Consider the following 57,671-nt stretch of genomic DNA (forward strand, 5'->3'; position numbering starts at 1 on the left):
CGGCATGGGGTCGACGGTACTACCCCCGGCCTCCCCCGCGGGGCCCATGTGCGTGGAATCGCGTGGTAAAGGCGCAGTGACCGCGGTTACACCGGGGGTGGGGTCCGAAAGGGCCCTGGACGATGTCGGGTGCGCCGGTAATGTCCGATCCCGAAACCGGCGTCCGTCCGCGGGTGCCGGCCGGATCCCCGGATCCGGCCGCGCCCTCCGCGGCGGGAGCCCCTCCCCGGGGCCGGGTATCCCCGGCCGCGGCGGGAACAAAAAGGGGCGCCCGACGGCTCCCATGGGCGGAAGCACCGACAGGACACGAGGAGAAGCGCGACGTGAGTGGTCCCTTCAACGCACCCGGATCCGGGGACGGCGGCTTCGGCGGGGGCTTCGGCGCCCCGCGCGACCCCGGCACCGGCTCCGGTTCCTCCGGCGGTTTCGGTTCGGGGTCGGGCTTCGGCTCCGGCCCGGGTTCGTCCGGCGGTTTCGGTTCGGGTTCCGGCTCCGGTTCGTCCGGGGGATTCGGCGCCCCGTCGGCGCCGGGCTTCGGTGCGCCGTCGGGAGGCTCCGCGTCGCCCGGCGGCTTCGGTTCGGGTTCCGGCTCCACCGGCGGCTTCGGCGCCCCGCAGGGTGGCGGCTCCGCCCCCGGTCCGGATTCGGGCTTCGCGGCGCCCGCGCGGACCGGGGGCTTCGGCTCCGGGGAACCGGGCGGCTTCGGCGACCTCCCCGCCTCCCGCGGGGACGCGGCCCGCGCCCTTGAACCGGCCACCGGCCCGTGGGGCTGGGTCCTCGGCTCCCTCGCCGCCGCCTCCGCCGGACTCGTGCTCGGCGTCGTCGCGCTCGTCGCCTTCGGGGCGACCGAGACGATGTTCGCGGTCCTGTCCTTCGCCGGGTGGGCGCTGGCGGGCATCGTCGCGTTCGTCCTCCTCGGGCTCCACGTCATCGAGGACACGAAGCGCCGCGCCTCGGGCCCCTACATCGGCACCGCGGGCCAGACGACGGCCTACCGCGCCGCCGCGGGCATCGGACTCGCGGGCGTCGCCGTCACCGCCGTCGCCATCGCCCTGTGGGCGTCCAAGCTGAACTCCGGGAGCTGACCGCGCCATGCTGAACCGCATCATCCGAGGTGCCGCGGCCTCCGCGGCCACCATCGCCCTGTCCCTCGGCGCCGGCGCCGGCCTCGCGGCCGCGCAGGAGCCCGCCGGCCCCGGCTTCGGCCAGCTGCCCCCGGCGCAGGGGCAGCCCGCGCCCGCGCAGCCGGGTCAGACGGCACCGGGCCAGGCGGCGCCGGCCCCGGCCGCCGAGGACGGCGCCGTCGCCGACTTCGGCGCCTGCATCGCCGGCAAGGGAGCGGCCGACATCGTCCTGGTGCTCGACCAGTCCGGCTCCCTCGACGGCGACGCCGGCTCGGAGTGGTCCGGCGAGGCCTCCGATCCGGAGGGCCTGCGCGTCGACGTCGCCAAGGACTTCGTCAACCGCATGGCGACCTACGCCGCGGACACCGGCGCCGACGTCAACGTCCGCGTCGCGGGCTTCGGCGGGGGCTACACCGCCTACGGAGACTGGGTGAACCTCGGCGACGGCGGCGGCGCCGCGACGTCGGAGATCGACGAGTTCGTCAACGGCGGCGACCGCGCCGACGACCTGCACACCGACTACCGGCAGGGCCTCTCCGGCGCCTTCGAGTCCGCCCGCGGGGGCTCCGGCGACGGCGACCCGTGCCGCGCCGTCCTGTTCTTCAGCGACGGCAAGCCGACCGCGGAGGGCGCCTCCGAGGAGGCGATCATGGAGGAGGTCTGCCGCGAGGGCGGCCCCGTCCACCAGATGCGCTTCACCGGCGTCCACCTGTTCACCGTCGGCCTGTCCCCGGCGGACGGCTCCGACCCGGCCGACACGCTCACCCGCATCGCGGAGGGCGACTGCGGCGGGCTGCTCCCGAACGGCGCGGCGTTCTCCGCCGCGAACCCGGAGGGCCTGTTCGGCGCCTTCCGCGGCATCGTGCCCGACGGCGCCACGGAGACCCGCACCGGCATCCCCGCCACGGAGAAGTACCGCTTCACCCTGGACGACTCGGTGACCCCGGTGCGGCTCAGCGTCGTGCCGGAGGGCCCGATCTCGGAGAACGCGCGGCCGGTGCTGACCTCCCCGGGCGGCGAGACGGTGCCGCTGGACGGCTCCGCATCCGCCGTCGCCGGCCACGGCCTGACGGTCACGCCGTCGGAGGCCCTGCCCGGCATGGTCGACGTCGAGCTGGAGAAGGGCGCCGGCGGCGGCTGGGCCGGCGAGTGGGTCTTCGGCTACGAGAACACGGCCCCCGGCGACTCGACGTACCAGGTCACCATGACCATCGTCCCGGGGCTCGACATCAAGGTCGACGGCGGATCCGTCGGCCGCGACGGACGGCTGACCGTCGCCCCGGGCGACGCGGTGACCGCCCAGCTCGTCGATCGCGACGGCAATCCGCGCCCGATGGACGGCACCACCGCCTTCGCCGCCGAGCTGGTCCCGGCCGACGGCGGCGAGCCCATCCCGCTCGGCCCCGTCGAGGGCGACGCCTCGAAGGGCCCCGTCACCGTGCCGATTTCGGTTGATCATCGCGTCTCCGGCGACCTGCGGATGAGCGCGACCATCACGACGGCCGGCACGCCCGGCACCACGCTGGCGCCGGTCACCGTCGACACGCCCGTCACCGTCGTGCCGCCGAACTCCCCGTCCTTCCCCGGCGTCCTCGACATCTCCCTCTCGGGTGACGAGGAGACGGAGGTGCCGGTGCACGTCACCGGCCCGGGCACCGTGTGGATCGAACCGGGGGCGCTGGGCGACGGCGTCTCCTACGACTCCGACCACGGCGACCGGGACTCGGCCCTGACGCTCGGCCCGGGGGAGGAGGGCGTCATCACCCTGACCGCCCGCGCCGAGACGCCCGCCGACGCGGCCCTCGACGCGCGCGTCCCGGTGAGCTACATCCCGGCGGAGGACGGCGCGCAGCCGGCGACGGAGGAGGTGCCCGCGAAGGTCTCCATGATCGTCCCGTCGGACCCCGGCGTCTTCGTCGCCGCGCTCGTCGGCGCGCTCCTGCTCGCCCTTCTCATCCCGCTGGGAGTGCTGTACCTGATGAAGTTCGTCAGCGGCCGCATCCCGGCGAAGCCCGGTGTCCTCGGCCTGCGCATCCCGGTCACCGCGGACGAGACGACGATCCGCCGCACGGACACGGGCGCGGAGTTCGACGTCGACTACGACGAGGTCGTCCACGCGCCGCGCACGGTCTCCGGGGGCCGCACCATCACCGTCGCCGGCGAGCGGCTGGACGTGAAGCTCGGCGCCAACCCGCTGACGCCCGCGTCCGCGGTCGCCGCGGCGCCGGACTCCGTCGCCGACGACGGCAACCGCGCCGGCGCGAGCGCCCGGCTCCCGCTGGCGGTCCACAACCGCTGGTTCATGGTCCTGGATCCGCATGACGACGCCCAGGCGACCGTCATCATCGCCGCCGACGAGGGCATCACCCGCGACCACCTCGCGGCCATCGCCGACGACATCCGGTCCAACGGCCCCGAGCGCTTCAACCGGCTCGTCCGGGAGCGGCGCTCCGCGGCCGGCGGGGGCGCGCCGTCCGGCGGCGCCCCGGCCGCGGCCCCGGCGGCGGGCACCGCGACGGCTCCGGCGCAGGAGCCCGGCGATCCGTGGACCGTCGCGGAACCCGGTTCGGCCCCGGGCGCGGGCGGCTTCGGCTCCGGAGGACCGGGCTTCGGCTCCGGCTCCGACGGCTCCTCCGGGGGCTTCGGCTCCGGCGGAAACGGCTTCGGCGGCGGCTTCGGCACCGGGGACGGGGGCTTCGGCTCCGGCGGACCCGGATCCGGGGACGGCGGCTGGTCGCGCTAGCGACCGCAACGACACGGCATGACACACGGATAACGACCCAGAAAGAGACTTGACGTGCAGAAATTCCTCGTGGTCGGCTGCGGCGGCTCCGGCGCCAAGACGCAGGCGTACATGATCGACCAGCTGATGGCCTACCTGCGGACCGTGGACCCGGGCCGGACCCGGCTGCCCGCCGCCCTGCAGTTCGTCAGCGTCGACGTCCCCCTGATGGCGGAGCCGGGCCCCGACGGCCTCGGCAACGTCCCGGACCATGGCGGCCGGTACGTCTCGATCGGCTCGTCCCTCAACTACTCCGAGTTCGACCGCGGCCTGTCCGACCTCCTCGGCCGCGAGGGAACCCTGGGCGAAATCGCCACCTGGGCGCCCCGCGACCCCGCCGCGGAGGCGAAGCCCATCTCCGCCGGCGCCGGCCAGTACCGCGCCATCGGCCGCATGCTGACCATCCAGGGCCTGGAGAAGATCCGCGACGCCCTCGTCCAGTCGCTCGAGAAGCTCTACCACGCGGACACCATCGCGGAGCTCAACGAGCTCAACCACCGCATCAGCGGCCGCCGGTCCGATGCGACGGACGACACCCCGATCATCCTCGTCGTCACCTCCATGGCGGGTGGCGCGGGCGCGTCGATGTTCCTCGACGTCAGCCGCATCCTCACCACGATCCCCGGCGTCGACCCCGCCAACATCGCGGTGTTCATGATGACCCCCGAGGTCTTCGGCAACCTGTCCGAGTCGCAGAAGACCGGCATGTGGCCGAACGCCCTCGCCGTCTTCGGCGAGGCGTTCGCCGCCCAGACCGGCGCCGCCCTGCCCCACGACGAGGCGCTGTACCGCGCCATGGGCATCTCCGAGACCCCGCGCCTGAAGTCCTTCGGCCGGCTGTTCCCGATCGGCGCCCGCATGGGCGGCCAGGGCGCGCGCTTCGGCGACGGCTCCACCAACGGCGTCTACCGCGGCCTCGCCCGCGCCCTCGCGGCCCTCGTCTCCTCCGACCGCGCCTCCCACGACTTCAAGGGCTACCGCCTCGCCAACACCGGCTCGCTGCGCGGCGACCGCTCCGTGCTCGGCTGGGGCAACCCGGAGAAGGTGCAGTGGGACGGCCTGCCGTGGGGCTCCATGGGCTACGCCCAGCTGTCCATGGGCCGCGACCGGTTCGCCGAGTACTCCGCCCAGCGGCTCGCCCGCGCCGCCTTCGACCGCCTCCTCGACGGCCACATCCGCGCCGACGACCCGTCGACCGGCCTGGAGCAGCTGAACAAGCGGCTCGACGAGGAGCTGGAGGGCTTCCGCAACCGCTGCTACCTCGCGTCGCCGCGCCCCGGATTCGGCCCCGACGACGCCGCCACCTGGGTGTCGCAGGTGTTCGGGCAGAAGGCCTCCCGGGCGGCGGCGCACTGCCGCGCCGGCCTGCGCAACCAGTTCCCGCCCGGCGACGGCATGCGGTCCTCCGAGTGGGCGGACCTCGTCCGCCGCCGCGTCGCCGATTCCCGCGGCGTCGTCGGCAACGAGCTGCGGCGCAGCGCCTACGCCTCCGTCCACGAGTTCGCCGACTTCTTCGCCGACGGCGTCATCGCCGTCGTCGAGGAGTACATCGCCCGCTACGGCGTGCCGATGGCGGAGAAGCTCGTCGAAAAGCTCACCGAGGACCTGCAGCACTCCTACGAGGGCGCCCTGTCCGCGTTCGGCGCGCAGGCCGGCGCCATGAACCCGCTGGGCGACTCCCCGGCCTCGCAGCAGGTCTACGAGCAGCTCAACGTCAAGGGCACCATCAGCCAGACCGGCCGCTTCGCCGACCGGATCGCCGACTCCTACGCGCCGGGCATGCACCGCTACGCCTGCGCCGCCGTCGCGGAGCTGCTGCCCGCCGTCTTCGCGGACTTCCGCGTCAACGTGCTCGCCCCGCTGGCCCGCTCGCTCGACGTGCTGCACAAGAACCTCGACGCCGCGCGCGTCCCCCGCGCCACCCTCGTCAACCTCGCCGACGTCGCCACCTCGGAGCCGGGCGCCTGGCCCACGGAGTCCGATGAACTCGTCGAAAAGCGCTTCGAGGGCTCGGCCAACGAGATCATGATCACCGACTACGAGTCGTTCAAGGCCGACTACGAGGACCACATCACGTCGACGATGCGCACCGAGCACCTCGTCGACGCCGTCGACGCCGCCTCCCGCGAAATCGTCCACGGGCGGTGGGAGACCACCGGCCCGGAGAAGGCCCCCGAGGACACCCTCGCCCGGCCCCGCCCGCAGACCGCCGGCCCCGGCAACCGCGTCGGCTGGGTCGCCCGCGCCCTCACCGACGCCCCGAACGGCCAGGGCCCCAAGCGCGAGGTGAACTCCGCCAAGTTCGAAATCCGGCTCATGCCCGCCGACCTCATCGACCGCGCCCGCAAGTGGATCGGCCGGCCCGCCATGCCGTTCAGCGACTTCATCGGCGTCGACCTGCGCAGCTACCTCTCCCCGGAGAACGCGGGGAACGACCAGATCCGCAGCGCCCGCCTCACCGCCCTCGGCGAGGCGTTCCGCAAGGCCCTCAAGCAGGCCCGGCCGCTCGCCGCCGTCGACACGGACATGCTGTCCCACGTCCACTCGTCCGGCGGGGAGGTCTACGAGTACATCTTCTCCGAAATCCCCTTCGACGGGACCGTCGAGCCGCTGCAGGTGCTCACCGACGTCATGCGGCAGGAGAAGCACAGCGCCGACGAGTCGAAGCTGACCTTCGAGCAGGCGATGACCGACGACACGAACGTCACCTCCATCGAGGTGTTCGGTTCCTACCCGAACTACTCGCCGGTCGTGTTCAGCTCCCTGTTCAAGCACATCGCCGAGGAGTGGGCGAAGCGCCGCGGCAACGCCGAGGGCTTCTGGAGCCTCCGCCGCTCCCGCCCCCTGCCCGCCGCCCTGCCGCTGTCCGACGACGAACGCCGCGCCATGGTCGCCGGCTGGATGATCGGCGAGATCACCGGCCGCATCCGCGTCCGCAACCCCCGCACCAACGACGAGACCGTCGACATCTGGGACGACGCCGACGAGCGCTGGACGCCGTTCCCGCCGGACCTGCTGACCCCGCCGAACCGCCAGCTCGAGGGCATCGACCGCATGCCCGCCGTCATCGAGTCCATCCTGCTGGCCTACGCCAACTGCCAGCGCCGCTCCGGCGTCCGCGGCGCCGAGTCCCTGCGGCCGTACCAGTTGCTGCGCGCCCTGTACGACACCGGCCGCGAGCAGCCGACGACCGGCTCCGTGACGCACTCCGCCGGTACGCACCTCGCCGAGTGGTTCGCGCTCGGCGAGGCGCCGCAGGAGGTGGAGAACGCCGCGACGCTGGAGGAGCGTTCCGAGTCCGCCCGCAAGCGCCTCGACCAGTACCGCCTCGCCGCCAGCCTGTTCCTGCCGGGCGGGCCCCGCCCGGAGCTGGCGTCCATCCGCAGCCGCTCCATCGCCTCGAAGACCCCGCTGTTCCGCGACCTCGCCCCCGACGTCGAGGACATGGCGACGGACCTCATCCGCCGCCTCGACCAGGCCGTCGCGGAGGCGCGCAACTGGTCCGACCGCAGCGCCGGCGGAGCCCACCGCGCCGAGGACCCGGGCCCGGCGCCGCAGACCGGCCTCGGCCTCGGCGACATCCTGGGCGGTGGCCTCTGATGCCCCGCACATCGGTGTTCCTCCTGGGCTCCGGCCCCGGGGCCGCCGCGATCCGGGCGACCCTCACCGACCTCGCCGCCCTCGGGCTCATCGACCGCTTCCACTGGCTGGACGCCGCCGCGGGCCCCGGCACCGTCGCCACGATCACCCCGGCCGACGGCGGCGGCCATGCGGTGCGCGAGGACGGCGTCGCCCGCACCCTCGACGCCGAACGCCCCGACCGGGCCCTGCTCATCGCCCTCGACGAGCAGGACGACCGGGGCTCGACCATCGACCCGTCGTCCGTCGACGCCTGGACCCGCGCCATCGACGGCGGCCTGTCCTGCGACGTCCACCGCATCCACCTGGTCCTGACCCGGCTGGAGCTGCCCGCGGAGGAACCGGTCCGCCTGCCCGCCTACCCGCGCCTCGTCCTGTCCCCGGAGGACTCCCTCGCCCCCGGCGAGCCCGTCACCGCGCAGCGCCGCGCCGACGGGCCCGACGCCCTGGCCCGCTACGCGGCCCCCGCCATCGCGGGGCTCGCCGGCCTCTGGCGGGGCTCGGCGGCGGTGCCCGTCATCGACGGCGCCGACGGGCCCATCGGCACCGGCGACCCCGGCCACGTGCGTCTCGTCCGCGTCTTCCACCGCCGCATCGACACCACGACCGTGGAGGACGCGCTGCGCGCCCGCGCCATCGACGTCACCGGCGGCCTGCCGCAGCCGGCCCAGTCCGGGCCGGTCCAGGTGCAGGTCGGGGGCTACGACGAGGAGATGGTGGACCTCGTCGTCGGCACGTTCACGAGGGAGACCCACCGCCGCGTCCTGTCCGGCCTGCGGCCCTACGAGGACGCCGGATCGTCGACCATCGGCGCCGACGCCGCCGTCGACGCGTTCCTCTCCGACTTCTTCGGGTTCGTCGTCGGCAAACCCTCCGACTGGGGCCGCGCCGTCGCCGGCGACGCCGGCCGCGGCTACGCCCGCGCCGTCCAGCGGGCCCTCTACGGCGACGACTCCCGTGTCGAGGTCATGGTCGGCTCCCACTCCGGCAAGGGCGGCCGCGGCAGCGTCGACGACATCGGCCGCGCCAGCGCCTCCTTCCGCCACGAGTTCGAGGAGACCGACGGGCGCGCCCTCACCGTGGGGCCGGAGACCGTCACCGCCGACGTGTGGCAGGCCTACGTCGACACCGCCATGACCATGATCGACGGCCACGACCGCGCCCAGTCCAACGGCAACGGCGCGGGCATGCCCGTCAACGTCCGCAACTCCGACGGCCCCGTCGTCGTGTCCCGCCCCGACCTCGTCGTCCCCGACCCGTCGGAGGCGTTCGACGGCTCCAACCGCATGCTCGAGCGCCTCGCCGGCGCCAGCCTGCGGGAGACGACCGTCGCCCCGTACGACCCGTACGGGGCCGCCCGGTACGCGGAGACGCTGACCTGGGCCGCCGGCCAGAACACCGACAAGGGCATCCAGGATCTCAACCGCCGGTTCGCCGCGTGGCGCGAGCGCCACTCCCGCAGCTTCGCCTGGCGCTTCGGCGAGGCGATCTCCGGGATGATCGACGAGGCCCAGGAGCGCATGGACTGGGCCCGCGCCGAATTCGAGGACGCCTCCGCCCGGCTGGAGGAGGCCGAACGCGGCGACCGGGGCGATCTCAGCCTCTCCGGGAAGCTGCGCGGCCTGTGGATCATCTGGGGCGTGGCGACGCTGGCCATCGCCTACATGACCGCGGCGTGGCACTGGGCCGACGCCTCCGGAGACCGCCCGCTGACCTTCGGCGACTGGCTGCCGCCGGCCCTGCGGTGGAACCACGGGCTGTTCTGGCTCGCGGTGACGACCTTCGTCGTCCTCGGCGCCGGCATGGTCACGTACGCCAAGGTCACGAAGGAGCTCCGCGCCCGCGACGAACGGCGCCGCGAACTGGCCCACCGCCACGAGGTCGCCTCCCACAACGTCGTCGCCGCGGCCGCCGACGTCGAGAAGTGCGCCCACGCCTACAACCAGTTCCTGTCCTGGTCGGCGATCATCGGCCGGGTCGTCTCCCGCCCCTACGGCGCGGCCGGCGGCTCCGCCTCCCGCGTGCGGCTGCCGCAGGAGGGCCTGCCCCGCTCCACGGCGCTAGCCGAGGTGCCCGTCGACGGGGCCTTCGTCGACGACTCCGTCCGCGGCGTCCGCGCCGGGCTGTTCCCCGGCTCCTGGGCCCAGGCCCGCCTCGACGCCTACGTCGGCGCCGCCCGCCGCCGCGCGGAGGAGTCCGGGATGCCGCTGCCGTCGTTCGGCGGCCTCGCCGCCCAGGCCGGCCACGGCTCCGGCTCCTCGCTCGATCGCCTGGCCCGCGCCATCCTCGCCGACGACGCGGACCGCGACCGGGGCTTCGCCTCCGAATGGCGCGCCGCCATGGAGCGCTTCGCGCGCTCCGGCGGCGCCGGCCGCCTGCGCTCCGGCCTGACGACGCACGTCGACGGCGCGCCCCGCACCGTCGCCTACGACGACTTCGTCCGGGGCGTCGCCTCGGCCGACGCCGCCGGCGCACCCGGCACCGGGTTCCTGCACGAGGCGATGTCGGAGCTGGGCGCCGTCCGCGGCGGCGTCCGCGTCGACCCCGCCGCCAGCCACGTCGTCCGGGGCGCCGCGGGCGACGGCCCCGGAGGCGCCCTGTCCGAGGGCGTCACCCTGGTCCAGTACGGGCCGAGCGTCCCGGCGGAGTACGTCACCCGCCGCGACTCCGCCGACGACCCCGCCGCCGGCGGGGGCCGGGGCCCCGGCGCCGGGGACCTGGGACTCGGCGGCTTCCGCCTGGACTGACCGCCGCATGACCGGACGATGAGCGACACCGCGAACCACCACCACGACGAGGAGAGCACCGATGGCCGACCGTGACGGCATGGACCTCAGCCAGGTCCCGGACCACCTGCTCAGGATGCTGAGCCGGCTGGAGGCCCCGACCGTCGAGGACATCCGCCGCCGGCTCCCGCCGCGCTTCCACGGCGTGGCGGAGGAGGCGCACGCCCGCCTCCTCGGCCGATCGGGGCCCGGCGGCGGCGCCGTGCCCGTCCCGTCGTCCGCGCAGCCGGAGCCCTCGTGGCAGCAGAGCCGGCCGCAGCAGTCGCAGCCGCAGGCCCCGCAGCAGCCGCAGGCGCCGTTCGGCGCGCCCGAGCAGGCGCCCTTCGGACGGCCCGGGGCGGCGTACCCGGCCGCGCATCCGGCGCCGGGCGGCGGGCCCGCACCGGCCCCCGCCGCCGCAGCATCAGCCGTCGCCGCACCGGCGTCCGCCGCGACCGCCGGGGGCCCGCGGACCCCGGCCATGAACCTCGCTCCGCCGAGCCGCGCCGCCGGAGACATGGGCCGCCCGTTCATGGACCCGGGCACCGTCGTCGGCGCGGCCAACGAGGACTTCGCCGCGGATGACAGCGACGAGCGCAACCGGGCCGACGCCCCCGGCATCACGGTCCGGTACGTCCCCGGCCGGGACGGGGAGCGCGGCGCCGTCCGCGTGCGGTGGGACCGGCCGTCGTGGATCCCCGACGGCATGCCCGTCATCTACCGCGTCGTCTCCGCCGACCGGGAGTTCTTCACCTCCCCGGAGGACGGCGACGACGTCACGTGCGTGACGGGGCCCCGCTTCGAGGAGCCGGCGCCGGAGGGCACGGGCTTCCGCCACTACCAGGTGTGGGCGAACTTCGGCCCCGACGTCGACGCGATCTACGGCTCCCAGCCGCGGTTCGTCGGCGAGGACGTGTGCATCCTCCCGGTGCCCGGCCTCCAGCTCGTGGAGTCCCAGGGCGTCGTCGAGGGCCGGTGGGAGAACGTCCGAGGATTCGACGGCATCCGCATCGAGGCGTGGCCGGTCGCGGACCGCCAGGCCACCGAGACCATCCCCGTCTACGACGGGCAGCACCAGTTCAGCCACGTCGTGTCGGTGCGCGGTGCGACGATGCGCTTCCGCATCCGCGGCGAGGTCGCTTTCCGCGGCACCACCCGCGTCGATCCCCGCGGCGTGCAGGTGGACCTGGACATCTCCGCGGATCTGGTGAAGGTGGAGCTCACCGACGCGACGTACCACTCGGGGGAGCGGGAGGAGATCGAGTTCTCCTGGAGCTCCCCGCCGTCGGGCAGCGTCCGCGTCTTCTTCACCCCGACGGCGCCGGACCCGGACCTCGGCCACGAGGAGATCGACCGGAGCGCCCTGGAGCGGGAGCTGACGTCCGGGTCCATGCGGGACAAGGTCCTCGCGGCGGACGAGGACGCGATGCACGGCTCCGAGATCACGCGCCGCATGGTGTGGCCCCACCTGTGGGACACGGTCTACGTCACCCCGGTGAGCATCGTCGACGAGTGGGTGTTCGTCGGCACGCCCCGCATCCTCCAGCGCGTGCAGGGCATCCGGAACGCCACGCTGGTCGAGCGCGTCTCCTCCCAGCTCATCACCTTCGAGTGGCCGGCCGGGGCGACGGAGGTGAAGGTCGAGTCCGCGGAGTTCGGCGCCTCCGACTCCGAGCGGGTCTCCCACGGCGAGCTCGACCGCGCCGCCTACGCCCGCGACGGCGGCGTGCGCCGGAGCTTCAGCCCGTACGGCGAGCGGGTCATCCTCACCCCGCGGGCGTTCAACCGGGGGCAGGAGGTCACGGCCGAGCCGACGGAGCTGATCTACCCGGGCCTCGAGGTCTACCAGTGGGCGCTGGAGAACGACCCGCTGGATCGCGGCGCGCTGCTGCGCATCTGGAAGCGCGGCGGCGAGGACCGCAACCCGCCGAAGTTCCGCCTGGTGCGCCACCACCGCCGCCTGCCGCTGTCGATCGCGGACGCGCGGACGGAGGGCGGCGGGTTCTACGCGGTGACGCGCGTCGACGGCGACGGGATGCCCGAGGGCGCGCCGGGCACCGTCGTCACGCCCCGCGAGCTGTCGTCGGGCGACGACCCCGGCGGTTGGCTGCTGACGTACGACGAGCTCCGGTCGGCGTGGCCGGCGGGGCAGTGGTACCGCCTGCTCATCGTCGAGGAGGAGGACCCGGCGGGCGGGCGCAGGGGCGTCGATCTGCCGCGCCGCATCGTCGTCGACGACGCGCTGCACAACCTGCCGTACCTGCCCGCCGGGCACTGGGGAGGCGGCGCATGAGCGGGCACGGGGCGATCACCTACGCGGCGTTCTCCGGGGCGGGCCGGGCGCACGGCGGATGGCAGGTCGGGGATCGGGTCGGGGACCTGACGGACGCGGAGGTCCAGCAGCTGTGCGAGCGGACGCCGACGGGGCTGTCGGGCGTGCGCCGGCTCGGCAAGTTCCCCTCGGACGATGAGATCCGGTCGCTGGAGGTCCGCCGTGCGTGGACCCGCGCGCCGTGGGGCGGCGGCGATCACGTCTTCTGGTACTCGTGCCCGGCGGGCTCGGATGCGACGGGCCGGGCGGGCAACGTCTTCACGGTCGCGTTCGTCGTCCGCGCCGGAGCGGTGCCGTGGCGGCCGGTGGAGCTGGCGCCGCCGCTGTCTCCGCCGGTCCCGGTGCACGGGGCGGCGGCCGTCGACGGGTTCTCCCTGGATCCGGGTCTGCCGGCGCTGCCCGCGGAGGACTGGTCGCCGGAGTCGCGCGAAGTCGGGATGGTGTGGGAGTGGGCCTCGGGGCCCGGCCGCCGCGAGGTGCTCGCCCGCATCCTCGACGGGCTGGCGGCCGGCGACGTCGTCGCGCTGGCGGACCCGTCGCCGGCGGGCCCGTGGAATCAGCTCGCGGAGCGGTGGCTGCTCGTGCTCAGCCGCCTGCTGACGCCCGCGGCCGCCGCGGACTGCGGCTGGTCGACGCTGGAGCGCGCCGCGAAGCTCGCCCGCCTGCCGGAGTCGGGCGTGCGGGTGGCCGCCATCCCCGCCGCCGATGCGGAGGCCGCCCGGGAGATGCCGGGCGTCACCGTGGTGATGCTCGACGACGAGGCCCTCGCGCGCCCGTCCTCCCCCTGGGCGCGGCTGGCGCATGTCCTGGTGGGGGAGGGCCGTGCCATGGACATGGAGCGCCTCGACCCGGCGACGGGGTCCGGGCTCCCGGAGTCGCGGGTCGCGGCGGCCGTCGCGGCGGATCCGGAGCTGCGCCGCCGCTGCCGCGGGGACCTCGCGGAGCTCGTCGCCGAGGCGGGCCCGGAGGTCCTCGGCGAGGGGGCCGACGCGGAGCTGGTGCGGGATCTGGCGGCGGCGGGGTTCGAGGGCACCGACGGTGCGGGGCTGCTGCGCGCCCTGGACCGCGTCGCCCGGGCGAACCTGCTGGACGGACCGGTGCGGGAGACCGCCCGGGACCGCGTGCGCGCCACCGGGCTCGCCGCGGACCTGGTGGAGGGGCGCGTCGACGCCCCCGCCGCCGTGGACCGCCCGCACCGGGCCGCGGCCGAGCTGCTGCGCGACTGCATCGCCGCAGACGATGCGCTGACGGCGCTGGTGGCGCGGGGCGCGGGGATTCCCGCGGGCCTGGCCCGGTGGCTTGGCCTGCCGGCGTTCGCGCGCGAGCGGGCGGAGGCCGCCAAGGGGAAGCACCTTGCGGACGACGGCCCGGCGGGGCTGCTCGCCGGCGCCTGGGCGCTGGGCGCGCCCGCCGCGCCGCCGATGGCGGGGTCGTCGGGCGCGGCCGTCGGCAGGCACCTGAACGCGATGTTCGGGGCGGGCGGAACGTCGGCCGGCGACGATCGCGCCATCGTGTTCGGGCTGAACTCCCTGCACGGCCGCGTCGCCGACGACGCGGCCCTCCGCGACGCGGTCGCCCGGGTGCGCGCGACGCTGACGGCGGATGCCCGCCGCCTGCTGGACGACGGCCCGTGGGCGCCGTCGCGGACGCCCCGCGGCCTGACGGCTGAGGAGTGGGAGCACGACGCGGCGTCGTACGGCGACGCGTCCGCCACCCGGTACGGCGGAGCCACCGGCGGCGACCGCCACGGCGCCCGCGCATACGGCGGGGACCCGTACGCCGCCGGACCCGAAACCGGCGGATACGGCGACGCCGCCTTCGGCCGTCCCGATTCCGCCCGATCGGGCTACGGCCGCATCGACCACTCCGGGTCCCCCTACGGAGGCGGGGACGATCCGTACTCCGGCGGCCCCTACGACGGCGACCCGTACGCCGACGTGCCGATCCGGCCCGCGGCCCGCGCCATCAGCGTGGATGACGTCCCTTCCGCGGCGGCCGGCCGCGTCCGCCGCGAATTCGACGGCCCCGGCCTGCCGGAGGCGCTCCTGCGGCGCCTGGCGGAGCTTCCCGCCGACTTCGCCGACGACCACGCGGAGGCCTCCCGCCTCGTCGGCGGTTACCGCGCGGGAGGCGCGGAGCTCGGCGTCTGGGACGTGCTGGCCCTGGTGCTCCTGCTGCCGGGCGAGGGCGACCCGGTGGTGCGGGAGGCGCAGAAGACCGTGCTGGCCGCCGGCGTGCGCAACGAGCTGCGCGGGGCTCCGGCCGATGCCGGGCACCGGGGCCTGCCCTGGTGGCGCCTCGCCTCCTTCGGGGCGGAGGATCGGCGGGAGATCGTCGATCGGGCGCGGGCGGCGGGTGACCGGGACGGCGCCGGCCAGCATGTCCCGTCGTCCGTGCGGGACGCCGCGGGGCGCCCGCCGGAGCTGCGGCGCCTCCTCGAACCCCCTGCCGCACCGCCCACCGGCCCCCGGGCGGGCGCGCACGCCGGACCACCCGGTACGGCGGACCACCGCACCGACGACTGACGACGCAACCAGGACAGGAACACGACATGCCATTCACAGCCCTGCGCGACGGCGAGTCCGTCGCCCTCACCGCCGGAAGGTTCGAGGTCGCGGCCACGACCCCGGGTCGTCGGATCCCCCTGCGCCTCCGCATCCGCGGCTCCGCCCAGATCAACGGCCGCGGCCCGCTGAACTCGCACGTCCTCGATCTCCGCGGTCCGCTGACCATCGCGGTCGTCCCGTCGGAGGGCGATGCCTTCGGCCCGGGCAGCGCGGTGACCGTCCGCGTGACGCGCGGCCGCGCGGGGTCCCCGGAGGAGGAGACGGTCGAGTTCCCGCAGGCGACGCTGGACGGCCGCTCCGAGGTGGTCATCGGCACCGTCGCCCCGCGCGGCGCGGCCTTCGAGGTCACCGCCGAGCACGTCGTGCAGGAGGAGAGCCTCGACGGCTCCGCCCGCTCCGTGCCGGCGGCGCTGCGGTCGCTCCTCGACGCGGAGGGGATCCGCGTCCCCGCTGATGCGCGCGTGACGCTGATGGTCGACCGCTCCGCGTCGATGACGGTGCCGTCCCCGCCGCGGGCGGCGGAGGACGCCGCCCAGTACGTCCGCGGAGTCGCCGGGGTCGTGTCCGGCGGCGCGGTGACGGTGGAGGCCGGCCCCGTGCGGCGCACGGCGGGCTCGGGCGAGCTGGTCGGCGCGGTCGCGGATCTGCTTGACGACGGGGTGGTGCGCGTCGGTTCCCTGGAGGACGTCGCCGACGAGCCGGGCACGCTGACCTTCGTCCTGGGCGACGCGGTGCCCGACGCCGTGGCGGCCGGCCGCTGCCGGGGCGTCGCGCTCGTCGTCGACGAGTCGGCGCACGCCGCGGGCCGCTCCGTGGTCTTCACCCGCGAGGTCGTCGATGGGCTGCGCGGCGGCGACGACGCGGTCGTGCGGCGGTCGCTGGGGCCGGTCGTCGATGCGCTGCGGGCGCTCGCCGAGCCGGATCGCGGCACCATCGCCGCCCCCGCCGCCGGCTTCGCGACGGCCGTCGCGCCGGAGCCCGGGCCCGCCGCCGACGCCTACCCGGCGTACGGGACGGCCTACGAGCCGGTGGGCGGGACCGCCGCGGGGCAGTCGCCGGACCGGGGCGCCCCGGAGGCCCCGTACGGCGGCGACGCCGGCTGGGGTGCACCGGCGTTGTCCGTCGGGGATGCCGGCTGGGGTGCGCCCGCGTCGTCCGGCGGGAACGCCGGCTGGGGTGCGCCCGCGTCCTCCGGCGGGGACGCAGGCTGGGGCGCGCCGGAGGCGACCGGGCCGGAGCGGGAGGCGTCGTCACGCGACACCGCCACCCCCGGCCGGCCCGCAGCGGACCGCGGCGCCGGGCGCCACGCGGCGGACGGCGACGACGCGGCGCATGACGACGGGTCCCGCGACGGCCGGCCCGCCGGGGGCTTCGGCGGGTTCGGCGGGTTCGGCGGATTCGGCGGATTCGACGACGACGGAAAGGACGGAAACCGATGACGGTCCCCGCCCCGGTGATCACCCGGTGCCCCCACACCTTCCGGCCGCTGGCCGACCCGGCCTCGCGCACCAGCGAACACGCCGGCGGCCGCGAGCTGCCGATGGGCTGGGAGGACTCCGGCACCATCTGCATCTCGCTGGCCGGTGCCCGCAACTCCGGCAAGAGCTTCTACATCGCCGTGCTGGTCAAGCAGCTGGAGCGGCTGTGCACCGGGCACCGCCGCACCATGCGGCCCGCCGACGCCAACACCCGAGACGTGTACCGCGAGCACTACGAGACGCCGCTGTACCACGAGATGGGCCTCATCCAGTCGACGCCCAGTTCCGACCACGACGACGCCTACCAGCGCGAACCCCTCATCTTCGACATCGGCCGCTGGGACGTCGACGGGCGCGACCGCAACTGGTTCGTCGTCATCCGCGACGTCGCCGGCGAGGACCTCGAACGCCCCGACGTCGACGCCGAGTCGCTGGGCTTCTTCAGCTACTCCGACGCCATCGTCTTCCTCTTCGACCCGCTGAAGGTCCCGCAGGTCACCAACTACCTGCGCGGCCTCGTCGACCCGCAGGAGCTCGGCGGCGACCCGCTGCCGGTGCTGCAGAACCTCATCCGGGTGCTGCACCGCCCCGGCGCGCGCGACGCGTTCGCCGCGGCGCCGCCGCGGATGTGCGTCGCCCTGTCGAAGTTCGACACCCTGCAGGAGCTGCAGAAGGTCGAGGACAACGAGTGGAGCGGCATCATGTCCAACTACGGCGCCGCCTACCGCCGCGACGTCGGACTGGACTACGACGAACGCGACGGGATGCTCCTCGACGCGGAAATCCGCAGCATGCTGCTGCGCCTGCGCGCCGACGACATCGTCAACACCGTCGAGAACCTCTACCGCGACGACCCGGGATCGGAGATGCACCGCTACTTCGCGGTGTCCGCCCTCGGCGCCGCCCCGACCGGAACCCACCTCCACCGCAACGGCATCGCCCCGTACCGGGTGCTCGATCCGCTGCTGTGGATCTTCAACCGCAAGGGCGTCTTCCGCCCGCAGGAGGAGATGTACCGATGAACGGATTCAACGACGGACGCCCGGGCGGACGCGGCTTCGGCGGGCCGGGCTCCGGACCCCAGGGCGGCGGCGACGGACGCGGCTTCGGCGGACCGGGTTTCGGGCCCCAGGGCGGCGGCGACGGACGAGGCTTCGGGGGGCCGGGTTTCGGCGGGCCCGGCGGCGCCCCGGCAGGTCCCGGCCGCGCCCCGTCCGATCCCGGCGGCGCCCGCCGGACCGCGGCGCCCGCGCCGGGGGAGCCGTACGGGCACGGCGCGGCCGCCCGCGTCGCCGAGCGGCCCCGCCCTGAGCCGAATCCCCGCTGGTTCCGGAAGCCGGAGGGGCGCCGCAGCGTCGAGCGCCCCGACGCCCCGGGCGCCGGCGACGGGGGAGCGGCCTGGTCCCTGTGGACGGCGATCGCGGCCCAGGTCGGCGTCATCGCCGTCATCCTGTTCCATCTCGTCGGCGACTGGGGCAAGCCCGTGCGGACGGCGGAGAGCCTCCGTTCCGGGGCGGAGCTGCGGCCCGACAACCTCGAGATCCTCACCATCCTGTGGGGCGTCGCCATCGTCGCCGCCATCGCGGGAATCGTCGGCTGCATCCTGCGCAAGTCGTGGGGTCGCTACCTGCTGACGGTGCTCGGCTTCCTCGGCCTGCTCCTCCTGCTCCCGCAGGATTACGTCATCGCCGGCGTGCTGTCCCTGGCGACGATCATCCTGCTCTGGCTGCCACCGACGGCCCGCTGGTTCAGCGCCGGGCGCTGACCAACCGACGTCCGCACCGCGCTGAGCGTCCGCGCCGCGTCCCGGTTCCCGGGGCGCGGCGCGTCGCGTTTCAGCGGCGCGGCTTGCCGCGTTTCGCCGTCGCGCGCGGACCGCGGCCGGAGGTCAGAGGCCGCGGCGCATCGACTCGGCGTCGTGGAGCAGCCGCTCCTGCCCGAGCTCCCGGGCGATGGCCGCCGCCCCGTCCAGCAGGACCCGCGGATCATCGTCCGGGCGCAGCGGGCGGAAACCGCCGGCGATCATGCAGCGCGCCTTCTCGATGCGCAGCCGCGCCGCGAGCTCCCTCAGCCCCGGGTCGGTCTCGTCGAAGAGCGCGTGGGAGGTCACCCGGTCGATGATGCCGATGGCCGACCCCGGGTCCCGCTGCACGAACCGCGTCGAGGCCGCCAGATCCAGCTGGGCCTCCGCCACGATGGAGAACTCGCGGGCGTTCCACGCCTCGTCGGTGATGCGGGAGTAGTCGGCGTGCGCCTCGGCGTAGCCCTGCGGAGTGCGCTGCATCGCCTTCGCCTTCGCGGCCTCCAGGCGGCAGCGCAGGGAGCGGCCGACGTCGCCCACGGCGGCCCAGTCCCGGGCCGAGGCGGTGAGCATTCCCGCGGTCCAGCGGGCGCGGCCCGCCCCGGTGCCCGCGGCGTGCGCCGCGTACAGGGCGAGCTCCGCGCGGACCCCGGGCTCGGACAGTTCGCCGAGGGCCCGGGCGACGAAGTCCATGACCTCCCGGTCATCGTCCTCGTCCGCGGACTCGAACGCGAGGCGGGCCAGGTCGACCGCGGCGAAGCCGTACATCTTCTCCGTCAGACCGTCGCCGCGCGCCGTTCCCCAGGTGTCGATGACCTCGGAGTACATCGCGGCGGCGGTGTCGTCGTCGCCGGCTGCGGCGGCCTCCTGCGCCGTCGTGAGGTGGCGGACCCAGTCCACGGGCGCGGAGGCGCCGGCGGAGCCGGCGTGCCGGTCGGCGCCGGCCTCGCCGCCGACGGCCCCGAGCGGCAGCGTGTCCCCGGTGACCGGCGTCGCGTGGACTGTGGTCGGGGCGTCGGCGTCGCCGAAGGCCCCATGGCCGGGTCCGTCGTCGGACGGGGCGGGACCGGCCGAGCCGGCCGCATCGGCGTCGCCAGGGGTCGTGTCCCCGTCCGCATCCGCGTCGCCCCCGCCCGTCTCGTCCGGCCACGCCTCGTCGACGGCCTCGTCGGCGGCGTCGTCGCCGGTGAGGAAGCCCTCCTCGACCAGTCCCGTGACGGTGGGGAAGGGCAGCGGTACGCGGAACGCCGGCGGGACCGCGGCATGCGCCTCATGGTGGCCGTGCGCGGGGCCGCCGTCGAGCAGCGGGCCCACCAGCGCGGCGATGGAACCGGGGGCCGCGCCGTCGCCGTGGGCGAGCGCGGCGCAGGCCGCGGCGGATTCCCCGTCGCCGGCGGCGGACAGCGCATGGGCGGCCGCGGACAGCGTCTCCGCGGCCTGGCCGGCGTCGGTGGTCTGCTCCAGCGCGGCGGAGAGGGCGAGGCCCCGGGCGCGCAGCGCCGGGTCCCCGAGTAGCAGCCCGGTGACGGCGAGGTCGCGGGCGCGGGAGGTCCCGCGGTCGACGTTGCCGGCGGCGACATCGGAGCGCACGAGGTTCTCCAGGACGTAGGCCAGCAACCTGAGGGTGACGGGACCGGGCGGGAAGCGGCGGCCTGGCCGCAGCTTCGTCAACGCCAGCTCGAAGCCGGAGCTGCGCCGGGCCGGGTCGCCGTCGCCGGACGCCCGGTACAGCATCTCCACGAAGTCGGAGACCTGCTGGAGTGCGGCGGTGTCGGGGCCTGGATTCTCTGCGGTCACGGCCCCATGATAGCGACGGGGTCCCGCGCCGGAACCCGGGTCGGGACACGCCGTCCGCGCCCGCCGGCGCCCCGCGCCGGCGTCCCCCTGAGCCGGGGACTCCCTTCGCGCGGCGCCGCATCCTCCCCGCCCGGATACGACGGCGGCCCGCCCCGGCGGGGAGCCGGGACGGGCCGTCGCGTCGTCCGTTCGATGGGGCGCACCGCAGTGCGGCGCCCCGCGCGCCGGTCTAGCGGACCGGGGCGCCGGGGCCGAGCGGGATGCCCAGCAGGTACCAGACGACGAAGAAGAGGAACCAGCCGACGAGCATCGCCACGGAGTAGGGGATGGCGAGCGACATGAGGGTGCCGACGCCGGCGGGCTTGTAGTACTTCTGCAGGAACGTCAGGGCCAGCGCGAAGTACGGGGACATCGGGGTGATGATGTTCGACGGGGAGTCGCCGATGCGGAACAGCATCTGGGAGACCTCGGGGGTGACGCCGACGTACATCAGCATCGGCACGACGACGGGGGCCATGAGCGCCCACTGCGCGGAGCCGGAGGTGATGAACAGGTTGATGCAGGCGACCATGAGCACCAGGGCGGCGAAGAGCAGCAGCGGCGGCAGGTCGGCGGCGGTGAGGAACTCGGCGCCCTTGATGGCGGTCCACTGGCCCAGGTTCGACCAGCCGAAGTAGGCGGTGAACTGGGAGACGGCGAAGAACAGCACCATCATCGTGGTGAGGGTGTCCAGGCCGCGGCGCATGAAGTCCGGCACGTCGGCGGAGGAGCGGATGGAGCCGACCGCGATGCCGTAGGCGATGCCGGTGACGGCGAAGAGCACGGCGATGGACACGACGATGTCGGTGATGAGCGGGGAGTCCATGATGCCGCCGCCCTCGCCGCGCAGCGGGGAGCCCGGGATGAACAGCAGGGCGCACCAGGCGGCGAACACCGCGAGCGCGGCGAAGGACGCGATCTTCAGGGCGCGGGACTCCTCGGGGTCGAGGTGCAGCTCGGCGTCGGCGTCGTCGTCGCCGTCCGCGCCGGCGTCCGCGTCGCGCTTGCCGACGGCGACCGCGGACCCGTCGGGCGCCCGGTCCGTGTCCGCGTCCCGGGACCCGTCCGCGTCGCCGGAGTCGTCGCCGTCCCGGTCGGGGCGGGTGAACTGGGCGGCGTCGTGGTCGACCTGGTCGTGGTCGATGGTCTTCTCGGTGTGCTTGACGATGAAGAACTCGGTGACGGCCGTGACGATCGCGGCGAGCACCAGCGCCGAGGCGGCGGAGAAGAAGTAGTTGGCCAGCGGGCTGACGACGTACTCGGGGTCGACGAACTGCGCGGCGGAGGTGGAGATGCCGGCGAGCAGCACGTCGGTGATGTTGAGCACCAGCGAGGAGTTGAAGCCGGCGGAGGAGGCGGCGAAGGCCACCATGGCGCCGACGATGGGGCTGCGTCCGACGGCGCGGAAGGCGGCGGCGCCCAGCGGGATGAGGATGACGTAGACGGCGTCGGAGGCGATGGAGCCGGTGACGCCGGCGAGGGCGACGATGTAGGTCAGGGACCAGCGGCCGGAGACCTTCGCGATCATCGCGCGGATGGCGGCGCCGATGAAGCCGGAGTACTCGGCGATGGCGACGCCGAGCATGCACACGAGGATGAGGCCGACGGGCGCGAACGACATGAAGTTGTCGACGGCGTCGGTGACCATCTTGCGCAGGTACTCGCCGGTCATGAGGTTCTGGACCTCGATGATCTCGCCGCTGGCGGGGTCCTTGGCGGACATCCCCGCCATGGATCCGAGCCAGGAGCTGACGATGACGACGCCGGCGAGGATGACGAACAGCCAGAACGGGTTCGGCAGCGCGTTGCCGACCCTCTCCAGCGTCGCCAGGAATCCCTTGGGCCGGTCCGTGCCCTGCCTGTTCTTGTCTATGGTGCCGCTGGTCGTGTCGGCCATTGGCGCTCCTTTTCCGTGGGGCGGCCCGTGAGCCGCGGCGGACGGGGGACGTTCGTGACGCGGTTCACATGGGTGAACCGGATTCCCCCACGATAGCGGCAGGGCGGCCGGGGTGAAACGCCGGGGGACGCTCGGGTAGCATCGTCCGAATCATGATGGCGAAGAAGAAGTCGAAGAAGGCGAAGGCGAACCGGAACCCGGTCATCGCCACGAACCGCCGTGCCCGGCACGACTACGTCATCCTGGACACCTGGGAGTGCGGCGTCGCGCTGGTCGGCACCGAGGTGAAGTCCCTGCGCGAGGGCAAGGCGTCGCTGGTCGACGCGTTCGCGACGATCGACGACGGGGAGGTGTGGCTGCGCGGCCTGCACATCCCGGAGTACTCGCACGGGTCGTGGACGAACCATTCGCCGCGCCGGAACCGGAAGCTGCTGCTGCACCGCCGCGAGATCGACTCGCTGGAGGGCAAGGTCCGCGACGGCAACAACACGCTGGTGCCGATGTCGCTGTACTTCAAGGACGGCCGCCTGAAGGTGGAGCTGGCGCTGGCCCGCGGCAAGCAGGACTACGACAAGCGCCAGGCGATCAAGCGCCGCACCGAGGCGCGGGAGATCACCCGCGAGCTCGGCCGGCGCATCAAGGGCGTCAACGCGTGACGGTCGCCGTCGTCACGCAATCGCGTTGCGACGGCCGCCTCCCGCGTGTTTCCGCGCGCACCCGCGGTGCGCGCCACGCCATGCTTTGCGACGGGACCCGCGCGCGTTGACCGCCGGCGCCGCACCGCGCTACGCTGGGTCCTCCCGCCGGGTCCGATGCACGGACCCTCCCGGCGGGCGTGAGGGGCTGATTTTGGTTTCGACTCCGCACATTGAGCCAGGGGAAGCGTGCCGGTGCAGGCTGAGGACCACCGCAAGCGTCGCAGCAACTGATTAAGCGCCGAGAACACTCAGCGCGACTACGCCCTCGCTGCCTAATACAGCGACCGCGTGTCTGTCGGACCGGAGAGGCCCCTGCTCCGGACCCCGGCATCGTTCAGAGGGGCTCCGCCCGCCGGGTGGGCCGCGAGGCCCGGCGGGGACACTCACTGGCGGCTGGGCCCGTCATCCGGACATGTCCGCCTGATCCGGAGGGCCGAGCAGAGATTCCGCGCGGACTGCGCACGGAGAAGCCCTGGTGAAGTGGCGGAGGACCCGGGTTCGATTCCCGGCAGCTCCACTGCACGGCCCCCACCTGCTCTTGCAGGTGGGGGCCTTTTTCGTGCGCGCCGCCGGGCGGGGCGGGATGCGGCGGGGCCGGGCGCCGGGCTGCGGCCGGCGGGGGAGGGCGGCGACGGGGAAGGCCCCCGCCCGCGGTGCGGGAGGGGGCCTCGTGCACGCCCGCGTCAGGGCGTCCGGGGGTGCGGCGCGATCAGGCGCCGTGGAGCTGGCCGGCCATGTAGTGGCCGATGGCCTGCTGGCCGTGGATGGTCGGGTGCAGGCGCATGTTGTGCTCGACCGTGGTGTCGACGAGGCCGGCGACGTAGCGCTGGTCCGGGGCGGCGCAGGTGCCGTGGCCGCGGGTGGCCTCGCGCAGGTCGACGAAGCGGGCGCCGGCCTGGGCGGCGGCGGAGCGCATGGTGTTGCGCAGGGAGTCCTCGACGGCGGTGGCGCCCGGGACGAGCAGTCGGCCCGGGGCGTTCGGGTCGAGGTTCACCAGGCAGACGGTGTCGCCGGAGGTCAGCTCCGGGTAGCCGGCGAACACGACCTCGGCGTGCGGGGCGTGCTGGCGGACGCGGTTGGCCATGTCGACCAGGAGGCGGTCGTAGCCGGTCGGGATGTCGAGGCGCAGCATGCCGGCGCCGGCGTCGACCCAGGTGAGGGCGTCGAGGCCGCCGTACATGAAGACGACCTTGTTGGTCGACGGGCCGATGTCGCCCTGGTTGATGGCGGCGTCGACGCTGGCGGTCAGGTCCTGGACCGGGACGCGGCCGGTGCCGTTGCAGGAGTAGTCGGCGAAGTCGCGCAGGTCGTTGAAGTTCAGGCCCAGGTCCTGGGCGGCGACGCGCGGCCAGTTGAACGGGTCGACGATGCAGCCCGGCTTGCGGGACGGCACGGTCTGGCGGTGCTCGTCCAGCGGGTCGGAGCCGGAGATCGGGTGGCCCGGGATGGTCGGGTTGGACGTGAAGGAGTCGCCGATGGTGACCAGGCGCGAGCCGCCGTGCGGGTTGGCGCCCGCGGCGGGGGACGAGACGACGGCGGCGAGGCCGGCCACGCCGAGCGCGGCGGTCGCGGCCGCGACGGCCTTCTTCAGGGACTGCTTCAGGGTCATGTCGAATGCTCCATGTGTGACGCGGGATGCTGTGTGTGACAGGTGAGGCTACCAGGACGGGCGCTCCAGGTGAATGGAGCCACAACGTTACCTGATCGCAATCTACGGGACTCTTCGCCGGCGTTCAGGTTTCCGTTACATCGCCCCGGTCCGGGAGCCCCGGGGCGGGCGCCGGGGAAGCGGGTCCGGGCCCGGGCGAGGGTCGGGCTCGCCCCCGCTACTCGCCGAGGGTGGCGCGCAGCGCGGCGACGACGCCGTCGGCGGCGCCGGTGCCGTCGCGGAGCTCGATGTCGTCCTCGGCGAACGGCCCGCGCTCGGCGAGCTCCGCCTCCGTCGGGCGGGGCTGGATGAGGGTGACGTCGGGGCCGTCGGCCAGCACGCCGGTGACCAGGCGGACCTGGCGGGCCAGGCCGTCGCGCGCGCCGGAGCGGGCGCCGGCGCGGACCTCGTCGAGCTCCATGCCGCCGACCTCGTCGGCCCGCTCGGGGGCGACGACCAGGACCTCCTGGACCAGCACGGCGCCGACGACGCCCTCCGGCCAGGAGGTGCGGGCGATGAACTCGCCGAGCTCCGGGGAGCCGCCCTCGACGCCCTCCGGCAGCGGCTCCTGGGTGACCAGGGTCAGCGGGTCGCCGTCGAGCTCGCGGCCGAGGGCGCCGGCGACCAGCTCCGTCGGCACCAGCGCGATGAGCTGCGGGGGCCGGTCCCAGCCCTCGGCATGGGCCAGTTCGACGGCCTCGACGGCCGCCCTGTTCAGCGCCGGCCGGGTCCGCCAGGCGGCGCCGCCGGCCGCGTCCATCCGATCGTCCATTCCGTTCGCGCCCTTCCTTCGTTTTTCCTTAGAGTGGAACCAACCGTAGACCCGATGCCGGGCGGCCGGGAAACCCGGCGGCCCGGCCCCAAGGAGAGCCCGTTGACCCACAGTCCCGACGCGAGAATCCAGGCGGGCGGAAAGGGCAGCCGGTGGCTGACGGCGATCGTCGTCGTCATCGCCGCGCTGCTGCTCATCGTCCCCGTTCTCGTCAACGTGTACACCGACTTCCAGTGGTTCGGCGAGGTCGGCCACCGGGGCGTGTTCGCCACGGCCTGGACCGTGCGCATCGTCCTGTTCCTGATGGTCGGCCTGCTGTTCGGCGGCATCGTGTTCCTGGCCCTGTGGCTGGCGTGGCGGTCCCGCCCGGCGACGGTGCCGGGGCTGGATCCGCGCCACCCGCTGGCGGCCTACCGGAAGATGGCGGAGCAGGGCTCCCGCACCGTGCTCATCGGCACGCCCGTCATCTTCGGCCTGTTCGCCGGCGTGCTGTCGCAGGCGAGCTGGCGCTCGGCGCTGCTGTTCCTCCACCGCGAGGACTTCGGCGAGGCCGACCCGCAGTTCGGCCTGGACTACGGGTTCTACGCCTTCCACCTGCCGTTCTGGCGCTTCCTGGCGGACACGGCGGTCATCGCCGTCATCGTCGCGTTCCTGCTCAGCCTGGTCACCCACTACCTGCTGGGCGGCCTGCGCGCCGGCGACCCGACGACGGGGGAGAAGATGCGGGTCACCGGCTCCGCCCGCGCGCAGCTCGCCTGCTGGGCGGGCGTCTTCATGCTGCTGAAGGCCGTGGGCTACTGGCTCGACCGGTACGACATGCTGGGCAACCCGCAGGCGACGTTCACCGGCGCGTCCTACACGGACGTCAACGCGCTGCTGCCGGCGAAGATCGTGCTGCTGGTCATCGCGCTGCTCGTCGCCGCCGCGTTCTTCGCCGCCATCTTCCTGCGCAACCTCGCCATCCCGGCGATGGCGACGGCCCTGATGCTGGTGTCCGCCGGCGTCATCGGCGTCGCCTGGCCGATGATCGTCGAGCAGTTCTCCGTCGACCCGAACCGCGCCGCGAAGGAGCGGGAGTACATCGCCCGCAACATCGAGGCGACGCGCTACCACTACGGGCTGACGGAGGAGGACGTCACCGTCATCCGCGACTGGGGCGCCACCGGCGCGGAGGAGAAGGATCCCGAGTCGAAGGAGCAGGGCGCCGAGGCCATCGCGTCCGACGAGAACACCCTGGCGAACATCCGCATCCTCGACCCGGAGGTGCTGCCGCCGACGTTCACGCAGCAGCGCCAGCTCCGCAACTTCTACGGCTTCCCCGAGGTCCTCGACGTCGACCGGTACGAGATCGACGGCGAGATGCGCGACTTCGTCGTCGCCGCCCGCGAGCTGAACCCGCGGAACCTGCAGGGCAACCAGCAGGACTGGATCAACCGCCACACGGTCTACACCCACGGCAACGGCTTCATCGCCGCCCCGGCGAACCGGGTCGACGAGGTCGCGGCCGGCGCCGGCTCCACCCGCGGCGGCTACCCGCTGTACACCGTCGCCGACCTGTTCCAGTCCGAGGACCCGAACGGGATGAACCTCCAGCTGGAGCAGCCGCGCATCTACTACGGCCCGGTCATCGCCGACTCCGACGCGGACTACGCCATCGTCGGCGGCAACGGTTCCGGCACGGACTTCGAGTACGACGCCGACGGCCGGAACTTCACCTACGACGGCAAGGGCGGCGTGCCCATCGGCAACATCGTCGACCAGGCCTTCTACGCGCTGAAGTACCGGGAGATGAACATCCTCCTGACGGACCGCATCGGCCCGGACTCGAAGATCATCTTCGAGCGCGACCCGCGCGAGCGCGTCCACAAGATCGCCCCGTGGCTGACGACGGACTCCCGCACGTACCCGGCGGTCGTCGACGGCCGCATCAAGTGGATCGTCGACGGCTACACGACGCTGGCGGACATGCCGTACGCCGAGCGCATGAGCCTGCAGGAGTCCACGCAGGACTCGCTGAACCAGCAGGGCACCCAGCAGGCGCTGCCGAACGAGGAGATCAGCTACATCCGCAACTCCGTGAAGGCCACCGTCGACGCGTACGACGGCACCGTCGAGCTCTACGCGTTCGACGAGGAGGACCCGGTGCTGAAGGCGTGGCGCTCCGCGTTCCCGGGCGTCGTCAAGCCGAAGTCCGAGATCTCCGAGGACCTGATGCAGCACCTGCGCTACCCGGAGGACCTGTTCAAGGTCCAGCGCGAGCTGATGACCCGCTACCACGTCTCGGACCCGGGCGTCTTCTTCACCAACGACGCGTTCTGGTCGGTGCCGAACGACCCGACGGCGCCGGAGGAGCAGAACCTGTCCCAGCCGCCGTACTACGTCGTCGCCGCCGACCCGAAGACCGGCCGGTCGAGCTTCCAGCTCATCTCCGCGTTCCGCGGCCTGGAGCGCGAGTACCTCGCCGCCCACATGACCGTCTCGTCCGATCCGGAGAACTACGGCCAGATCACGGTCCGCGCCCTGCCGACGGACACCCAGACGATGGGCCCGAAGCAGGCGCAGGACACGATGATGTCGGCCGACGAGGTCGCCCAGGAGCGGACGCTGCTGGAGGGCGCGAACGTCGTCATCAACGGCAACCTGCTGACGCTGCCGGTCGGCGACAACGAGATCCTCTACGTCGAGCCGGTGTACACCCAGCGCGAGGGCCAGGAGACGGCCTTCCCGAAGCTGCTGCGCGTGCTCGTGTCCTACCGCGGCGAGGTCGGCTACGGCGCGACCGTGTCCGAGGCGCTGGCGGAGGTCGGCATCGACCCGGCCGCCGCGACGCAGATCTCCGGCGAGCCCGAGGGCGGCGGGCAGCCGGAGGACGGAACCGAGCAGCCGCCGGCCGAGGACGCCCCGCCGGCAGACGCGCCGCGCGAGGTCGACGAGGCCGCCCGCGACGACGCGGTCAACCGCATCAACGATGCGCTGACCCGCCTGCGCACCGCGCAGGAGTCCGGCGACTTCGCCGCGCAGGGCCAGGCGCTGTCCGACCTCGACGCGGCGGTGCGCGACTACCAGCGCGCCAACGGCCAGGACGTCGAGTAGGCGCCCGCGCCGCGGGCTTCGCCGAGCAGGCGGCCCCGCGGCCGGGCCCCGGCGCGGCGCCGTCCCGTCGCACGGCGGCGCCGGCGCCGCCTTCCGCCCCGCGACCAGGCGATTGGCCAGGCGGCGGTCGCCGGTGTTATCGTCGGTAACCGCAACGACGCGGGGTGGAGCAGCTCGGTAGCTCGCTGGGCTCATAACCCAGAGGTCGTAGGTTCGAATCCTGCCCCCGCTACGAAGACGAGGCCCCGCCCGGAGGAATCCGGGCGGGGCCTCCGTCATGTCCGGGGAACGCGCCCGCCCCCGGCGGGGACGGCGCCCTGGCCCGGGCCCGAGCCCCGGGGCGGGAGGCCCGCCGACGCCGGAGCGGCGGTGGCGCGTGGCCGCGGGGGAGCGGTCGCCCGCGTCGCCCCGTGCGGGGCGGGGAGTGAACGACCCGCGAACGGCGCATGTCCCGGCGATGAACGCGGGGCGCTTCCGGTATCGCGACCAGCGGATTTGCCGACGGCGTCAGGTGTCTGTACAGTTACATGACGTTGCCCACGAGGCAGCAGGAAATGCGAAGGCATTCCCCGACGCGGGGTGGAGCAGCTCGGTAGCTCGCTGGGCTCATAACCCAGAGGTCGTAGGTTCGAATCCTGCCCCCGCTACGAAGAGAAGGCCCCGCCCGGAGTAATCCGGGCGGGGCCTTCGTCATGTCCGGGCCGTAACGGTCGAAGTGCGCGCGGTGCCGCCCGCATGACGAAACCCCGCACCATGCGGGTGCGGGGTCTGCGGGGCGGGCGGGCTAGCGGACCCGGGCGCGCTGGGCGATGCCGGCGAGCGCCGCGAAGTCGATGTCGCCGGAGCCGCGCGTGATGGCCCGGTTCATCTGGTTGACGACGACGGGGCAGTTGCGGCACCGGCGCGTCTTCCTGCAGCAGCGCTGGCGCGGAGGCGTCAGGGCCAGCTTCAGCAGCTGTGCGTCGGACATGGTGCCGCGCGGCTCGCGGCCGGGGAGCGTTCCCCAGCGCGCCTCGCGGCGTGCGTACTTGTCCGTTCCGTAACCCATGTCACGAAGGGTAGTGAACCCTTCGCGGATTTGGAAAGGGGAACGACCCTGGGGTCCGCCCGGGGTACCCCCATCCGCGGAACGAACGGTGACGGACCACCGCCGTTCGCGGCGGGCCGGCCCACCCCCGGATGCCGCAGGTTCTGGCCGTCCACCGGGCCACGGCGTCCGCGCGACCCGGGCCCGCCCGGCCCGGGGCCCGTCGTCTCCGGGCCCCGCCGTCCACCGGATTACGGCGCCAGGCGGCGCAGCACCTCGTCGTGGAGCAGTCCGTTGGAGGCGACGGCGTCGCCGCCGTGCGGCCCGTCCTCCCCGGCGAGGGAGGTGAAGCGGCCGCCGGCCTCGGCGACCAGCACCGCCAGCGGCGCGAGATCCCACAGGGACACCTCGGGCTCGGCGGCGACGTCCACGGCGCCCTCGGCGACGAGGCAGTAGGAGAAGAAGTCGCCGTAGCCGCGCAGGCGCCACGCGTCGTCGGTGAGCCCGATGAGCTGGTCGCGCAGGCCCCGGTCGCGCCAGCCGGTGAGGGAGGAGATGGCGATCGAGCTGTCCCCGAGGTCGCCCACGCGGGAGACGCGGATGCGGCGCGGCTCCGCGCCGTCGAAGGAGCCCGCCTCGCCGACGACGCCCGTGACGGTCCAGGTGCCCTCGCCCTTCGCGGCCCACCAGCGGCGGCCCAGCGCGGGCGCGGAGACGACGCCGACGACGGGCTCGCCGTCGACGAGCAGCGCGATGAGCGTCGCCCACACCGGCACGCCGCGGACGAAGTTCTTCGTGCCGTCGATCGGGTCGATGACCCACTGGCGGCCGCCGGGGACGGCGTCGCCGCCGAACTCCTCGCCGAAGACCTCGTCGTCCGGCCGGGCGTCGGCGAGCAACGCGCGGATGGTGCGCTCGCACTCCAGGTCGGCGTCGGTGACCGGGGAGAGGTCGGGCTTGGACTCGACCGCCAGGTCGGAGGCGCCGTAGCGCGCGGCGGTCAGGGCGTCGGCGGCGTCGGCGAGCTCGCGGGCCAGCCGCAGGTCATCGGTGTAGTCGGTCATGGCCGGTAGTCTATGCGCATGCTCGAGGCCCTGACGTTCGCGTTCCTGGACTCCGTCAACGTCCTGTTGATCGGGGTCCTCGTCGCGCTGGGCGTCATCCTCCGCCGCGGCTCCTACCGCCGCATCGCGCCGCTGCTGGTCGCCGGCGACTGGCTGGGCGTGCTCACGCTCGCCGTGCTCGTCCTCACCGTCTTCGACGGGCTGGGGCAGCGGGTGCAGGCGCTGGTGCATTCGCCGGTGTTCGGGTGGCTGCTGGTCATCACGGGCGTTGCGACGGCCGCCCTCACCCTGCGCGGCGGCGATTCCTCGGCCCTGGTCGCGAAGCTGCTCGGGCCGCTGCGGGTGCCCTCGTGGCGCACCGTCGCCGCCGGCTTCCTGCTGGGCGTCATCCAGTCGGCGACGTCGGTGCCGTTCTTCGCGGGCCTGCTGCTGCTGTCGGCGGAGGGCCTGCCGGAGGCGTCGCGGTGGCTGGGCCTGGTGGCGTACGCGACGGTGGCGCTCAGCCTGCCGACGCTCGCGGGCCTGGCCGTCGCGGCCATCCGGCACCGGCCGGACTCGTGGCTCGGCCAGATCTTCGCCGCGGCGCAGCGCAATCAGGCGGCGGTGGCGCGCGGGGCGGGCTACCTCGTCGCCGTGCTGCTCGTCGTCATCGGCGCCGCGCAGCTGATCTAGCCCGCCGCCTCCGCCGGGTCCGCCAGGATCGCGGCGACCTCGCCGACGATGCCCGCGGGGCCCGCGACGCGCCAGCCGCCGGACAGCACGCCCGCCCCGCCGGCGCCGGCGACCAGGGCGAAGCCCGGCAGCCAGTCCCACGGGGCGACGGAGTGCTGGAACCAGGCGCCCTCGCGGCCGTCGGCGACGCCCGCCAGATCCAGGGAGGCGGAGCCGAGCGCCCGCCACGTCGCGAAGCGGCCGATGGCCCGCGACCAGCGGGAGACCAGCGCCGCGCGCTCGGCCGCGTCGTCGGCCGCCGAGGCCCCGTCGCCGAAGAACGACGAGTGCAGGTAGGTGGCGGCGCAGGTGGAGGCGGCGCGCAGCCCGTCGTCAAGCGTCCCGACGCGGCGGGTGCCGCGCGCGTCGGTGCGCTCGGTCGGCAGCTCCGGGCCCCCGATCCACGTGCGCCCGCCGGCGACCTGGTGCACCGCGCCGAGCAGCACCCGGTCCGGCGCGTGGGGGTCGCCCTCCACCAGCGCCAGCGCGGAGCACCAGTAGTCGGAGCCGGCGGTGAAGTTGTAGGTGCCGTCGACGGGGTCGATGACCCACGTGCGGCCGGAGCGCGACTCCTTCGCCGAGCCCTCCTCGCCGAGGATGCCGTCGTCCGGCCGCAGCTCCGCCAGCGTGGAGACGACGTGCTCCTCCGCGGCGCGGTCGGCCTGCGTGACGACGTCGCTGACGGACGTCTTGTAGTCGACGTCGAGGCCCCCGGCGCGCAGCTCCGCGGCCAGGGCCGCCGCCTCGGCGACGGCCTTCCGGGCGACGTCCATGTCGGTGACTGGTCGGTTCGCGGTGGCGGTCATGGGACCATCATGCACCCCCGGCCGCTATTGTGTGGGGCGTGAATCCCGACGTGACCGCAGACCTGGACGCCCTCGACGCGACGCTGACGACCATCGAGAAGGTCGTCGACCTCGAGGAGCTGGACTCGCGCGTCCGGGAGCTCGAGGCGCAGGCCGCCGACCCGTCCCTGTGGGACGACCCCGACCACGCCCAGCAGGTCACCTCCCAGCTGTCCCGCAGCCAGGCGCAGCTCAAGCGCGTCCGCGGCCTGCGCCAGCGGCTCGAGGACCTGCCGGTGATGTACGAGCTGGCCGACGACGAGGGCGACCCGGACGCCGCCGAGCTCGCCGACGCCGAGCGCGCCGAGCTGCGCGAGGCCATCGAGTCGCTCGAGGTGACGACGATGCTGTCGGGCGAGTACGACGAGCGCGAGGCCGTCGTCAACATCCGCGCCGGCGCCGGCGGCGTCGACGCGGCGGACTTCGCCGAGATGCTCATGCGCATGTACGTCCGCTGGGCGGAGAAGGCCGGCCACAAGGTCGACGTCTACGACACCTCCTACGCGGAGGAGGCCGGCATCAAGTCGGCGACGTTCGTCGTCCACGGCGAGTACACCTACGGCACCCTCTCCGTGGAGCAGGGCACGCACCGCCTGGTGCGCATCTCCCCGTTCGACAACCAGGGCCGCCGCCAGACGTCGTTCGCGGCGGTCGAGGTGCTGCCGGTGGTGGAGCAGACCGACTCCATCGACATCCCGGACTCGGAGCTGAAGGTCGACGTTTACCGCTCGTCGGGCCCGGGCGGCCAGTCCGTCAACACGACCGACTCGGCGGTGCGCCTGACGCACATCCCGACCGGCATCGTGGTGACCTGCCAGAACGAGAAGTCGCAGCACCAGAACAAGGCGTCGGCGCTGGCGGTGCTGTCGGCGAAGCTGCTGGAGCGCAAGCGCCAGGAGGAGCGGGCGGAGCTCGACGCGCTGAAGGGCGACTCCGACAACTCGTGGGGCAACCAGATGCGCTCCTACGTGCTGCACCCGTACCAGATGGTGAAGGACCTGCGGACCAGCCACGAGGTGAACAACCCGACGGCGGTGCTAGACGGCGACATCGACGGGTTCCTGGAGGCCGGCATCCGCTGGCGCATGGCGCAGGAGCAGGGCGAGTAGCCCCGGGGCGACCGCATGGCCGTGGATGAAGGAACTCTCATCCCGGTTTCATGGCGGCATCACGGCGGCGGGGGAGGCTGGAGCCCATGGAGCTGCTGAAGAAGATCGGCCTCGCCGCGGCCGCCGTCGTCGTCCCCGTCGGCCTGGTGATGGGCGGCATGGCGCTCGGCACCGCCGGCGACGCCCCCGACGTGTCCCCGGATCCGGCGATGGAGCAGGACCGCGACATCGCCACCGGCGCCGAGCAGCGGCGCGCGGAGGAGGAGCGCGGGAAGCGCGAACGCGAGGAGACCGAGCGGGAGGAGCGCGAGCGCGAGGAGGCGGAGCGCGAGAAGGAGCGTGACGACGCCTCCCGCTCCGGCTCCTCCGGATCGTCCTCCGGCGGATCGGGGGGATCCTCCGGCGGTGCCGCGGGCGGATCGTCCGGCGGCTCCGGTTCCGGCGGAGGCTCGGGTTCCGGCGGCGGCTCCGGCTCGGGCGGCCGTGCCCCCGCCCCGGCCCCGGCGCCCGCCATCGATCACCGCCCCGCCCCGGCCCCCGTCTACGACGACTGGGACGACGATGACGGCGACGACGACTGGGACGACGATGACGGCGACGACGACTGGGACGACGACGGCGACGCCGACGACTGGGACGACGACTGATGGAGGACCGCGAACTCGCCTGGTCCCGCGTGGACATCGGCGCCGCCGGCGATGACGGCGGCGCCTCCGCCGCGCCGGGCGCCGGCGCCGCGGGCGACGCGGCCGGCCCGGGCCCCCGCGCGGACGCGGGGGACGGCGCGGCGCGGGGGACGTCGTCACGCGCGGGCCACGGCGACGCGGCCCGCATCGTCGTCATCCCCCGCGGCGACTCGGAGGCCCGGTCCCGCGACGAGGCGGTGCGGCCGTCGCGCTTCACGGCGCGGTGGCGCATCGTCCTGTGGTTCCTCGTGCTGCTGGGCGTCGTGCTCGGCGCCGTCATCCTCATGGCGCGATCGGTGCTGATGTCGGAGGTCGGCGACTCCGCCAACCAGGAGATCGAGCAGGAGATCGGCGAGTTCCGCCGCTACGCCGCCGAGGGCCGCGACCCCGTCACCGCCGAGCCGTTCGAGGACGCCGCCCGGCTGTTCGAGGTGTACCTGTCGCGCCAGCTGCCGGCCGACGACCAGGTCATCCTCGGCGTCGTCGGCGACCAGGTGCTGCAGATCGACCGTGGCGCCGACATCAACGCCATGCACCCCTCCGGCGAGGTCCTCGCCCCGATCCTCGCGGACCCCGCGCCGTCCGGGATCCTCGACGACGTCCCCGGCGGGCCCGTGCACTGGGGCCGCGTCGCGCTCACCGACGCCCCGGAGTCCGACCATCTCGTCGTCGCCGTGTTCACCGGCGGCGCGCGCGGCCAGGTCGACCACCAGATGCGCATCATCGCCGCCGTCGGCGGCGGCGGGATGCTGCTGGCCCTGCTCATCTCGTGGCTCGTCGCCGGGCAGATCCTCCGGCCCATCCGCGAGGTGCGGCAGGTCGCCGAGCAGATCCAGGAGACCGACCTGACCAAGCGCGTGCCCGTCCACGGCGACGACGACGTCGCCGACCTGTCGCGCACCGTCAACTCCATGCTCGACCGCGTCGAGGCGGCCTACGCCGGGCAGCGCCTGTTCGTCGACAACGCCGGCCACGAGCTGCGCACCCCCATCACCGTCATCCGCGGGCAGCTGGAGCTGTTCGACGGCGCCGACGAGGAGCAGCGGGCCGTGTCGCGCCAGCTCATCACCACCGAGCTGGACCGCATGTCCCGCATGGTCACGGAGCTGCTGACGCTGGCGAAGGCCGACCGCGACGACTTCGTGCGCCGCGAGCCCGCCGACGTCGCCGACATGACCCTGGAGATCGAGCAGAAGGCCCAGTCCCTCGGCGACCGCGACTGGCTGGTCGCCGACGTCGCCGACGACGTCGCCGTCGTCGACCCGCAGCGCATCGTCCAGGCGATGCTGCAGTTCGCCTCCAACGCCGTGGACCACACGGCGGAGGGCAGCCGCATCCTCATCGGCTCCTCCGTCACCGGCCACGGAGGCGACCGGCGGCTGCGGATGTGGGTCACCGACGACGGCCCCGGCATCGACCCGGACGAGGCGACGACCATCTTCGGCCGCTTCGCCCGCGGCGCGGAGGGCTCCGACCGCAACAAGGGCGGGGCGGGCCTGGGCCTGTCCATCGTCCGCGCCATCACCGACGCCCACGGCGGACACGCCTGGGTGCGGTCGGCCCCGGGCCGCGGCGCGACGTTCGGCATCGACGTGCCGGCCGGGCGGGCGCCCGCCGGGTCCGGCGCCGGCGGCGAGGCGGACGCGGACTTCGCGCTCCCTGACGACGGGCCGGATGCCGCGGGTCCCGCGGATTCCGCGGGCGTCCCGGGCGCCCCGGCGGACGCCGCCACCGGCCGGCTGCCCCGGGCGGAATCCGCTTTCCCGCGGCATGATGGCGGAAACGGCGGCGCGGATGCCGCCGGCCACGCGGGCGCGGCGGATGCCGCCGACGAGGCGGACCTCGCCGACGGCGCGGACGCGGCCGATGCGGCGGATGCTGCGGACCGCTCCGCGGGCTCCGCGGATGCGGCGACAGCCGGCGCGGGACGCGCCGGCGCTGATGACGACTGGGCGCTGCCCGCACCGGACCTGACCGGCGGGCGCGGGAAGGACGGTGACGACCGATGAGCAGGATCCTGGTGGCCGAGGACGACCGGGGCATCTCCGACTTCCTCCGCCGGGGCTTCGAGGCCTCCGGCTACGCCGTCGACGTCGCCGAGGACGGGCTGACCGCCTACGAGGCCGCGAAGTCCGGCGGCCACGATCTCATGGTGCTGGACCTCGGCCTGCCGCTGCTCGACGGCCGCGTCGTGCTGTCCCGGCTGCGCGAGTCGGGCGTGAACCTGCCCATCATCGTGCTGACGGCCCGCGACGGCATCGACGACACGGTCGGCTCCCTGGAGGGCGGAGCCAACGACCACATGACGAAGCCGTTCCAGTTCGCGGAGCTGCTGGCCCGCGTCCGGCTGCGCCTCAACGACGAGCCGTCGGGCGACCCCGCCGGAACCGTCACCCACGGCGACCTCGTGCTGGACCTGCGCACCCACCGGGTGCAGGTGGACGGCATCTGGAAGGACCTGTCCCGCCGGGAGCTCGGCCTGCTGGAGGCGTTCATGACGCACCCCGGCCAGGTGCTGTCGCGCTCCCAGCTGCTGGGGCGGGTGTGGGGGCTGGACTTCGACCCGTCGTCCAACGTCGTCGACGTCTACGTGCGGTCGCTGCGCAAGAAGATCGGCGCCCGCCGCGTGGAGACCATCCGCGGATCCGGCTACCGCATGCCCTGACACCGCTGTGACAGGAGTGACTGGCGACGGCTAGGGTTGCGCACGTGATCACATTCGATGCCGTCACCAAGTCGTACCGGACGTCCTCGCGCCCGGCGCTGGACGACGTCTCGGTCGAGATCGGCCGCGGCGAATTCGTCTTCCTCATCGGCCCCTCGGGCTCGGGCAAGTCGACGTTCCTGCGCCTCATGGTCGCCGAGGAGCGGGCCGACTCCGGGCGCATCGTCATCGACGACCAGGACATCACCCGCCTGGCGTCGCGCAAGGTGCCGAAGCTGCGGCAGCGCATCGGCTACGTCTTCCAGGACTTCCGCCTGCTGCCCAACAAGACGGTGGCGGAGAACGTGGCGTTCGCGCTGCAGGTCATCGGCAAGCGCCGCGCCTTCATCGACAAGGCCGTGCCCCAGACCCTCGAGATGGTGGGGCTCGCCGGCAAGGCCGACCGCCTGCCGCACGAGCTGTCCGGCGGCGAGCAGCAGCGCGTCGCCATCGCCCGCGCCACCGTCAACCGGCCGCTGGTCCTGCTGGCCGACGAGCCGACCGGCAACCTCGACCCGGAGACCTCCGGGGACATCATGCTGCTGCTCGATCGCATCAACCGCGGCGGCACCACCGTCGTCATGTCCACCCACGACCACGAGGCCGTCGACGCGATGCGCCGCCGCGTCATCGAGCTGAAGCTGGGCAAGCTCGTGCGCGACGACGCCACCGGCGTCTACGGCCTGGGCCGCTAGGGGAGGGGAGGAGACGCCATGAAGACCAGGTTCATCCTCGGCGAGGCCCTGTCCGGGCTGACCCGCAACATCACCATGACCGTCGCGATGGTCATCACCACCGCCATCTCGCTGGCCCTGCTGGCCTCCGGCATGCTCGTCACCGACATGACGGAGCGGACGAAGGAGATGTACCTCGACCGCGTCGAGGTCATGGTCGAGCTCGACGAGCCGATCAGCGCCGGCGACCCGGCCTGCTCCGGCGCCCCGTGCCGCGAGGTCGTCGACGCCCTGGGCGGCGCCGAGGGCGTCGAGTCCGCCGTCTACCGCAACCGGCAGGAGAACCACGCCCGGTTCACGGAGCTGTTCCGGGACACGGACCCGGAGCTGGTGGCCAACACCCCGCCGGAGTCGCTGCCCGCCGTCGTCATGGTGCGGCTGGAGGACCCGACCGACACCTCGCCGCTGCAGGTCGTCGAGGGCATGCCGCAGGTCGTGCACGTCACCGACCAGGCCGACGACGTCACCGCCGCGGTCGGCAACCTCGACTCCATCCGCAACGCGACGTTCGTCATCGGCGCGGTCCAGGCGGTGGCCGCGGTGTTCCTCATCGCCAACATGGTCCAGATCGCCGCGTACTCCCGCCGCCGCGAGGTCGGCATCATGCTCATGGTCGGCGCGACCCGCTGGTTCACGCAGGCGCCCTTCGTGCTGGAGGCCGTCATCGCCTCGCTGCTCGGCGGGGCCCTGGCCATCGGCGGCCTGTTCGCGGCGAAGGAGCTGGTCCTCGACCCGACGCTGGAGAACCTCTACCAGGCGCATCTCATCGCCCCGGTGCAGGCGTCGGACATCTGGGTGACGGCCCCGGTGGTGCTGCTCGTCGGCGCCGTGTTCTCCGCGCTGACGGCGCAGGTGACCCTGCGCTTCTACACCCGGCGCTGAGTTTGTAGGATCGGCCCCATGAGCACCGATGACGTCCAGCGCCCGCCGAAGCTGAAGAAGAAGGCGTACGAGAAGGAGCTGAAGAGGCTCCAGGCCGAACTGGTGGAGATGCAGCAGTGGGTCGTCGAAACCGGCGCCCGCCTCGTCATCATCATGGAGGGCCGCGACGCCGCCGGTAAGGGCTCCGCGATCAAGCGGATCACCCAGTACCTCAACCCCCGCACCTGCCGCATCGAGGCGCTGCCGACGCCGACGACGCGCGAGCAGGGCCAGTGGTACTTCCAGCGTTACGTGGAGAAGCTGCCGACCGCCGGCGAGATCGTCATCTTCGACCGCTCCTGGTACAACCGCGCGGGCGTCGAGCGCGTCATGGGCTTCTGCACCTCGCAGGAGTACCGCCGCTTCCTGCACCAGGCCCCGATCTTCGAGCGCCTGCTGGTGGAGGACGGGATCATGCTGCGCAAGTACTGGTTCTCCGTGTCCGACGAGGAGCAGGTCCGCCGCTTCGAGTCCCGCCGCGAGGATCCGCTGCGCCGCTGGAAGCTGTCCCCGATGGACCTGGAGTCCATCACCCGGTGGGAGGACTACTCCCGCGCGAAGGACGAGATGTTCATCCACACCGACATCCCGTCGGCGCCGTGGTACACGGTGGAGTCGGAGGACAAGAAGCGCTCCCGCATCAACGTCATCAACCACCTCCTGTCGACGGTGCCCTACGAGCACATCGACCGCGAGATGCCGGTCATCCCGGAGCGCCCGGAGTCGGAGAACTCCTACGAGCGCCCGCCGCGCACCGAGTTCCGCTACGTGCCGGACGTCGCCGCGAAGCTGGAGGAGGACCGCCTCGACGGCAAGAAGTCCAAGCCCACGTCGAAGGGCAAGGACAAGGCCAAGGACTCCGGCAAGGGCAAGAAGTCCAAGGGCAAGAAGTAGCCTCATCTGCGTGACGACGGGCGCCGCCCGGCGGCCGCACCACCGGTGCGGCGCGGCCGTGGCTGCGCCCGTTCGCGTGGCGGCGCCCGCCGCGCCGGGGCGGGTCCCGTCGTCACGCGCCGCATGACCCGCGGCGACCCGCGCACGCGGCGCCGGCCGCGCACCCCTGCCCCGGCGCACCGGCGGTGTGATGTGCAACACTCGGGGCATGAACGATCGCACCGTCATCGCCACCACCGAGGGCGTCTCCGGGCGCCTGCTGCTCAACCGCCCGAAGGCGTTCAACAGCCTCGACGCCGGCATGGTCGACGCCATCCGCGACGCCCTGGACCGCTGGCGCGGCGACGACGCCGTCCGGCAGGTCATCGTCGTCTCGGAGCACCCGAAGGCGTTCTGCGCCGGCGGCGACGTCCGCACCGTCCGCGAGCAGGTCCGCGACGGCGACCTGGAGTCCGGCGACGAGTTCTTCCGCCGCGAGTACCTGATGAACGCCGAGATCGCCGAGTACCCCAAGCCCTACGTCGCCGTCATCGACGGCATCGCCATGGGCGGCGGCCTGGGCGTGAGCATGCACGGCTCGCACCGCATCGTCACCGAGAAGGCGTCGGCCGCGATGCCCGAGATGGCCATCGGCTTCGTCCCCGACGTCGGCATCACCTGGTTCTCCCAGCACGTCGAGGGCGCCTCGGGCCGCCCCGACCCGGGGCTCGCCCGCTTCATCGGCCTGTCCGGCTACCGCCTCACCGCCGCGGACATGCTGTGGGCCGGGTGGGCGACGCACTTCGTCGCCTCCGACGACGTGCCCGCCCTGCTCGAGGCCGCCGACGCCGACGGCATCGACGCCGCCCTGGAGCGCTTCGCCAAGGACCCCGCCACGGCCGGCGAGCCCGCCCTGGCGGACATCGCGGAGCGCGCCTCCGAGGCGTTCGGCCGCGACACGTGGGCGGAGATCTCCTCCGGCCTGGAGGAGGGGGAGTTCGGCGACCTGCTGGCGTCCGCGTCGCCGACGTCGCTGGTCGCCGCCGCCGAGCTCTACGCCGCCAACGCCCGCGCCGACCTGCGCACCGCCCTGGACAACGAGGCCGCCGTCGGCGCGCTCATGCGCCGCCACCGCGACTTCGACGAGGGCGTCCGCGCCGTCCTGGTGGACAAGGACCGCAACGCCACGTGGGAGACCGCCGACGCCGCCGACGTCGACCCCGCGCCGTTCCGCGAGGCGCTGACGCGCTGACGCCGTGCGCGGTTCCTGCCGCACGGCACGCGACGCGCGACGACGGGGCCGGCGGACCTGACCCCTTGGTGGTGGACACGCTGAAACCAGCATCTAGCTGGGGAAGTGAGGTACCTTTCCACCATGCCACGCAAGACCTACACCGAGCTGTTCAAGCGTGACGCAGTGCCGTTGTACGAGTCGACTCCCGGAGCCACGATCAACGCGATCGCCTCCGATCTCGGGGTCAACCGCAACTCCCTGCGCACCTGGCTCGACTCCTTCGGCACCGGCACCAAAACCAACGCCAACGGTGAAAAAGTCGCTAGCCCGATCGCTGCAGCCAACAGCGAACGCACCCCGGCTGAAGGACTCTGCGATGCCGAGCGGATCCGCGTGTTGGAACGCGAGAACGTCAAGCTCCGGGAGGAACGAGAGATCTTGCGCAAGGCGGCCAAATATTTCGCGGAAGAGACGAACTGGTGAACCGCTTTCAGTTCGTTGATGACCACCGAGACTTCTACGAGGTCAAGCGGTTATGTGAGGTTCTGAAGATCAACCGGTCCTCGTATTACAAATGGAAATCTGCTGCTCCTGCCCGCTGGCGACGCCTCGTCGCTGATGCGGTGCTGGGAGCGAGGATCAAGGCCGTGTTCACGGCCGAGAACGGCTGTTACGGGGCGAAACGTGTGACTGCGGCCATCAACGCCGATCCCGTCAACGACCGGGGCAATGGTGACCGTCTCAATCACAAGCACGCTGCCAGGTTGATGCGGCAGATGGGCCTTTTCGGCTACACCAGGAAACGCCGGGTGAAGGCCACCGTGTCCGCGAAACGTGCGCCTAAATTCCCTGACCTTCTGAAACGCCGGTTCACCGCGCAGAAACCGAACAAGGTCTACGTCGGCGATATCACGTACCTGCCGATCGCGGACGGGTCGAATATGTACCTGGCCACGGTCATCGACTGCTATTCGCGGCAGTTGACCGGTTTCGCGATCGCCGACCACATGCGCACCGAGTTGGTCGAAGAAGCCCTCACGATGGCTCACGGGGTCCGAGGTAGCCTTGACGGGACGATTTTTCACTCGGATCACGGCAGTGTCTATACCTCTGAGCAGTACCGGAGGTTATGTGAGCGGTTCGGTGTCACCCAGTCGATGGGTACGATCGGGACGAGCGCGGACAACTCGTTGGCGGAGTCGTTCAACGCCTCGTTGAAGCGGGAAGTCCTTCAGGATGAGCCTGTTTTCGCCAGTCAGCTGGTGTGTCGCCGGGACGTGTTCCAGTGGTGCATCCGGTACAACACCCAACGGCTGCACTCGTGGTGTGGCTACCGCTCGCCGAACGCCTTTGAAGCCGCCGAATCAGCTACACTTACTATCGCATCTTGATTAAATCCCCGTGTCCACTTTCCGGGGTTCGGGCCCTGGCTCGCTTGAAAGAGTTGCCAGAAACGGAAAGTAATGGACAAAAGTGGCAGAAGATTGTTGAGAAAACACTGACTGACACACAGTATATGAATCAGATCATGAGCGGAGTGATGTCCGAGTTTGATCACTTGTTGAGGATCCTCAGAGGAGAAAAAGGATGAAAGCTTTAATTATCGCTGGCGCTCCCTTTCGGTGGAAGGTGGGCCTAACTGGAGCGCTCACGAAGTTCTGCATAGGAAAGTTGAAACTGGTGAAGGTCTCTTGACTAAGTCATGCACTCGTGTGGTTGCTAGGAGTTATTCATGAAGCTAGTTTTTCGTAGTTTTATAGCGATTACGATTCTCTCCGAGGTGGCGCTGCTTGCTCTTGCTAACTCAAAGCCTGAGTTGTCGAAGCTGTGGTTACTTGCACCGATCACGCTTCTCATTGTGGCCCTACTTATGCTCTTTGGTGGCATGTGGGGGGATTATCGCCATCGTGGATGCTCGTGGGCAACTTCCTTGACGGTGACGTCCAAAAGGTTTGGTGTGCCTCGGAAAGCATTGGCTTTGCTTGTTTCGGAGGTTGGTTCACTTGCTTCCGTGTTGAGCCTGTTTAGGCCTACTAAAAGCTCCTCGCATGGTGGTCAGGCTTACACTGCCCATCGGAACTTGCGAACCGTTATCTTCGTACTGTTGGGTCTGAGTGTTGTCGAAGTGATCATCGTCCATCTGGCTATTTCTAGTAGCTTTTGGCGGTACCTGATTCTGGCCGTGAGTATTTACGCTATCGCTTTGCTATGCGGATTTTATGCATCGGTTCGGAGTAGGCCACATCTCTTGACTCCCCGCGGGATCGTGATTCGATCCGGCAAGAGGCTCACCTGCAAAATTCCATGGTCACATATGAGGGATATTAAGTATGTTGGAGCGGGGCAAGGCGGGGATATTACGGTCGATGAGAACGGCCACCTAAGGATTCCTGTCTTGAGTGAAGTTAACGTAAGAATCGAGGTGGATCCCCAAGTTCGAGTTGAAGATCTTCACAAGGGTTGCGTGAACGTTTCTTCCATTGACTTTTATTGCGATGAGAAGGAATCGTTTCTGAAGAGCGTAACTCAGCAGCGCTCCTTAGTTGAGTGACCGATAAATGTCGGACATCCCCGCGGAAATGGAATACTTGGTGTTACCCTCAGACTCGGTGATTCTGATAGTGTTTTCGGTTTTTTGATCCGGGGGAACTATTCGCCTTTTTGCTTTGCGGATGAGGGTGTCAGGAAGTTTGTGTGTGAGGCTCTGATCTAGAAGGAGTTTCACCGATAATGACTACGGTGTCACCGAAGAAAAGTCATGACCCGGCGAGGGTCAACGAGATCAGCGAGAAGCTGATGGAATATTCTGAAATCGCCAGCTTGATTAGCGAGCTGTCGGCTTCCGCTGATGATGCAAGCGAGCTGGTCAAAGGCCTGTTACAGAGAGTGTCTGATGGTTTGTGTGTGGGAACCTAACCCGCATAAGGAGATGGGCCAGAATGGCTACTGTGGCACGACGAGATCCGGCTGATAAGGCCAAGATTGATGCGATTGAAAAGAAGCTTCTTGCTAACCCTGAAATCGCGAAACTCATTGATGACCTAGGCACGTCGACAGCGGATGCCAACGACCTGGTTCGCGGCATGTTGCAGGCCTCGATTACCAGGGGACTCAACGCTGAAATGGATGCCCATTTGGGCTACGAGTCTGGCGACAGGATCGCTAAAGCTGCTGTTGGAACAGACAATCACCGCAACGGGTCGTATCCCAAAACCGTGGATTCTCACTACGGGCCAGTCACCATTGATATCCCCAGGGATCGGGCTGGAACATTCTTGCCGGCTATGGTCCCTAAAGGATCTAGGCGCTTGACTGATGTCGATGACATGATCGTCAGCTTGTACGCCGGTGGGATGACAATTAGGGACATCCAGCACTATATGGCAACTGCGATGCGGGTTGATATTTTCCATGAGACGATTTCCGCAGTCGCCGATGCCGTCCTCGATGAGGTCATGGTCTGGCAAAACCGCCAGTTAGACGAGTTCTACCCGGTCATTTTCCTCGATGCGCTGCGCATTAAAGTCCGCGGAAGCCCTCACGATGGCTCACGGGGTCCGAGGTAGCCTTGACGGGACGATTTTTCACTCGGATCACGGCAGTGTCTATACCTCTGAGCAGTACCGGAGGTTATGTGAGCGGTTCGGTGTCACCCAGTCGATGGGTACGATCGGGACGAGCGCGGACAACTCGTTGGCGGAGTCGTTCAACGCCTCGTTGAAGCGGGAAGTCCTTCAGGATGAGCCTGTTTTCGCCAGTCAGCTGGTGTGTCGCCGGGACGTGTTCCAGTGGTGCATCCGGTACAACACCCAACGGCTGCACTCGTGGTGTGGCTACCGCTCGCCGAACGCCTTTGAAGCCGCCGAATCAGCTACACTTACTATCGCATCTTGATTAAATCCCCGTGTCCACTTTCCGGTGTTCGGGCCCGGCCGCGCCGGGCCCGCCGGCGCGTGAGACGGCGACGCCGCACGCATGACGACGGGGCGCCGCCTCCGGGGACGAACCCCGGGGCGGCGCCCCGTTCCCGTGCGCCGGTTGCCCTGCGGGCGGCCTAGTCGGGCCGGCCCGCGGGGCCGCCGATCCACCCGGCGGCAGCCGCGACGATGCCGTCGGGCGAGTCTGCGACGTCGAAGACGCGGCCGGCCTCGTCGTCGTCGAGCTCCTCGAGGGTGTCGAACTGGGAGCGCAGCAGCGTCGGCGGCATGAAGTGCTCCGGCTCCAGGCGGGCGCGCAGCGCCAGCCGCTCCGACATCAGCTCGAACGTCCCGTGGAGGTGGACGAACACCGCGTCCGGCGCGGCGGCCCGGATCCGGTCCCGGTACTTCCGCTTCAGCGCGGAGCAGGCGATGACGCCCCCGCCGTCGGCCAGCCACCGGCCGACGAGCTCGAGCCACGGGGCCCGGTCGTCGTCGTCCAGCGGGGTGCCGGAGGCCATCTTGTCGATGTTGGCCTGCGGGTGCAGCTCGTCGCCGTCCTTGAACGGCACGCCCAGGCGCGCGGCCAGCATCATGCCGACCGTCGACTTGCCGCAGCCCGACACGCCCATCACCACGATGGCGGGGTCGCGCTTCGCGTCGCCGAGGGGGCCGGCGGGGCCTGCCGCGCCGCCCGGGGCCGTTCCGGTTCCGTCGTCCGTCGCCATGCCGCTCACCAGTTGTGGACGGTGCCGTCGGCGAGGCGGTTGTACGGCAGGTAGGCCTGCTCGTACGGGAACTTCGCGGCCGCCTCCTCGTCGAACTCCACGCCCAGGCCCGGGGTGTCGCCCGGGTGCAGGTAGCCGTCCTCGAACGTCATGGACGTGCGGAACACCGACAGCGTCTCCTCGGAGTGCGTCATGTACTCCTGCAGGCCGTAGTTGTGGATGTTGAGGTCGACGTGCAGCTCCGCGGCGAAGCCGATGGGGGACACGTCGGTCGGGCCGTGGAAGCCGGACTTGATCTGGTACGGCTCCGCCAGCGCCATGACCTTCTTCAGCGGGGTGATGCCGCCGAAGTGGGTGGAGGCCACGCGCACGTAGTCGATGAGCTGCTCGTTGATGAGGTCCTTGATGTCGTAGACCGTGTTGAACACCTCGCCGATGGCCAGCGGCGTCGTCGAGTGCTGGCGGACCATCCGCAGGTTCTCCTGGTTCTCGCCGAGGGTGACGTCCTCCAGCCAGAACAGGTCGTACGGCTCGAGGGACTTCGCCAGCTGGGCGGCCTCGCGCGGGGTCATGCGGTTGTGGCCGTCGTGCAGCAGCGGCAGCTCCGGGCCGAACTCGTTGCGCACCGCCTCGAACACGGTGGGCAGGTGGCGCAGGTAGGCGCGGGTGTCCCAGTCCTCCTCGACCGGCCAGCCGCCGCGGTTCGCCGGCTCGAAGTCGTAGCGCTGGCCGCTGGACTGCTCCTGCGCGGCGACGCCGTACAGCTTCTCGATGCCGGGCACGGAGGTCTGGATGCGGATGGACTTGTAGCCCAGCTCCATCTCGTAGCGGATGGAGTCGAACAGCGACTCGATGTCGGTGCCGGAGGCGTGGCCGTAGGCGCGGCAGCCCTTGCGGGACGCGCCGCCGAGCAGCTCGTAGACCGGCATCCCGGCCATCTTGCCCTTGATGTCCCACAGCGCCATGTCGACGGCGGCGATGGCCGCCATGGTGACGGGGCCGCGGCGCCAGTAGCAGGAGCGGTAGAGGAACTGCCAGGTGTCCTCGATGTTGCGGGCGTCGCGGCCCACCATCAGCTGGCAGACGTGCTCCTTCAGGTAGGCGGCGACGGCCAGCTCGCGGCCGTTCAGCGTCGCGTCGCCGACGCCGGTGACGCCGTCGGAGGTGGTGAGCTTCAGGGTGACGAAGTTGCGGGTGGGGGAGCAGATGAAGACTTCGGCCTTCTCGATCTTCATGGTCGTGTCCTTTCGGTGCGCCGGCGTCGGGCGGCGCGGGGTTCGTGGGGTTGGTGTCAGTCCAGCTTGTCGGTCGGGTGGGTCTCCTCGGCCACGCCGCCGGGGCGGTCGGCCAGGGTCTCCTTCTGCGCGTAGCCGCCCTTGGCGCCGCCGTACTGGACGTGGCGCAGGCCGCGGTTGCGCTCGATGGACTCCATGATCTCGGCGAAGCGCTTCTCCGTCAGCGGGTAGGACCACATCACGGCGACGGCGATGACGAAGCAGGCGCCGGCGAAGATGATGAACCACAGGGTCATGGAGTCGAGGACCGCCGGGGTCTGCTGGATGTGGGACAGGCCCTCGGCCTTCTGCGCCTCGGTCGGCTGGACGTAGCCGGCGAGCGCCAGCACCCAGCCGGCCATGGCCATGCCGATGCCCTGGCCGACCTTGCGGGTGAAGGAGAAGGCGGCGTAGGTGGCGCCCTCGGTGCGGATGCCGGTCTTGTACTCGCCGTACTCGACGGTGTCGGCCTCCAGCGCCCAGGTCATGGTGTTGAGGATGGCCATGCCGGCGCCGACGATGAACAGGCCGGCGAGGGAGAGCCACAGGCTGCCGACGAGGGCGTTGCCGACCCAGAACAGCAGCAGGCCGAGGATGCTGGCGATGCCCGCGACGAGGAAGCCGCGCTTCTTGCCCAGCTTGCGCGTGACGACGGGGCCGAACGGGCCCATGTACAGCACCGCGCCGGTGGTGATGACGGTGACCACGGAGGACTGCCAGTTGCCGTCGGAGTAGCGGCCCAGCAGGTCGATGGCGATGTACAGCGCGGTGGCGGAGACGACGTTCTGGCCGGTCAGGTAGGCCAGGGAGGAGCCGCAGAGGCGGACCAGCGGGCCGTTGCGCTTGACGGTGTCGATGGTCTCCTTCAGGGAGACCTTCTCGACCTCGCGGAACACGACCTCCTTGGACGTCAGGAACGTCGTCATGAAGAACACGGTGCCGATGACCAGGAACACCACGGCGGTGACGAGGAAGGTGCGCTGCAGGTTCTCGGCCGCCTTGATGGCGGGGGCGAGCAGCAGGGCGAGGACGAGGATGGTGAAGCCCGAGCCGACCATGCGGGCCGAGGCCATGCGGGAGCGGTCGACGGGGTTCTGGCTCATCGCGCCGGCGAGCGAGCCGTAGGGGATGTTCACCATCGAGTAGAGCAGGCCCATGAGCGCGTAGGAGAACGCGGCCCAGCCGACCTTGGCCCAGTAGTCGTCCACCGGGATCCAGAAGCACAGCAGGTTGGAGGCCAGCAGCGGCACGGAGTACCAGAGGATGAAGGGGCGGAACTTGCCCCAGCGGGTCATGGTCGCGTCGACCATGCGGCCGGCGAAGATGTCGGCGAAGGCGTCCCAGATCTTGATGAACAGGAAGATGAGGGACGAGTGCTCCGGCCTGATGCCGACGACGTTGGTGTAGAAGACCAGCAGGAACAGGCCGGTCATCTGGAAGGCGATGTTGCAGCCGGCGTCGCCCATGCCGTAGCCGATGAGGGTCTTGGCGGTGAGGTGCGGCTTGTCCGCACTGGGGGCGTGGGGCGCCGTGTCCGTCGCGGTTGACACGATACCTCCTAGGGGAAGGTGGGCCCGGTGCCGTTCATCGGGCCGTTCCCCTTCATTTTCCGCCCCGAACCCTCCGGCCCCCGCATGGTTGCACAACGTTGCCGTGGGGTTGCCGCGCGGTTGCCACGGGGCCTCGGAGGGGTCGGGGAGGGCCGCGCGCCCGGGTGCGCGCATGCGCCGACCCCCGTCCGCCGCAGCCGTTTTCGCGGATGCGGGGTCGGGGGTCGGGGTCGGGGCGGTGCTGTGCGACGGGACCCGCGCGGGGTCGCCGCCGCGCGCCGCGCGCGGGCCGCGCGGGGAGCGGCCCGCGCGTGACGGCGGACGCCGCGCCGGGCGGTCGCCGTCGTCACGCGGAGGCGGCGGGGGACGCTACCGGCCGAGCTTGCGCGCCCACCGGTCGCACAGCCACGTCGCGGCGGCCTTCGGCCGGCGGTCGCGCGTGAAGGCGCCCTTCTTGTTGCCGTCGACGCGGGCGACGCCGTACTTCGTCTGGAAGTCGGCGAAGTTCCACATCTGCTCGCCGACGACGCCGTCGACGGCGTCGAAGACCCGCGAGTACATCTTCAGGAACTCCACCTGGAAGTCCTCCGTGAACGGCTGGCGGTACACCGAGTGCATGCCGGCGACGGTGTCGACGCCGTACTCCGTCACGATGACCGGCTTGCCGTACAGCTCCACCCACTTCTCCAGCTCCTCGCGCAGGTGGCGCTCCGCCCACTCGAAGTCCGCGATGTTCGCGTACCAGCCGTAGTAGCGGTTGACCATCAGCACGTCGAACATGTGCGAGATGGTGTCCACCCCGGCCGGGGCGAACATGACGTTGACGAAGCCGACGGGGCGCGTCGGATCGAGCTCCCGGGTCAGCTCCACCAGCGGCTCGAAGTAGCCGACCGCGGCGTCGACCGCCGTGTCCGGCTCGTTGGCGATGGACCACAGCACCACCGACGGGCGGTTCTTGTCGCGCCTGACCAGCTCCTCGATCTCCCGGCGGTGCGCCTTGTGGGTCTCCTCGTCGACGCGGCCCGGGGCGTAGGTGTCGCCGTGCTCGTCGCCCATGATGCCGCCGGCGATGTTCCAGTTCAGGCCGACCGCGGCGGTCTCGTCGATGACGACGACGCCGTGGCGGTCGCACCAGTCCATGATCTCCTCGGCGTACGGGTAGTGCGAGGTGCGCAGCGAGTTGGCGTTGATCCACTCCAGCAGCTGGAAGTCCTGCACCATGTGGGCGTTCGAGTGGCCCTTGCCCAGCGTCTCGTGATCCTCGTGCATGCCGAAGCCGGTGAAGTAGAACGGCTCGCCGTTGATGAGGAAGCGGGTGCCGTCGACCTCCACGGTGCGGACGCCGAAGTCCTCCGGGTAGGAGTCGACGACCTCGCCGTCCTCGACCGCCTCCACGACGAGGGTGTAGAGGTAGCCGGCGCCCGGGCGCCACAGCGTCACGTCGGAGAGCTGCGTCGAGCCCTCGGCGCCCTCGCCCGCGGCGACCTCCGCGCCGGAGGCGTCGAGGACGCGGACCCGGACATCGGCGTCGCCGCCGGAGAGCTCCGCCGTCCACCGCACCGTCGCGGTGCGGGCGGCGACGTCGGCGTCGGTGACGATGACGACGTCCTCCACGCGGACCCGCGGGGTGCGCAGCAGGTGCACCGTGCGGTGGATGCCCGCGTAGTTGAAGAAGTCGTGCTTGTACTCCTGGTACAGCCGGCCGTCGGGCAGGGTCTTCACCTCGCCCGGCGGGATCGTCGCGTTGGACAGGCGGTTGTCCGCCGCGACCTCAAGGGTGAACTCCCCACCGGCCCGGACGCGGTCGGTGACGTCGACCTCGAACGGCAGGTAGCCGCCGGAGTGGGAGCCGGCCTCCTCGCCGTCGACGTAGACGGTGCCCTTGTGGGTGACGGAGCCGAAGCGCAGGGAGATGCGGTCGCCGTCCCAGCCGCGGGGGACGCGGACGGTGCGGCGGAACCAGTACTCGCCGATGTGGTCGCGGATCCGCTCGTCGTGGAACAGGTCGTTGACGGAGGCCGGGACCGCGACCTCCGCGCCGTCGCCGAGCTCCGCCCGGTCGAGGGCGAAGTCCCAGACGCCGTCGAGGGAGACGGCCTCGCGGGTGGCGGTGTTGCGGGGCTTGAGCATGGGGTGTCCTTTCGTCGTTCGTCTGCGGCGTTGGCGCGGGGCGCGGGTGTGCGGGGCAGGGGCGCCGTGCGCGGCGAAGCGCCGGCGGGGCGGACGCCGCGGTCCGCCCGGCCGGCGCCGGGTCAGCGGCCCGCGGCCTGCTTCAGCTCGTCGGCGAGGTCGCCGATCATGGCGACGGCGCCGTCGTCGGCGGCGAGGTCGTCGTCCAGCACCGCGACCAGCGCGCGGACGCGGTCGGCGGCGGCGTTGGCCTCCAGCACCTCGGCGGCGCGGGAGTCCTCCACCTCGTCCCGGCCGTCGAGGAAGGCGATCCATGCGGCGATGGGCAGGGCGGCGCCGCGAGCGTCGCGGCCGGCGGCGCGCTCCAGGGCGGTGACGGGCACGGAGCGCATCCGCAGCTTCGTGGCGCCGTCGATGGCGATCTGGGCCAGCAGGTGGCGGATGGCGGGGTTGCCGAAGCGCTCCAGCAGCGCCTCCCGGTAGCCGGGGACGTCGAGCTCCGCGGGCTCGGTGAGGTGGCGGGCGGCGGCGTCCCAGAACTCCTCGACGCGGGCGCGGCACGCCTCGTCGGCGATGGCCTCGGCGATGGTGGCGTGGCCGTGCAGCTGGCCCAGATAGGCCAGGAGGGAGTGGGAGCCGTTGAGCAGCCACAGCTTGCGGTTCTCGAACGGGTCGATGTCGTCGGTGAACACGGCGCCGGCCTTCTCCCAGTCGGGGCGGCCCGCGGGGAACTCGCCGGAGATGATCCAGCTGGCGAACGGCTCGGTGACCACGGGCGCCGCGTCGTGCAGGCCGGTGGCGGCCTCCGCGGCGGCGACGACGTCGTCGTCGGTGCGCGGGGTGATGCGGTCGATGGAGGTGGTCGGGAACGTCGCGTTGGCGCGGACCCACTCGCCGAGCTCCGCGGAGACGTCGTCGGCGGCGGCCAGCACGGCGGCGCGGCAGGTGTCGCCGTTGCCGGCGAGGTTGTCGCAGCTCATGACGGCGATCGGCCCGGAGCCGGCGGCGCGGCGGGCGTCGAGGGCCCGGACCAGGCGGCCGATGGCGGGGCCGTCGGAGTAGCCGGCCTCCGTGATGGTGAGCGTGACGACGGCGACGGCCGGGTCGGCCACCAGCTCCGTCAGCCGCTCCTCGTCGCCGCCCGGGTGCGCCTCGGAGATGGTGGGCACGAGGACGGGCTCGTCGCCGTCGGCGGAGCGGACCAGCAGGGTGTAGGCGCCCTCCTGGGCGGTGAGCTCGTCGGGCACCGTGGCCGAGCGGCCGGAGAAGGAGGCGTAGCCCCACTCCGGGTGCGCCGGGTCGGCCTCGGCGTTCATCGTGTACCAGACCTGGTGGGCGCGGTGGAAGGCGCCGAGGCCCAGGTGGACCAGCCGCACGGGGGCGGCGGCGGGTAGGTTGCCGGTGGTGCGGTTGAGTTCGGTCACAGCTTGAACGCCCTCCTCGGCGCGGCGTCGACGATGTCGACGATGATGTCGGAGGCCCGCTCCTCGCTGATGCGGTGCTCGGCGACGAGGCGGGCGAGGAAGCCGGCCTCGACGCGGCGCGAGGTGTTGTGGCGGGCGGGGATGGAGCAGAACGCGCGGGTGTCGTCGATGAAGCCGGAGGACCGGGAGAAGCCGGCGGTGCCGGTGACGGCGGCGCGGAAGCGGGCCATCGCGTCGGCCTCGTCGATGAACCACCAGGGGGCGCCGAGGTAGAGCGACGGGTAGTAGCCGGCCAGCGGGGCCAGCTCGCGGGAGTACACCGACTCGTCGATGGTGAACAGCACCAGGTGGAAGTCCGGGTTCTCGCCGAAGCGGGACAGCAGCGGCTGCATGCCGTTGACGTACTCCATCCGGAACGGCACGTCGTGGCCGGTGTCGGCGCCGTACTTCGCGAACGCGGAGTCGGAGTGGTTGCGGTACACGCCCGGGTGGATGGTCATGACCAGCCCGTCGTCCTGCGCCATCTCGGCCATGCGGTACGTCATGTTCGCCTCGAAGGCGGCGGCCTCGGCGCGGGTGGCGGTGCCGTCGATGCCCTTGCGCAGCAGGGCGTCGGCCTCCGCGTCGTCCAGCGGGGTGGTGTCGGCGTCGTGGGTGCCGTGGTCGGTGGAGACGGCGCCGTGCTCCTTGAAGAACATGCGGCGGTTGCGCATGGCCTCCAGGTATCCGGCGTAGCCCGTCTTCCCGTCGCCGTGCTCGGCGATGAGGCGCTCGACGCGCTCGCCGAAGCCGGCGTTGTAGAACTTCACGTACGCGTCGGGGCGGAACGTCGGCAGCACGCGGGTGCTGAACGTCGCGTCGGCCGCGAGGGCGTCGTGGTGGCGCAGGTCGTCCAGCGGGTCGTCGGTGGTGGCCAGCACCTCGATGCCGAAGGACTCCGCCAGCGCGCGGGGCCGGAACTCCGGGCGGGCGATGATGTCCGACAGGTCGCGGTACAGCGCGTCGGCGGCGGCCGGGTCTCCGGCCGCCTCGTCCAGGCGGGCGTCGGAGAGCCCGAAGACGTGGGCGAACTCCTGGCGCAGCCAGTAGCCGGAGGCGGTGCCGTCGAAGAGGTGCCAGTGGGCGCAGAACGTTCGCCACGCCTCCTCCGGCGACGCGTCGCGGTGGCCGCCGACGCGCAGGTCGGCGAGCTCGACGCCCGCGGCGTGGATGAGGCGGCACACGTAGTGGTCCGGGCTGATGAGCAGCTCGGTGGGGTCGGGGAACGGCCGGTCCTCCGCCAGCATGGCGGGCTCGACGTGGCCGTGCGGGGAGATGATCGGCAGATCCTCCACCAGCGAGAGCAGACGCCGGGCGATGTCGCGGGTGCCCGGATCCGCGGGGAGGAGCCGGTCGGGGTGGTTGGCGATGGACGTGCTCATGCACCCAGTTTCCGGCCCGGAAGCAGCCCCGGCCAAGGGGTTGCGGGTAGTTGCAACCGTGTTGCCGCAACCGTTGCATCGGGTGGCCGCGCCGGCCGCGGGTCGCCGCCGGCGGGTCCGGTCCGGCGATGCGCGCGCCGCGCGCGCATCGCGTGACGACGCCTCCCGCCCGGGCCCGGTGCCCGTCGTCACGCGGGGGAGGCGGGCGGGCCTAGGAGGATTCGCGGACGACGAGGCGGCTCGGCATCGTCAGCGACGTCGCCGACTCCGGCCGGGTGCCGCCGATCATCGACATGAGGTTGTGGGCGGCGGCCCCGCCGACGGTGCGCAGCGGCGCCGCGACCGTCGTCACAGACGGGTGCATCAGCGTCGTGGCCAGCGTGTTGTCGAAGCCGACGACCGCGACGTCGTCCGGCACCCGCACCCCGTTGCGCACCGCCTCCCGGATGAAGCCGACGGCGACGCGGTCGTTGTACGCCAGCACCGCGTCGGTGCGGTCGGCGTCCCACTCCGCGAACGCGGCGGCGCCGCCGGAGATCGTCGGCCGCGTCGTCGTGATGCGCCGGTGCGGCATGTCCGACTCCACGACGCCGCGCCACCGGATGCCGTCGGCCCACGCGTTGTCCGGCCCCGCCAGGTACGCCACCGTGCGGCGGCCCCGGTCGGCGAGGTGCGTCAGCGCCCGCTCCGTGCCCTGCCGGTTGTCCACCAGCACGGACGGCACGCCCTGCACGGGCCGGTTGCACACGATGACCGGCGCGGCCTTCGCGACCTTGCGGATGTCGCCGTCGTCCAGCCGCGACGACGCCAGGATGAACCCGTCGACGTGGCCCGTCATGCGCTTCACTCCGGCGGCGCCGCGGCGGCGGGACTCGTTGGCGTTGAGCACCACGACGGAGGAGCCGCGGGCGTCGGCCGCCTCCTCCGCCCCGCGGATGAGCTCCGTGAAGAACGGGTTGGTGATGTCCGCGACGACCAGGCCGATGAGGCCCGTCTTCCGCTCGTCGCCCGTGCGCACCGTGGCGCGGGAGCGGTAGCCGAGCTCGTCGGCGATGCGGCGGACCTTCTCCGCGGTGGCGTAGGCGACGCGGTCGGGGTGGGAGAAGACGCGCGACACGGTCGACGTCGCCACCCCCGCGGCCGCGGCCACGTCGTAGATCGTGGCGCGTTCCTGGCTCATGCCCCGCAATCGTAGTCGAGTCCGCGAACCGTCCCGGCGGGCGCCGCATGCGCCGCGTGCGCGCCGTGGCGCCCCGACGGCGCGGGGAATCCGGTGGCGACGACGGCGGCGAGCTCCCGGAACGCCGCCGCCGTCGCCGGGCGCAGCCGCGCCGGGTCGACGACTGCGCCGTCGGCCAGGTGCGGGTCGAACGGCAGCGCCACCGTCGCGCGGCAGCGGGCGCCGAACAGCCGCTCCAGCTCCGCGTCGTCCGCGCCGCCGGCGACGGGGTGGTTGACGGCGACGACGGTCTGCGCCACCAGCGCCCCGTGGCCGTGCGCGGACAGCCAGTCCAGCGTCGCCCACGCCCCGCGGGCGCCGTCCAGCGCGGGCGTCGCCACCAGCACCAGGCAGTCCGCCGAGGCCAGGATCTCCGGCATCGCCGGGTGCACCAGGCCGGTGCCGCAGTCGACGAGGATGAGCGTGTAGTGCCGCGACACGATGTCCAGCACCCGCGAGTAGTCGGCGGCGGAGAACGCCTCGCTCACCGACGGATCCCGCTCGGAGCCGACGACCTCCAGCCGGCTGGGGGAGTGCGACGTCAGCGCCCGCACGTCCGCGTACGACTCCGTCGACGGCGCCCGCAGCAGGTCCCGCACCGTCGCCGCCGACGGCTCCGGCATCCGGTCCGCCAGCGTCCCCAGGTCCGGGTTGGCGTCGACGGCGACGACCCGGTCGCCGCGCAGCGCCGCGAACGTGGCGCCGAGGCCCAGCGTCACGCTCGTCTTGCCCACCCCGCCCTTAGCGGCCAGCACGGCGATGCGCCGGCGGCCGTCGACGGGCGCGGCGATGAGCTCGCGTTGCTCCCGGTCGCGGACGTCGCGGGCGGCGTCGCCCGGGTCCCACGCCCCGCCGGTGAGCCGCCGCACGGCCCCGCGCCAGCCGCGCCTCCGCGGCGGCTCGCCCAGGCCGAGCGCCAGGTCGTCGATGGTCGCCGGCTCGTCGGATGCCGCGTGCCGCCCCCGGTGGCGCACGGCGGTCTCCCCCTCGAAATCCCCCATGGGGCGGAATCTAGCCCAGGGTGAACCAGGCCGCCACCGCGATGACCACGGTCAGCGCCGCCTCGATGAGCCCCACCGTCTTCGGGCGGAACGGCTTGCCGCGGCGGTCGGCGGCGACCGGCATGGCGAAGGCGCGGGCGGCGAGGACGACGGCCAGCGCGACCATCACCCAGTCGAGGAACACGGCGGCCACGACGGCGGCGACGTGGTACGCGACGGAGCCGATGAACCAGTCGCGGTCGCCGCGCTCGCGGATGAGCGTCTTCACGTACGGCACGGTGCCGGTGAAGTAGACGGCGTAGACGGCGAAGATGAGCCATGCGCGGGCGTCGAGGCCGCCGCCGGCCCAGGCCATGACGGGCAGCATGAGGCAGGCGGCGATGACCGTCGCCACGCCCGACAGGAGCGACCGGGGCCTGCGCCTCCACGTCTCGTACACCGCGATGGCGACGAGCGGCGCGAAGGCGGGCGCCCAGACGAGGAGCCTCCAGTCCAGCAGGAGCGTGACGACGCCGGCGACGGCGGTGACGGAGCCGTAGGCGACGACCGGCGGGCGGTTGTTCGCCCGGAACCGGGAGCGCATCCAGATGCCGGCGGCGAAGAAGGCGAAGTAGCCGGCCCACCACGTCACCAGCAGCGGCAGCTGGATCCACGCGGGGGCGAGCAGGACGCCGGTGAGCACCGGCACGGTGACCATGAACCAGGCGCCGTGCTGGTCGGGCACCCAGCCCTTCGCGCGGCGCTTTTTTCGGACTTTCCCGTTCGCCTTTGCCATGCCCCAGCTTACGACGCCCCGCCGGTCACGGGAACAGCCGGTCCAGGACCTGCAGCACCCCCGCCTCCGTGTTCGGCGGGGCCTCGCGGTTGGCGGCGGCCTTGATGTCGGGGTGGGCGTTGGCCATGGCGTAGCTGAGGTCGCCGGAGCCCATCATCGGCAGGTCGTTGAGGTAGTCGCCGAAGACGACGGTGCGGTCGCGGCCGACGCCGAAGCGCCCGCGCAGCGCCGCCACCGCGGTGCCCTTGTCGACGTCCGGGTCCATCATGTCGACCCAGTGCGCGCCGGACAGCGCGACCTGCAGGCGGTCGCCCGTGATGTCCTTCAGCAGCGGCCACGCGCCGGTCTCCGCGTCGCCGAAGTCGTACACCGCGAGCTTGACGACGTCGTCCCGGACCGCGTGCAGGTCGTCGACGAGGGCGTTGCTGACGTAGTACACGCCGACCTCGCGCAGGAACGCGTCGTCGCCGCGCTCGACGTGGGCGGTGGCGGCGCAGCACATGACCAGGCCGAGGTCGAGGTCCGAGTCCCGGACCGCGTCGACGACGGCGTCGACGACGTCGCGCGGCAGCCGCGCCTGCGCCGACGGCTCCCCGGCGACGGCGGTGACGGCGCCGTTCTCCGCGATGAAGTCCTCCACGCCGTGGTCGGCGAACATGCCGCGCAGCGTGGCGTACTGGCGGCCGGAGGCGGGCACGAAGGCGGCGCCGGCGGCGCGGACGCGCTCCAGCATGGCGTCGAAGCCGTCGGGCAGGCGGTGCTCGTCGTCCAGCAGCGTGCCGTCCATGTCGCAGATGACGAGGCCGGGGACCGGGTCGCGGTCCATGCGGGCTCCTTTCGGGGCGGGGTCGGGCGGTGACGGGGGAGCGGCCGGCGTGCGCCGGAGCGCGGCCGGGCGCGCGATGGGAGCGGCGCGGCCGCGCGGCGGAGGTCAGTCCTCCGGCAGCGGAGGCTCCTTGCGCAGGTCGCGGGCGGTGGCCTTGCGCACCTCGCGCGGCTCGTCGTCGCGGCCGCGGAACGGGTTGAGGTTACGGACGGCGCCGGCGCGCAGGTTCGGCAGCTTGTCCAGGGCGTCGCGGCCGGCGTCGACGGAGCGGCGCAGCACGTCGGAGCCGACGTTCTCCGCCTTGCGCAGCAGCTCGCGGCGGCGCGCCTCGCGGCGGGCGTCGCGGGCGCGCTTGGCCTCGCGGGCGTCGTTCTGGCGGGCGCGCTCGGCCTTGAACGCCTCGGCGTCGCGGGCCTCGGCCGTCGACAGGGCGCGGGAGGCGGCGGCCGCCGCGTCCCACGTCTCCTCCAGCGACTCGGCGAGCAGCAGGAGGGAGTCGATGCGGCGCTCCACGTCGCGCATGCGCTCGCGGTAGCCGGACTGGATGGAGTAGCGGCGCAGCAGACGCCGCGCGCGGGTGGCCTCCGACCGCCACAGGGCGATGGCGCCGTCGTGGATGGAGTCGTCCACGATGAAGCGCATCTCCCACGGGTCGACGTCCTCGGAGGCGAGGTTGGTGCGCACGCGCTCCTCGCGGTCGAGGATCTCCTGGACCAGCCGCCGCGCGCGGTCCTCCGCCTGCGCCGCCCGGTTAGTTCTGGAGTTGTCAGGTTGGAAGATCACGTGGGCCAGTCTACAAACCGGCCGCGCCGCTACCATGGCGGGATGATCACCCAGACCCGGCTGCTGTCCCCGGTCCGCCCCGACGCGCCCCTCCTCGTGGTCGCGACGGAGGTCGAGGCCCGCCACCTCGGCGACGATCTGCCGGTGCTGCTCACCGGAATCGGCAAGGTCCGCGCCGCGATGGGGCTGGCGGAGACGCTCGCCGCCGGCCCGCTGCCGGCGTCCGTGCTCAACGTCGGCACCGCGGGCGCGCTTCACGACGGGCTGACCGGCGTCCACCGCG

At 72.4% G+C, this 57,671-nt stretch carries 42 protein-coding genes, 2 tRNA genes, 1 other RNA gene and 3 pseudogenes (2 of these 48 cut by a window edge); 29 read left to right on the top strand and 19 right to left on the bottom strand.

The window, feature by feature from the left end:
• Positions 1 to 6, bottom strand: a pseudogene (locus QQS41_RS07525) (alpha/beta hydrolase family protein) (its annotated part extends 750 nt beyond the left edge of the window); the annotation flags it as partial.
• 317 nt (positions 7 to 323) lie between these two features.
• On the opposite strand from QQS41_RS07525, the gene QQS41_RS07530 reads away from it, so the two are divergent.
• The 9 genes from QQS41_RS07530 to QQS41_RS07570 all read left to right on the top strand — a co-directional run bounded on the left by QQS41_RS07530 (position 324) and on the right by QQS41_RS07570 (position 18,452).
• A complete protein-coding gene (locus QQS41_RS07530; RefSeq protein WP_448852100.1) occupies positions 324 to 1,085 on the top strand; it encodes a hypothetical protein in 762 nt (253 codons plus the stop codon).
• Positions 1,086 to 1,092: 7 nt separating this feature from the next.
• On the top strand, positions 1,093 to 3,867 hold the full coding sequence (locus QQS41_RS07535) for a vWA domain-containing protein (protein ID WP_448852101.1): 2,775 nt from the start codon (positions 1,093 to 1,095) through the stop codon (positions 3,865 to 3,867).
• Between the two features lie 54 nt (positions 3,868 to 3,921).
• Positions 3,922 to 7,506: a tubulin-like doman-containing protein gene (locus QQS41_RS07540; protein WP_448852102.1), complete on the top strand. Its 3,585-nt coding sequence runs from the start codon at positions 3,922 to 3,924 to the stop codon at positions 7,504 to 7,506.
• A complete protein-coding gene (locus tag QQS41_RS07545) occupies positions 7,506 to 10,292 on the top strand; it encodes a hypothetical protein (RefSeq protein ID WP_448852103.1) in 2,787 nt (928 codons plus the stop codon). The genes QQS41_RS07540 and QQS41_RS07545 overlap by 1 nt, the downstream gene beginning before the upstream one ends.
• A 61-nt stretch (positions 10,293 to 10,353) precedes the next feature.
• Positions 10,354 to 12,603: a hypothetical protein gene (locus tag QQS41_RS07550; protein WP_448852104.1), complete on the top strand. Its 2,250-nt coding sequence runs from the start codon at positions 10,354 to 10,356 to the stop codon at positions 12,601 to 12,603.
• The gene (locus QQS41_RS07555; RefSeq protein ID WP_448852105.1) at positions 12,600 to 15,167 is read left to right on the top strand and encodes a GAP1-N2 domain-containing protein; all 2,568 of its coding nucleotides are present in this window, start codon (positions 12,600 to 12,602) and stop codon (positions 15,165 to 15,167) included. The genes QQS41_RS07550 and QQS41_RS07555 overlap by 4 nt, the downstream gene beginning before the upstream one ends.
• 26 nt (positions 15,168 to 15,193) lie before the next feature.
• Positions 15,194 to 16,648, top strand: coding sequence for a hypothetical protein (locus QQS41_RS07560; protein ID WP_448852106.1), 1,455 nt, complete (start codon positions 15,194 to 15,196; stop codon positions 16,646 to 16,648).
• Positions 16,645 to 17,709 carry a TRAFAC clade GTPase domain-containing protein gene (locus QQS41_RS07565; RefSeq protein WP_448852107.1) on the top strand — a complete coding sequence of 355 codons (1,065 nt, stop codon included), beginning with the start codon at positions 16,645 to 16,647 and terminating at the stop codon, positions 17,707 to 17,709. Before QQS41_RS07560 ends, QQS41_RS07565 begins: the two co-directional genes overlap by 4 nt.
• Positions 17,706 to 18,452, top strand: coding sequence for a hypothetical protein (locus QQS41_RS07570; protein WP_448852108.1), 747 nt, complete (start codon positions 17,706 to 17,708; stop codon positions 18,450 to 18,452). The genes QQS41_RS07565 and QQS41_RS07570 overlap by 4 nt, the downstream gene beginning before the upstream one ends.
• A gap of 123 nt (positions 18,453 to 18,575) precedes the next feature.
• Here QQS41_RS07570 and QQS41_RS07575 read toward each other — a convergent pair whose 3' ends face one another.
• A complete protein-coding gene (locus tag QQS41_RS07575; RefSeq protein WP_448852109.1) occupies positions 18,576 to 20,285 on the bottom strand; it encodes a hypothetical protein in 1,710 nt (569 codons plus the stop codon).
• Positions 20,286 to 20,514: 229 nt separating this feature from the next.
• Positions 20,515 to 22,221, bottom strand: coding sequence for an AbgT family transporter (locus tag QQS41_RS07580; protein ID WP_448852110.1), 1,707 nt, complete (start codon positions 22,219 to 22,221; stop codon positions 20,515 to 20,517).
• A 155-nt stretch (positions 22,222 to 22,376) separates the two neighbouring features.
• Between QQS41_RS07580 and smpB the strand changes: the two genes are divergently transcribed.
• Positions 22,377 to 22,877: an SsrA-binding protein SmpB gene (smpB, locus tag QQS41_RS07585; protein WP_448852540.1), complete on the top strand. Its 501-nt coding sequence runs from the start codon at positions 22,377 to 22,379 to the stop codon at positions 22,875 to 22,877.
• 183 nt (positions 22,878 to 23,060) lie between these two features.
• Positions 23,061 to 23,439, top strand: a transfer-messenger RNA (tmRNA) gene (gene ssrA, locus QQS41_RS07590).
• 189 nt (positions 23,440 to 23,628) lie between these two features.
• Here ssrA and QQS41_RS07595 read toward each other — a convergent pair.
• Complete coding sequence (locus tag QQS41_RS07595) at positions 23,629 to 24,528, bottom strand: GDSL-type esterase/lipase family protein (protein ID WP_448852111.1); 900 nt, start codon at positions 24,526 to 24,528, stop codon at positions 23,629 to 23,631.
• A gap of 217 nt (positions 24,529 to 24,745) precedes the next feature.
• Positions 24,746 to 25,339 (bottom strand): PPA1309 family protein, encoded by a 594-nt coding sequence (locus QQS41_RS07600; RefSeq protein ID WP_448852112.1) that lies wholly within the window; start codon positions 25,337 to 25,339, stop codon positions 24,746 to 24,748.
• 54 nt (positions 25,340 to 25,393) lie between these two features.
• On the opposite strand from QQS41_RS07600, the gene QQS41_RS07605 reads away from it, so the two are divergent.
• The 3 genes from QQS41_RS07605 (at position 25,394) to QQS41_RS07615 (ending at position 29,079) form a co-directional block, all read left to right on the top strand.
• Positions 25,394 to 28,432: a UPF0182 family protein gene (locus QQS41_RS07605; protein WP_448852541.1), complete on the top strand. Its 3,039-nt coding sequence runs from the start codon at positions 25,394 to 25,396 to the stop codon at positions 28,430 to 28,432.
• A gap of 158 nt (positions 28,433 to 28,590) precedes the next feature.
• Positions 28,591 to 28,664, top strand: a tRNA-Met gene (locus tag QQS41_RS07610).
• Positions 28,665 to 29,005: 341 nt separating this feature from the next.
• A tRNA-Met gene (locus QQS41_RS07615) sits at positions 29,006 to 29,079 on the top strand.
• Positions 29,080 to 29,216: 137 nt separating this feature from the next.
• Here QQS41_RS07615 and QQS41_RS07620 read toward each other — a convergent pair.
• Positions 29,217 to 29,480, bottom strand: a complete 264-nt coding sequence (locus tag QQS41_RS07620; RefSeq protein WP_448852113.1) for a hypothetical protein — start codon at positions 29,478 to 29,480, stop codon at positions 29,217 to 29,219.
• Between the two features lie 230 nt (positions 29,481 to 29,710).
• Positions 29,711 to 30,523, bottom strand: a complete 813-nt coding sequence (hisN, locus tag QQS41_RS07625; protein WP_448852114.1) for a histidinol-phosphatase — start codon at positions 30,521 to 30,523, stop codon at positions 29,711 to 29,713.
• 18 nt (positions 30,524 to 30,541) lie between these two features.
• Between hisN and QQS41_RS07630 the strand changes: the two genes are divergently transcribed.
• Entirely contained in the window at positions 30,542 to 31,195 is a 654-nt protein-coding gene (locus tag QQS41_RS07630; protein ID WP_448852115.1) for a hypothetical protein, read from the top strand.
• Here QQS41_RS07630 and QQS41_RS07635 read toward each other — a convergent pair.
• Positions 31,192 to 32,040 carry an inositol monophosphatase family protein gene (locus tag QQS41_RS07635; RefSeq protein WP_448852116.1) on the bottom strand — a complete coding sequence of 283 codons (849 nt, stop codon included), beginning with the start codon at positions 32,038 to 32,040 and terminating at the stop codon, positions 31,192 to 31,194. The two genes, QQS41_RS07630 and QQS41_RS07635, sit on opposite strands and share 4 nt — an antisense overlap.
• Before the next feature lie 38 nt (positions 32,041 to 32,078).
• On the opposite strand from QQS41_RS07635, the gene prfB reads away from it, so the two are divergent.
• The 13 genes and pseudogenes from prfB to QQS41_RS07700 all read left to right on the top strand — a co-directional run.
• Positions 32,079 to 33,188 carry a peptide chain release factor 2 gene (gene prfB, locus QQS41_RS07640; RefSeq protein ID WP_448852117.1) on the top strand — a complete coding sequence of 370 codons (1,110 nt, stop codon included), beginning with the start codon at positions 32,079 to 32,081 and terminating at the stop codon, positions 33,186 to 33,188.
• An 86-nt stretch (positions 33,189 to 33,274) separates the two neighbouring features.
• Positions 33,275 to 33,835 (top strand): hypothetical protein, encoded by a 561-nt coding sequence (locus tag QQS41_RS07645; RefSeq protein ID WP_448852118.1) that lies wholly within the window; start codon positions 33,275 to 33,277, stop codon positions 33,833 to 33,835.
• A complete protein-coding gene (locus QQS41_RS07650) occupies positions 33,835 to 35,883 on the top strand; it encodes an ATP-binding protein (RefSeq protein WP_448852119.1) in 2,049 nt (682 codons plus the stop codon). The genes QQS41_RS07645 and QQS41_RS07650 overlap by 1 nt, the downstream gene beginning before the upstream one ends.
• Positions 35,880 to 36,539, top strand: coding sequence for a response regulator transcription factor (locus QQS41_RS07655; RefSeq protein WP_448852120.1), 660 nt, complete (start codon positions 35,880 to 35,882; stop codon positions 36,537 to 36,539). Before QQS41_RS07650 ends, QQS41_RS07655 begins: the two co-directional genes overlap by 4 nt.
• Before the next feature lie 44 nt (positions 36,540 to 36,583).
• The gene (ftsE, locus tag QQS41_RS07660) at positions 36,584 to 37,273 is read left to right on the top strand and encodes a cell division ATP-binding protein FtsE (RefSeq protein WP_448852121.1); all 690 of its coding nucleotides are present in this window, start codon (positions 36,584 to 36,586) and stop codon (positions 37,271 to 37,273) included.
• Positions 37,274 to 37,291: 18 nt separating this feature from the next.
• Positions 37,292 to 38,194: a permease-like cell division protein FtsX gene (ftsX, locus tag QQS41_RS07665; RefSeq protein ID WP_448852122.1), complete on the top strand. Its 903-nt coding sequence runs from the start codon at positions 37,292 to 37,294 to the stop codon at positions 38,192 to 38,194.
• 18 nt (positions 38,195 to 38,212) lie between these two features.
• Positions 38,213 to 39,127, top strand: a complete 915-nt coding sequence (ppk2, locus tag QQS41_RS07670) for a polyphosphate kinase 2 (protein ID WP_448852123.1) — start codon at positions 38,213 to 38,215, stop codon at positions 39,125 to 39,127.
• Between the two features lie 208 nt (positions 39,128 to 39,335).
• Complete coding sequence (locus QQS41_RS07675) at positions 39,336 to 40,358, top strand: 3-hydroxyisobutyryl-CoA hydrolase (RefSeq protein WP_448852124.1); 1,023 nt, start codon at positions 39,336 to 39,338, stop codon at positions 40,356 to 40,358.
• A 123-nt stretch (positions 40,359 to 40,481) separates the two neighbouring features.
• Positions 40,482 to 41,731, top strand: a protein-coding gene (locus QQS41_RS07680) for an IS3 family transposase (protein ID WP_448852125.1) whose coding sequence is annotated in 2 segments (ribosomal slippage) — positions 40,482 to 40,809 and positions 40,809 to 41,731 — 1,251 coding nt in all. Because the reading frame shifts where the segments join, the coding sequence is not laid out codon by codon here.
• A gap of 341 nt (positions 41,732 to 42,072) precedes the next feature.
• A complete protein-coding gene (locus QQS41_RS07685; RefSeq protein ID WP_448852126.1) occupies positions 42,073 to 42,891 on the top strand; it encodes a hypothetical protein in 819 nt (272 codons plus the stop codon).
• Between the two features lie 188 nt (positions 42,892 to 43,079).
• Positions 43,080 to 43,256 (top strand): hypothetical protein, encoded by a 177-nt coding sequence (locus QQS41_RS07690; protein WP_448852127.1) that lies wholly within the window; start codon positions 43,080 to 43,082, stop codon positions 43,254 to 43,256.
• Positions 43,257 to 43,279: 23 nt separating this feature from the next.
• Positions 43,280 to 43,870: pseudogene (locus tag QQS41_RS07695) on the top strand (transposase); the annotation flags it as partial.
• A 1-nt stretch (position 43,871) separates the two neighbouring features.
• Positions 43,872 to 44,234 (top strand): annotated as a pseudogene (locus QQS41_RS07700) (integrase core domain-containing protein); the annotation flags it as partial.
• Between the two features lie 160 nt (positions 44,235 to 44,394).
• Here QQS41_RS07700 and QQS41_RS07705 read toward each other — a convergent pair.
• The 11 genes from QQS41_RS07705 to QQS41_RS07755 all read right to left on the bottom strand — a co-directional run bounded on the left by QQS41_RS07705 (position 44,395) and on the right by QQS41_RS07755 (position 57,388).
• Entirely contained in the window at positions 44,395 to 44,889 is a 495-nt protein-coding gene (locus QQS41_RS07705; RefSeq protein WP_448852542.1) for a gluconokinase, read from the bottom strand.
• Between the two features lie 101 nt (positions 44,890 to 44,990).
• On the bottom strand, positions 44,991 to 46,220 hold the full coding sequence (gene manD, locus QQS41_RS07710) for a D-mannonate dehydratase ManD (RefSeq protein WP_448852128.1): 1,230 nt from the start codon (positions 46,218 to 46,220) through the stop codon (positions 44,991 to 44,993).
• A gap of 56 nt (positions 46,221 to 46,276) precedes the next feature.
• Positions 46,277 to 47,809 carry a glycoside-pentoside-hexuronide (GPH):cation symporter gene (locus QQS41_RS07715; RefSeq protein WP_448852129.1) on the bottom strand — a complete coding sequence of 511 codons (1,533 nt, stop codon included), beginning with the start codon at positions 47,807 to 47,809 and terminating at the stop codon, positions 46,277 to 46,279.
• 369 nt (positions 47,810 to 48,178) lie between these two features.
• Positions 48,179 to 49,939: a beta-glucuronidase gene (gene uidA, locus QQS41_RS07720; protein WP_448852130.1), complete on the bottom strand. Its 1,761-nt coding sequence runs from the start codon at positions 49,937 to 49,939 to the stop codon at positions 48,179 to 48,181.
• Positions 49,940 to 50,061: 122 nt separating this feature from the next.
• The gene (locus QQS41_RS07725) at positions 50,062 to 51,363 is read right to left on the bottom strand and encodes a mannitol dehydrogenase family protein (RefSeq protein WP_448852131.1); all 1,302 of its coding nucleotides are present in this window, start codon (positions 51,361 to 51,363) and stop codon (positions 50,062 to 50,064) included.
• On the bottom strand, positions 51,360 to 52,784 hold the full coding sequence (gene uxaC / locus QQS41_RS07730; RefSeq protein WP_448852132.1) for a glucuronate isomerase: 1,425 nt from the start codon (positions 52,782 to 52,784) through the stop codon (positions 51,360 to 51,362). The genes QQS41_RS07725 and uxaC overlap by 4 nt, the downstream gene beginning before the upstream one ends.
• A 211-nt stretch (positions 52,785 to 52,995) precedes the next feature.
• A complete protein-coding gene (locus QQS41_RS07735; RefSeq protein ID WP_448852133.1) occupies positions 52,996 to 53,964 on the bottom strand; it encodes a LacI family DNA-binding transcriptional regulator in 969 nt (322 codons plus the stop codon).
• Positions 53,961 to 55,004, bottom strand: coding sequence for a nucleotide-binding protein (locus QQS41_RS07740; protein ID WP_448852134.1), 1,044 nt, complete (start codon positions 55,002 to 55,004; stop codon positions 53,961 to 53,963). The genes QQS41_RS07735 and QQS41_RS07740 overlap by 4 nt, the downstream gene beginning before the upstream one ends.
• Before the next feature lie 10 nt (positions 55,005 to 55,014).
• The gene (locus tag QQS41_RS07745) at positions 55,015 to 55,779 is read right to left on the bottom strand and encodes a YwiC-like family protein (RefSeq protein ID WP_448852135.1); all 765 of its coding nucleotides are present in this window, start codon (positions 55,777 to 55,779) and stop codon (positions 55,015 to 55,017) included.
• 25 nt (positions 55,780 to 55,804) lie between these two features.
• Positions 55,805 to 56,605, bottom strand: coding sequence for a Cof-type HAD-IIB family hydrolase (locus QQS41_RS07750; protein ID WP_448852136.1), 801 nt, complete (start codon positions 56,603 to 56,605; stop codon positions 55,805 to 55,807).
• A gap of 105 nt (positions 56,606 to 56,710) precedes the next feature.
• Positions 56,711 to 57,388, bottom strand: a complete 678-nt coding sequence (locus tag QQS41_RS07755) for a hypothetical protein (RefSeq protein WP_448852137.1) — start codon at positions 57,386 to 57,388, stop codon at positions 56,711 to 56,713.
• A gap of 42 nt (positions 57,389 to 57,430) precedes the next feature.
• On the opposite strand from QQS41_RS07755, the gene QQS41_RS07760 reads away from it, so the two are divergent.
• Positions 57,431 to 57,671, top strand: partial view of a nucleosidase gene (locus QQS41_RS07760; RefSeq protein WP_448852138.1) — the 5' portion only. The gene runs 329 nt beyond the window's last position; the window shows 241 of its 570 coding nt (coding positions 1-241); it begins with the start codon at positions 57,431 to 57,433; its stop codon lies off the right edge, out of view.

It is taken from the genome of Corynebacterium sp. 335C, assembly GCF_053525695.1.

Bases quoted from the DNA above. Each gene is read 5' to 3' on its own strand.
- QQS41_RS07535 (WP_448852101.1), top strand. From the start codon at position 1,093: ATGCTGAACCGCATCATCCGAGGTGCCGCGGCCTCCGCGGCCACCATC.
- QQS41_RS07545 (WP_448852103.1), top strand. From the start codon at position 7,506: ATGCCCCGCACATCGGTGTTCCTCCTGGGCTCCGGCCCCGGGGCCGCC.
- QQS41_RS07550 (WP_448852104.1), top strand. From the start codon at position 10,354: ATGGCCGACCGTGACGGCATGGACCTCAGCCAGGTCCCGGACCACCTG.
- QQS41_RS07555 (WP_448852105.1), top strand. From the start codon at position 12,600: ATGAGCGGGCACGGGGCGATCACCTACGCGGCGTTCTCCGGGGCGGGC.
- QQS41_RS07560 (WP_448852106.1), top strand. From the start codon at position 15,194: ATGCCATTCACAGCCCTGCGCGACGGCGAGTCCGTCGCCCTCACCGCC.
- QQS41_RS07565 (WP_448852107.1), top strand. From the start codon at position 16,645: ATGACGGTCCCCGCCCCGGTGATCACCCGGTGCCCCCACACCTTCCGG.
- QQS41_RS07570 (WP_448852108.1), top strand. From the start codon at position 17,706: ATGAACGGATTCAACGACGGACGCCCGGGCGGACGCGGCTTCGGCGGG.
- QQS41_RS07580 (WP_448852110.1), bottom strand. From the start codon at position 22,221: ATGGCCGACACGACCAGCGGCACCATAGACAAGAACAGGCAGGGCACG.
- smpB (WP_448852540.1), top strand. From the start codon at position 22,377: ATGGCGAAGAAGAAGTCGAAGAAGGCGAAGGCGAACCGGAACCCGGTC.
- QQS41_RS07595 (WP_448852111.1), bottom strand. From the start codon at position 24,528: ATGACCCTGAAGCAGTCCCTGAAGAAGGCCGTCGCGGCCGCGACCGCC.
- QQS41_RS07600 (WP_448852112.1), bottom strand. From the start codon at position 25,339: ATGGACGATCGGATGGACGCGGCCGGCGGCGCCGCCTGGCGGACCCGG.
- QQS41_RS07605 (WP_448852541.1), top strand. From the start codon at position 25,394: ATGCCGGGCGGCCGGGAAACCCGGCGGCCCGGCCCCAAGGAGAGCCCG.
- QQS41_RS07620 (WP_448852113.1), bottom strand. From the start codon at position 29,480: ATGGGTTACGGAACGGACAAGTACGCACGCCGCGAGGCGCGCTGGGGA.
- hisN (WP_448852114.1), bottom strand. From the start codon at position 30,523: ATGACCGACTACACCGATGACCTGCGGCTGGCCCGCGAGCTCGCCGAC.
- QQS41_RS07630 (WP_448852115.1), top strand. From the start codon at position 30,542: ATGCTCGAGGCCCTGACGTTCGCGTTCCTGGACTCCGTCAACGTCCTG.
- QQS41_RS07635 (WP_448852116.1), bottom strand. From the start codon at position 32,040: ATGACCGCCACCGCGAACCGACCAGTCACCGACATGGACGTCGCCCGG.
- QQS41_RS07645 (WP_448852118.1), top strand. From the start codon at position 33,275: ATGGAGCTGCTGAAGAAGATCGGCCTCGCCGCGGCCGCCGTCGTCGTC.
- QQS41_RS07650 (WP_448852119.1), top strand. From the start codon at position 33,835: ATGGAGGACCGCGAACTCGCCTGGTCCCGCGTGGACATCGGCGCCGCC.
- QQS41_RS07655 (WP_448852120.1), top strand. From the start codon at position 35,880: ATGAGCAGGATCCTGGTGGCCGAGGACGACCGGGGCATCTCCGACTTC.
- ftsX (WP_448852122.1), top strand. From the start codon at position 37,292: ATGAAGACCAGGTTCATCCTCGGCGAGGCCCTGTCCGGGCTGACCCGC.
- ppk2 (WP_448852123.1), top strand. From the start codon at position 38,213: ATGAGCACCGATGACGTCCAGCGCCCGCCGAAGCTGAAGAAGAAGGCG.
- QQS41_RS07675 (WP_448852124.1), top strand. From the start codon at position 39,336: ATGAACGATCGCACCGTCATCGCCACCACCGAGGGCGTCTCCGGGCGC.
- QQS41_RS07685 (WP_448852126.1), top strand. From the start codon at position 42,073: ATGAAGCTAGTTTTTCGTAGTTTTATAGCGATTACGATTCTCTCCGAG.
- QQS41_RS07705 (WP_448852542.1), bottom strand. From the start codon at position 44,889: ATGGGCGTGTCGGGCTGCGGCAAGTCGACGGTCGGCATGATGCTGGCC.
- manD (WP_448852128.1), bottom strand. From the start codon at position 46,220: ATGAAGATCGAGAAGGCCGAAGTCTTCATCTGCTCCCCCACCCGCAAC.
- uidA (WP_448852130.1), bottom strand. From the start codon at position 49,939: ATGCTCAAGCCCCGCAACACCGCCACCCGCGAGGCCGTCTCCCTCGAC.
- uxaC (WP_448852132.1), bottom strand. From the start codon at position 52,784: ATGAGCACGTCCATCGCCAACCACCCCGACCGGCTCCTCCCCGCGGAT.
- QQS41_RS07735 (WP_448852133.1), bottom strand. From the start codon at position 53,964: ATGAGCCAGGAACGCGCCACGATCTACGACGTGGCCGCGGCCGCGGGG.
- QQS41_RS07740 (WP_448852134.1), bottom strand. From the start codon at position 55,004: ATGGGGGATTTCGAGGGGGAGACCGCCGTGCGCCACCGGGGGCGGCAC.
- QQS41_RS07745 (WP_448852135.1), bottom strand. From the start codon at position 55,779: ATGGCAAAGGCGAACGGGAAAGTCCGAAAAAAGCGCCGCGCGAAGGGC.
- QQS41_RS07750 (WP_448852136.1), bottom strand. From the start codon at position 56,605: ATGGACCGCGACCCGGTCCCCGGCCTCGTCATCTGCGACATGGACGGC.